The sequence below is a fragment of the Dyella sp. 01L423 genome (assembly GCF_056399945.1).
Map to the genome: position 1 here is coordinate 55,320 of NZ_JBFTSI010000005.1, position 56,364 is coordinate 111,683.

A 56,364-nucleotide genomic window follows, 5' to 3' on the forward strand; every position below is an offset into this window, starting at 1 on the left:
GGCTGATCGGTTGGGATCTGTTGCTGGAGTACGCCTTGATCGTCGCGGTAGTGGCGATCGGCTGGTCCGGCTACGTGCAATCGGCGCTGACCAGCATGGGCATCACCATACCTCTATGGGCGCAAGGTGCCATCGGCACCGGCGAAGGACACGTATTCAACGTGGTCGCTGCGCTGGTGACACTGGCGGTTGCCGCGCTGCTGATTTTCCGCACGGAATGGGGCGCGCGCTTCAACACCGTGGTGGTGGCGATCAAGGTTGCAGCGGTCGCGCTGGTGATTGGCGTGGGCGTTTTCTATATCAATCCGGCCAACTGGGTGCCCTTCATCCCCGCACGCGTGATCGGCGCGGACGGCGTTGGCCATTTCGGTTACCAGGGTGTCGGCGCGGCGGCAGCGGTGGTGTTCTTCGCGGTGTTCGGCTACGACACGCTTACCACAGCCGCCGAGGAATCGAAGAATCCGCAGCGCGATCTGCCGCGTGCGGTGCTGTTGTCGCTCGGTATCTCGATGGCGATGTATCTCGCCGTGTCGATGGTGCTCACCGGCATCGCGCACTACAGCACGCTCAATACCGATGCACCGGTGTCCGATGCCTTCAAGGGCCTGGGCCTGCACTGGGTGGCGCTGACGGTGTCCATCTCGGCGGTGTTCGGTCTGCTCAGCGTGCTGTTCGCCTTCATGCTGGGCGCCACGCGCATCTGGTTTGCGCTGTCGCGCGACGGCTTGCTGCCGGGCTGGTTTGCCCACGTGCATCCGCGCTACGGCACGCCGCACCGCCCCACCATCGTGCTCGGTGTATTCACCGCCCTGGTGGCTGGCCTGCTGCCGATCGAGGAAGTGGCCAAGCTGGTGAACATCGGCGTGCTGTCGGCCTTCATCGTGATCTGCACCTCCGTGATGATCCTGCGCAAGCGCAAGCCGGAGCTGCATCGCTCGTTCCGTACGCCGTGGGTGCCGGTGATCCCGCTGGTCGGCATCGCGTTTTCGATCTGGCTGCTGGCGGAACTGCCGGCGGTGACCTGGAAGGTGTTCCTGATCTGGGTGAGCCTTGGTCTGCTGGTGTATCTCGGCTATGGCATTCGCCATAGCAAGTTGGAAAAGATGCAGTAAGGGCACATCGCTCCCACGGGTAGAGAAAAATCTGCACAAAAAAACGGCCGCTTTCGCGGCCGTTTTTCGTTTCCAACATCAATTGACGCTTAGAACTTCACTTCCACCGAAGCGGAGTACGTCGCCACATTGGCATTGGTCTGCGGCTCTTGCGCGCCGTCGCGACCATACTTGATGTGGTAGTTGTCGTAATTGATGCCCAGCGCCACGTTCTTGGTGACGTCGTAGCCCACGCCGGCGCCGGCGTACCAGCCATTGTTCCAGCTGCGCTCGCTGGCGGTGGCGTCACCCACGGTGACCGCGCCGGTGGTGCGCGAACGCAGGTAGCCGCCGTGACCGGTGACGAACCAGTTTTCGTAGAAGTTGTACTTGCCCGTCACGCCGATCTGGCCCACGCGCGGCTTGGCCGAGGTGCTGGCGAAATCGAAGTCGTTCTTGACCTTGCCCAGATAGGCATAGCCGATTTCAGCACCGACGATGCCGTTCCAGCGCCAGCCGAAGCGCACGTTCTGGAATACGTCGGTCTTGTCGGAGACACCGCCGAGGCGGTAGTTGCTCTGGCCCAGGTTGCCGGCAACGAAGAAATTGTCGAGCTGGTTGGATTCGTCAGCCTTGGCAGCGAAAGGCGCAACAGCGACCACGGCCAAAGCGGCCGCAAGAAGAGTCTTGTTCATGGAATGCTCCATCTATTTTTGTGACCCGTCGCGACAACAGGGGGGAATGTCGCGACGGTCCGCGTGGGGATCGCGGTGAAAAAAGAATACGGGTTTTTAACCTGCTGAAAACCCGTGAACGGTTTTGCGGAAGGGCGATGTTCAGACACTTCCATGACCAATGGCAGGGGGTGCGATAAGTCAACGCGCATTAGCATCAGAGATTCATGTTTCGTGCAGCTGCATCATGTGCACGACTGCTTATCCCAGGGGGAATCTCTTGAAAGTTTCGCGTCTCGCTTCCGCCATCCTCGCTTCGGCCGTTGGCCTGGGCAGCTTTGCGGCACTCGCCGATGTGCCTGCGCCGCAGGACATTCCGTTCAACGGCACGCTGAAGATCAACGTCGACGCGACCGATCTTGCCCATCGCATCTTCCGTGTGCACGAAACGGTGCCGGCGCAGGCGGGTCCGCTCACGCTGCTGTATCCGCAGTGGCTGCCGGGCAATCACTCGCCGACGGGCCCGATCGACAAGCTTGCGGGCCTGATCGTGAAGGCCAATGGCAAAGTCATTCCGTGGAAGCGCGATCCGCTCAACGTCTACGCCTTCCACGTGGACGTGCCGCAGGGCGCGAACGAAGTGCAGGTGGAGTTCCAGTTCCTTTCCGCGCAGGACCTCCGCCAGGGCCGCGTGGTGATGACGCCGGAGATGCTCAACCTGCAGTGGAACTCGGTGTCGCTGTATCCGGCCGGTTACTTCGCCAGCCGGATCAAGGCCGAAACGAGCGTGACCTTCCCGGCAGGCTGGCAGTATGGCAGCGCACTGGAAATGGCCTCGCGCAATGGCGACACGGTCACGTTCAAGCCGATCGACTATGACGATCTGGTCGACTCGCCGATCTTCGCCGGCAAGTATTTCAAGCGAGTGGATCTCGATCCAGGCGCGAAGACGCCGGTGTTCCTCAACATCGTGGCCGACGATGCGAAGTTTCTCGAGATCAAGCCCGAGCAGCTGAAGGTGCACCAGAACCTGGTGCAGCAGATGTACAAGCTGTACGGCGCGCATCACTACGATCACTACGATTTCCTGTTCTCGCTCAGCGACAAGATGTCGGGCATCGGCCTCGAACATCACCGCTCCAGCGAAAACGGCGTGGGCACCGGTTACTTCACCGAGTGGGACAAGAACATGACCATGCGCGACCTGCTCTCGCATGAGTTCAACCACTCGTGGGACGGCAAGTACCGCCGCGGCGCCGACCTGAGCACACCGAGCTTCAACGTGCCGATGCAGGACAGCCTGTTGTGGGTGTACGAGGGACAGACGCAGTTCTGGGGCTATGTGATGGCTGCGCGCTCGGGCCTGTGGAAGCAGGACCAGACGCTGGACATGCTGGCCAACGTGGCTGCTACGTACGATCGCGGCCGTCCCGGCCTGCAGCAGTGGCGCAACATCCAGGACACCACCAACGACCCGATCATCGCGATGCGCCGCCCACTGCCGTATCGCAATTACCAGATGAGCGAGGACTACTATTCCGGCGGCCAGATGATCTGGCTCGATGTGGATGGCAAGCTGCGTGATCTGACCAGCGACAAGCGTTCCATCGACGATTTCGCCAAGGCGTTCTTCGGCGTCAAGAACGGCGATTGGGATGTCAACACCTACACCTTCGAAGACGTCGTGAAGACGCTCAACGATATCGCCCCGTACGACTGGACCAGCTATCTGCGCGAGCGTCTGGACGGCCACGGCCCGATCATCGGCGGCTTCGAGGCGAACGGCTGGAAGCTGGTCTACAACGACAAGCCTTCCGACGTGGCCAAGGCGATGGAGACGCGCGCTGGCGGCGCCAACCTGACCTACTCGTTGGGCGTGTCGATGGGCAAGGCCGGCGACATCGTCGACGTGCTGTGGGATGGCCCTGCCTTCAAGGCCGGCCTGTCGCCGGGCATGAAGGTGATTGCAGTCAACGGCAAGGAATATTCCAGCGATGCCATCAAGGACGCTGTAACGGCTGCCGCGAAGGACAAGAACCAGCCGGTGGAATTGCTGGTGAAGAATTTCGATGAGTACAAGACGCTGCGCGTGGATTATCACGATGGGCTGAAGTATCCGCATCTGGAGCGGATCGAGGGTAAGGCGGATCGGTTGTCGGAGTTGCTCAAGGCGCGCTAAGGCGTGCGGCTTCCGTGCCTCTCTCCGCCGGGGAGAGGGATGGGGTATTGCCCCTTTACGGCGGTGATTTTCCAATCTCGAAGAGCCGCTCTAACCGGAGCGGCTTTTTTCTTGCTCGTCATCCCGGCGTAGGCAGGGATCCAGTGACTGTGTGCCTGGCTGCCGCGATCCCGCGACCTGGCTCGCCTGCCGCGGGCCTCCGACCTCCTACCGGCGACGCGAAGCTAATCCCCTCTTTGGGAAGGCCGGGTTACTTTCTCTTGCTTGGCCGAGAGAAAGTAATCAACGGAGAAGGGGCCCCCGGATGACGCCCCTTCCGGGCCTGCGGCCCTCCAGGTGCGCGGTCGGGTTACGGGGTTTTTCGACAGGACATCCCTGTCCTATCGAAAAACTGGCCGCATCCATGCGGCCACCCTGCGGGCTTTCCTCCGCCCGCCCGCCGCGTCATACGGGGAGCCCGGGGGCAAAAGCCGCGTCAAAAGCCACATCAAGAAGCACGCAACGTCCCGTGCTGCTGGGTCGATCTTTTGTAGGAGCGCACTTGTGCGCGACCAGCCTACGGAGAGGTGCACCAACACGCTGTGGTCGCGCACAAGTGCGCTCCTACAAGGGAGGACTCAGGTCCGTGGATGGCGTTCAATCTTGCCGATCGGCTTCTTTGTGGGAGCGCACCCTGTGCGCGACAAACCTACGGAGCGGTACATCCCAGCGTGGCTGTCGCGCACAGGGTGCGCTCCCACAGGCAAGCCGGCGCGGCAGGGGATGGAGCGATGCCAAAAGCCGATGCGCAGCGAGGCAGCGCTTTAAGCCCTCTTCGCGGTGTAGCCCAATCGCCTGTCGGACGATCGCCACGCTTCCGAACCCCTCGAGCGCCAGATGATGGTATCCAACACGACGCTACGAGCCCTTGCTCTTTCAGGCCATACGCTTTGGGTTACTTTTCTCTTACTCCGGGCATCCTGCTCTCCGCCCTTCGGGCCGGCTTCGCCGTTCGCATGCGCTCCTGCGCATGCGTGGGCCAGCAAGAGAAAAGTGACTCGAGCGGCGGCAGCCGTTCGAAACGCCCGCCGCGTAGGCGGCACCCTGGCGATAACGCGACAGTCAAACGCGCCCAGCGTCAGATGCCAATGAAATCCACCCCATCCCACACCAACAAACCCACCCCCACCCCCACATGGGCTCCCGCCCCCAACTCCGCTATACTGCGCCCTCGCCGTGCCCCGGAGCCCCGGTTCCACGCACGCGCCGACGCTCATGCGCCCGTAGCTCAGCCGGATAGAGTAGTGGCTTCCGAAGCCATTGGTCGGGGGTTCGAATCCCTCCGGGCGCGCCATCTTTTGAGCCTATGTCTGCCCTGGCGACAGGCTGCAGCATCCAGAGTCGCTATGGCTATTGGCCGCTGGCATCGCGATGCCCCATGCGTTCCAATAAGCCGCCATGGACACGAGTAGCAAGCCGTGCAGCGACCCGAGGTAAAGGCCTTCTTCGACGAGTCGAGCAACACCTTCAGCTACGTCGTGGCCGATCCGGTGACGCGCAAGGCGGCGGTGATCGACAGCGTGCTGGACTACGACGCGGTCTCTGGCCGTACGCGGCGCGATTCGGCCGACGCCATGATCGACTTCGTCAAGGCGCAGGGGCTGGAGCTCGAATGGGTCATCGATACCCATGTGCATGCGGATCATCTTTCTGCCGCGCCTTATGTGCAGTCCGTGCTTGGCGGCAAGCTGGCGATTGGCGAGCACATCCGTGAGGTGCAGGAGACGTTTGGCAAGATCTTCAACGCCGGTGCTGCATTTGAGCGCGACGGCAGCCAGTTCGATCATCTGTTCAAGGACGGCGAGCGCTACCGGGTCGGCAGCATCGATGCGGTGGCGATGCACACACCAGGCCACACGCCGGCGTGCATGACGCATGTGATCGGCGATGCGGCGTTCGTCGGCGACACCTTGTTCATGCCGGACTACGGCACGGCGCGCTGCGATTTTCCTGGTGGCGATGCGCGCACGCTGTACCGTTCGATCCAGCGGATTTTCAGCCTGCCGGACGATACCCGCGTGTTCCTATGCCACGATTACAAGGCGCCAGGTCGAGACGCCTTCGCGCATGAAACCACGGTAGGCGACGAGCGCCGCAGCAACATCCACGTGCGTGTGGGCAGCGATGAGGAAGACTTCGTGCGCATGCGCAGCACGCGCGACGCAACGCTCGCGATGCCGCGACTGCTGCTGCCTGCCGTGCAGGTGAACATGCGGGCAGGCCGCTTTCCGCCATCGGAAGACAACGGCACCAGCTATCTGAAGATTCCACTCGACATCATGTGAGCGTCGCAACGGTCGCTCAGCGCGAGCTCTGTGAATGGCATAGCTGTTTCTCGAAAGCCTTCACCTGCTGATCGGCTTGGTCGCGCGCGATGCCGTCGCGCTGCTGCAGTTTGCCGGACAGGTATTCGGCGTTGCCTTCGGCGATTCTCAAATCGTCCGCCGTGAGCTTGCCCCAGTGCTGCTTGACCTGACCGGCCAGTTGCTTCCCATGGCCCTGGATATTGCCCTTTTTCATGCTGAGTCCTCGATGGATGGCCCATCGTGCCGTACGCTTCACATGGCAATTCAAGCAAGCCGCGGGTTAAGTGGGCGTGCCATCCGTGTTGCGGCATTGACCGGATTTGAGCCCTCTGCGGGCGGCTGAGACGGCGTTCGCATTGCGTCGACACGCCGGATGCGTCGATGTTGTCTCGGACACTCGCGCGACGAAGGGGGAGGCTCCCCTATTCCTGCCTGGCAGTGAGTGTCTGCGGGCCGATGGTGCCGCCATTCAACCTCAAGGAGGGTCGCGACTATGAGTTCCATCCTGCATCGGGGCGTCAGCCGTACGGGCTGGTTGCTGGTGTTCTACGGGGTCATCTCCATTTTGTTTGGCATCAGCGCCTTGGTGTGGCCGGGCGGCACCGTGATTGCGCTGACCTGGGCGTTTGGCGTGATGGCCTTGGCGGAGGGCATCATCAGCGTGTTTGCCTTGTTCAATCGTCATCTGGCGATGTCGCGCGGCTGGCTGATCGTGTACGCGATCGCCTCGATCGTGTTCGGGCTGTTGGCGATCTGGCATCCCTTGGCCGTGGTCAATGTGTTGCTGCTGTTCCTGGCGGCGTGGCTGATCGTGGCGGGCATCTACCGCATCGTGTTCGCCATCCGTGTACGCAAGGAGATAACCGGCGAATGGATGATCGCGCTGAGCGGCGTGCTGGCGATCGTGCTGGGCGTGCTGTTTGCCGCTTACCCGGTCGCCGGCCTGCTCACCGTGGCCATATGGATAGGCGTGGCCGCGCTGATCTACGGCGTGCTGCAGGTGATCGCAGGCGTGCGCGTGCATACGTGGAAGCGTGCCCTGTAGCCATCTCACTCAGCCACAAAAAAGGCGCCGTAAAGGCGCCTTTTTCTTGGGTGGCGATGGGCCTAGCTGCGTACTTCGAAATCCTCCGTCGCCACCGGCCTGCCGTTGAGCGAGATCACGACCTTGTACTTGCCCTTGGGCCACGCGTTGGGATTTTGCACCTTGAACGTGGTGATCGCCGGGCCGTCGGTGGCGATGGATTCGCTGGTGCTGCTGAACGCCTCATCCTTGCCGTCGACATAGCTCCACTTGGCATTCAAGGTGGCGCTGTCGGTGGTGCCGATAGTGGCCACGCTGGCGTAGATCGCCTGGTCCTCCGGCGCAAAACGGCGCTGCTCCTTGCTGATGGCATGCGCGGCGTCGACCTGGCTGCCCAGGGTGACGGCGGCCACCTTGATCTCGCCGCCGGTCTGTATGCCGGCCGACTTTCCGGTCGTTTCCGCCGGAGCGGGCGCGGTGCTGGCCGGCGATGGCGCGCTCGACGGCGGCGGCATCGGCGTGCTGCCCGAGGGTGCCGGGGCGGCGGGCGCCGGAGCGCTGGTTGCCGGTGCCGTCGGCGTGGTGTTGGACGCTTCCTGGTTCTTGCCGCACGCGCTCAGCACTAGCAATCCGGCAAGGGTCGCGCAGTACAACGCCGTTTTACGTGGCTGGATATTCATGACTGACCCCGTGACCGGTGGCGGACACGCACCCGGCGGATGAGGCCGGGCGCATGGTCAAAAGGGAGGCTAGCTTCGGCGGTCTGAAGCTGCGATTACCGCGGTTTTCGCCTCGACGCCGCCTTCACGACGGGCTTACTGGCGTGCACCGCGCGGATTGCCGGGGCGCTCGTTGCCGGTGCTGCGATACGGGTTGATATCCAGCCCGCCGCGTCGCGTATAACGCGCATAGACGCTCAGATGCTGCGGGCGGCAGCGCTCCATCACGTCGACGAAAATCCGCTCGACGCACTGCTCGTGGAATTCGTTGTGGTTGCGGAACGAAACGAGGTAGCGCAGCAGGCCGGCCTGATCGATCGGCGCACCCTGGTAATGGATCTGCACGCTGCCCCAGTCCGGCTGGCCGGTCACCGGGCAATTGGAACGCAGCAGGTTGGAGACCAGCCTTTCCTCGACCACGGGTGCATGGTCGTTGGTCATCAGATAGTCCGCGCACGGCGGACCATAGTCGTCGATGTCGATCGCCAGCTCATCCACCAGGGTGCCCGCGAGGTCGGTGACGGCATGCCCGCGCGCCTGCGCGTGGCTCAGGGTCACTTCCACCGGGGCGCCTGCAGCCGCCGAGAGATCGCGCATCAGGATGGCCGACAAGCCGTGGCTGTCGTCCATGCGTTCCTGCGAAAAGCCATTGAGATAAAGCTTGAACGACTTCGACTCGATGATGTTGGGCGAGCTGGCGGGCACGCGGAATTCCGCCAGCGCCACCACAGGCTTGCCGCGGGTATCGAGCCAGGACAGCTCATAGGCGTTCCAGATGTCCTCGCCGTGGAACGGCAAGGGCTCGGCGACGCCGATCTCGTCGCGCTTGTCCTGGCGCGGGATGGGGAATAGCAGCGCGGGGTCGTAGCGGTCGGCATAGACGGTGGTCTTGCCGAGCGGGGAATGTTCGGGGGTACTCATGGCGCCATTGTACCGCCTCGCAGGCGCGGCCCTGGGCCGCTGGCCGCCGCCGTCGCATGAAGCTGCGGCGCGGCCCATGACCACTGACCCGGTTCATCCGGCGCCCCGCTGCCTATATTGTCAGGTTCAGACCGGTGAGCCTTGAGGAAAACGCGTGATGAAGAAACTCGTCCTGGGCTGCGCCGTTGCGGCGGGCCTGCTTGCAGCTGGCGCCCTGTGCGCGCCCGCCTTTGCCGACGGCGCGGACGCCGTGTTCGATCCCCAGGCGCTGTTTGCGCCGCTCGTACTGCCCGATGCGCCCAATGCGTTCCGCGACGGTGCGGGCAAGCCGGGGCCCCAGTTCTGGCAGAACCGCGTGGATTATGCGATCGAGGCGAACATCGACCCGGCCTCGCACACGTTGCGCGGCGATGAAACCATCACCTACACCAACCGCAGCCCCGATGCGCTGGACGTGCTGTGGGTGCAGCTGGACCAGAATATCTATCGCCGCGACTCGCGCGGCTCGCTCTCCTCGCCGCGTCCGCGCAACGACTTCACCGACGGCTACCAGATCGAGGCGGTGGAGGTGGACGGCAAGCCCACGCACTTCCTGGTCGACGACACGCGCCTGCGCGTGGACCTGGGCCAGGCGCTGGCCGGCAACGGCAAGCAGGCGAAACTGCGCATCCGCTATCACTACACGGTGCCAGGCACCTGGGGCGGTCGCACGGCAGTCACTCCGACCAAGAACGGCGACATCTACGAGATCGCACAGTGGTTCCCGCGCATGGCCGTCTACGACGATTTGCGCGGATGGGATACGCAGCCCTACCTCGGCTCGGAGTTCTATCTGGAATACGGCGATATCGATTACGCCGTTACCGTACCGTGGAATTACATCGTGGCCGGCTCTGGCGCGCTGACCAACCCCGGCGACGTGCTCACCGCCACGCAGCAGAAGCGCCTCGCGCAGGCGGCGCAGAGCGACAAGACGGTGATGATCCGTTCGCCGCAGGAAGTGAACGACCCCGCCAGTCGCCCGAAGCAGAGCGGCACCCAGACCTGGCGCTTCCACATGGAGCACACGCGCGACGTGGCCTTCGCCGCCTCGCCGGCCTTCGTATGGGATGCCGCGCGCATCAACCTGCCCGAAGGCAAGCACGCACTCGCCATGTCGGTGTACCCGGTAGAAGGCGTGGGCAAGGACAAGTGGGATCGCTCCAGTGAATACGTGAAGGGCGCGATCGAGCACTTCTCCTCGAAGTGGTATCCGTACCCCTGGCCGGTGGCGGTGAACCTCGGCGGGCATGGCGCGGGCATGGAATATCCCGGCATCGTGTTCGACGGCTTTGACGACAAGGGCCCGATGCTGTTCTGGATCACCGCACACGAAATCGGCCACACCTGGTTTCCGATGGTGGTGGGCTCCAACGAACGCCGCAACGCGTTCATGGACGAAGGCTTCAACACCTTCATCGACGTTTATGCCTCGGACGCGTTCAACAAGGGTGAATTCGCGCCCAAGCGCGACGGCGAGTACGCGCCCAAGGGCGGCAATCCGGTCGATGAGATCCTGCCACTGCTGGCTGATGCCAACGCGCCCACGCTGATGGCGCCGGCCGATTCGGTCGCGGAGAAATACCGCCACCCGGTGAGCTACTTCAAGGGCGCACTCGGCCTGGTGCTGTTGCGCGAGCAGATCCTGGGACCCGACCGTTTCGACCCCGCCTTCCGCAAATACATCGCCACTTGGGCATATCACCATCCCACGCCCTCGGACTTCTTCCGCTTCATGAGCAGCGAGGCGGGCGAGGATCTGTCGTGGTGGTGGCGCGGCTGGTACCTCAACAACTGGCAGCTGGACATGGGCATCAGCACGGCAAGCTATGTCGACAACGACCCGGCCAAGGGCGCTCAGGTGACGCTGACCAGCAAGCAGAAGCTGGTGATGCCGTCGATGCTGCGTATCGACTATGCCGACGGCAGCCACGAGGACGTGGCTGTGCCGGTGGAGGCATGGCGGCAGAGCGCGACGCCGAAGCTGGCGTTGCATACGAGCAAGAAGATCGCGAAGCTCACGCTGGATCCGGAGCATAAGTTGCCGGATGCGGATCGGGGGAATAACAGTTACGCCATGTCGTGATATCGGCGCGTTGCGTTTCACGAGCTCGTCATCCCGGCGAAAGCCGGGATCCAGTGCCTTTACATGCGATAAAGCCAAGGCGCTGGATTCCGGCTTTCGCCGGAATGACGGAGTAGGAAGGGCTGGGGCGACCGGTCAAAACTCGTCCACAAGAAAGGCACCGAAGACCATGACCATCGCCAGCCGTACACTTTCTGCCGCCGTACTTCTCGCACTCGGTTGCCTCGGCACTGCACACGCAGCACCCACCGACACCTCCCGCTGGAAAACCGAAGCCGCCGCCGTCACCATCACCCGCGACGACTGGGGCATCGCCCACGTGCACGGCAAGACAGACGCCGACGCCGTGTTCGGCATGGCCTATACCCAGGCCGAGGACGACTTCAACCGCGTCGAGACAAACTACCTCAACTCGCTGGGCTGGCTTGCGCAGGCCGAGGGCGAGCAGGCGATCTGGTCCGATCTGCGGCAGCAACTGTGGATCGACCCGGTCCAACTGAAGCAGCAGTACGCGAAGAGTCCTGCGTGGCTGCGCGAGCTGATGAATGCCTGGGCCGACGGCCTCAACTATTACCTCGCCACGCATCCGGATGTGCATCCGCGCGTCATCACGCATTTTGAACCGTGGATGGCGCTGAGCTTCAGCGAAGGCAGCATTGGCGGCGATATCGAGCGCGTCTCGTTGAAAGAGTTGCAGGCGTTCTATGGGAAATCCACGGATGCCGTGGCCTTCGTCGACACGCCGTCGAGCTGGGCCGAGCCCACCGGTTCCAACGGCATCGCCATCGCGCCGAAACTCACCGCCGATGGTCACGCCTTGCTGCTGATCAATCCGCACACCTCGTTCTTCTTCCGTTCCGAACTTCAGATGTCGAGCGATGCGGGGCTGGATGTGTATGGCGCGGTGACCTGGGGGCAGTTCTTCATCTACCAGGGTTTCAACAAGCACATCGGCTTCATGCATACCTCGACGACAGCCGACGTGGTGGATGAGTTTGCGGAAACCGTCGTGCATGACGGCGGCAAGCTCGGCTATCGCTACGGCAAGGACGTTCGATCAGTCACCACCAAGCCGATCGCCGTGCGCTACCGCAAGGCCGATGGTTCGATGGCCGAGCGTACGTTCACCACCTATGCCACGCACCACGGCCCCGTCGTGCGCGCAGAGGGCGACAAATGGATCGCCACCGCGCTGATGAACAAGCCGATGGAAGCACTGGAGCAAAGCTGGTTGCGCACCAAGGCGACCGACTTTGCAAGCTTCATGAAGATCGCCGAGCTCAAGGCCAACTCGTCCAACAACACCATCTTTGCCGATGACAAGGGCGAGATCGCGTACTTGCATCCGCAATTCATCCCCAAGCGCGACAACCGTTTCGATTACACCAAGCCGGTGGACGGCAGCGATCCCGCCACGGACTGGCAAGGACTGCTGCCGCTGGACGCCGCGCCGCATCTGCTCAATCCCGCCAACGGCTGGATCATGAACACCAACGACTGGCCGTATTCCGCAGCGGGTCCCGACAGCCCCAGGCGGGAAAACTATCCGCGCTATATGGATAGCGTTGGCGAGAATCCGCGCGGCATCCACGCCACCATGGTGTTGAGCGACAAGCGCGACTTCACGCTGCCGTCGCTGATCACGGCGGCATTCGATTCGTATCTGCCCGCGTTTGCGCGGCAGGTGCCGATCCTGCTGAAGGATTACGACGCGCTGCCCGCGAACGATCCGCTGAAGAAGAAACTCGCCGGGCCGATCGCCTTGCTGCGCGGCTGGGACTATCGCTGGGGCATCGCCTCCATGCCCACCTCGCTGGCGGTGTTCTGGGGCGATACCTTGTGGGACAAGGTCGACAAGTCCGACGTATCCGAAGGGCTCTCCGTTTACGACATCATGGCCGAGCGCGCCGGACCCAAGGCGCGTCTCGAAGCGCTGGTGGACGCATCAACTCGCCTCGAAAAGGACTTCGGCAGCTGGGGCGTGCCGTGGGGCGAAGTCAATCGCTACCAGCGCATCAACGGCGACATCGAGCAGCCCTTCGACGACAGCAAGCCAAGCATCCCCGTGCCGTTCACCTCATCGCGCTGGGGCTCGCTCGCTTCGTTCGGTGCGCATCGCTGGCCGGGCACGCGCCGCTACTACGGCACCAGCGGCAACAGTTTTGTCGCGGCGGTGGAGTTTGGCGACAAGGTGCGCGCGCGTGCGATCACGGCGGGTGGAGAGAGCGGACATCCGACATCGCCGCATTTCAATGATGAGGCCGAGCGCTACACCACCGGCAATTTGCGCGCGGTGTATTTCTGGCCGGAAGACCTGCAGGGGCATGTCGAGCGGACCTACCATCCAGGGTCATAAACGAGCTCGCCAGGCGCGAGCGCGAACGCCTACACGCATCGCTTATGTGAACCGGCTCACATAAGCGGTGCCTGCCCGCGCCGGCGGCAGCAATTATTTGCGATTCCTTCACCGGTCCCATGAATCAATGTCGTAGTCGCAGAATCATGCGACGTGGCTGCGCGAGGGGACAAGAAACGCGCGCCACCCACGAGTGACCTGCGTTGCTGGCTGTCCTGTGGGGACGCCGGTGCGGTGAGCGTTTGCGCTGGATTCTGGGGTTACCTGTTTCGTTGATTCGCTGCGTTACGCGCGGCGCAGGTTCGATTTGTCTTCGCGGTGGGTCACGGACGACTCCCGCGATCGCGGTAAACATCAACGTCGAAGGCTCGACGCATCGAGGCGCCGCCACGGTGGGATTCCGACTGGACGTCACGGGATCACTTCGACCTAACCCAAGCATGGAGAGTTCGAAATGGAACGTCATACTCACAAGCGTTGGCTGGTGGTTTCCCTGTTGATGGCGCTGTCCGCCTCGGCGTCCGCCGCCGACTTCGGCACATCGCCGCCGCCATCGGCCAATTTCGATGTAAGTCCATTGCAGAACGATCAGAGCTATACCGGTTTCATCATCACCTACAAGGACGGCAGCGCCGAACGCAGCAACGCGGCGATCGCCGTGCAGAACGTGGGAGTGGCGGTATCGCGCGCAAAGCTGAGCGCGGGAACGCTTGCCGCACCGCGTGCGCTCGCCGTGCGATACGAGCGCAGGCTGGCCACCGGCGCGGATCTGGTGCATACCGATCGCGCGCTGTCGGCGAGCGAAGCGGCGACGCTGATCAGGCAGATCGCTGCCGATCCCGCGGTGTCCTTCGTGGAACCGGAATACATGCTCAAGCGTGTCGACGGCATTCGCCCGCAAGGCGCGGCGACCTTTACCGTTCCCAACGATCAGTACTACGCGGGCTACCAGTGGGATTACCTGGCTCCCAGCGGCGCGAGCTTCTTCGACAACACGCTCAACGCCAACGTGGCCAACTGGGGCGCCGCCAATATCCAGCAGGCATGGACGCTGGCCGATGGCACCGGCGTGACGATTGCCAGTCTCGATACCGGCGTCACCAATCATCCGGATCTCAATCTCTCGCTCGCCAGCGCCGGCTACGACTTCATCACCAGCGCAGCCGTGTCGGGCCGCTCCACCAACGGCCGCGTGGCAGGCGGCTGGGATACCGGTGACTGGACCACGGCAAACCAGTGCGGCTCGGGCCAGCCCGCGGAGAGCAGCAGCTGGCACGGCACGCATGTGTTCGGCACGGCAGGTGGTGAGATCACCAACAACAGCACGGGCATGGTGGGTACTGCCTTCAATGCGCAGGTGGTGCCGGTGCGCGTGCTGGGTCACTGCGGCGGCTCGAACGCCGACATCGCCGATGCCATTACCTGGGCGTCGGGTGGCACCGTGTCGGGCGTGCCGGCGAATGCGCATCCGGCCAAAGTGCTCAGCCTGAGTCTGGGCGGGTCGGGCACCTGCCCGTCGAGCAGCGTGCTGGGCAAGGCGATCACCGGCGCGGTTGGCCGCGGCGCCAGCGTGGTCGTGGCGGCTGGCAACAGCAACGCGAATGCCGCGAACTTCTCGCCGGCCAGTTGCGCAGGTGCGGTCGTGGTGGCCGCCACCGGCGTCACCAGCACGCGCGCCTACTACTCCAACTACGGCTCGATCGTGACGTTGGCCGCACCCGGCGGCGGCGTGTACAAGAACGACGCATCGAGCGGCACGCAGGCCACCACCGGCTTCATCTGGTCCACCATCAATGCCGGCACCACCACGCCGACCACGGCAACCTACGGCGGCATGGCCGGCACCTCGCAGGCCACGCCGCATGTGGCGGGCGTGGTGGCGCTGATGCAGAGCTATCGTCTTGCGCTCGGCAAGGCCCTGCTGACGCCGGCGAAGGTTACCCAGTTGCTGAAGTCCTCGGCCACCGTGCCGCATGTGACGCCCAGCGGAAGCAAGCCGATCGGCTCTGGCATCGTCAACGCCTATGCCGCCGTGCAAGCGGCCGGTAGCCAGCCCTGATCCATGGCGGGACCGATGTCTCCCGCATCGGTCCCGCTTTCCTCTGGCCTTCCATGCGCCATCCGTCACGGGTGACGGATCGTCGTTTTACGGTAAGGTGAGGGCAGGGGGATAACGCAAGACCGTGGCGCGATGCGCGGCGTCGGGCTGTCCGCCCACTGCCATCGTCATTGCCCACGGAGATGTTCCATGCGTTTGCTGCCCCTGTTTTCCGCCATCGTCTTAGGCCTGGGTTCGGCCGCTGCCGCATCGGCCGACGACGCACCGGCACCGACTCGCGTCGCCGTGCGCGCCGCGCACCTCGTCGACGTCAAGGCGGGTACCGTGCGCGACAACCCGCTGGTAATCATCGAGGGCGAACGCATCACCGAAGTCCGCTACGACGGCCAGGTGCCGGCAGGCGTCAACGTGATCGACCTGGGCAGCGCAACCCTCTTGCCCGGACTGATCGACTGCCACGTGCATCTCACCGGCGATCCGGGCGAGGTGAAGGGCGATTACTACGAGGCCGTGCTCAAGCGCGGTTCGATCGATTCGGCGATCCTCTCGCCGACCTACGCCAAGCGCACGCTGGATGCCGGCTTCACCACCGTGCGCAATCTGGGCGCGCCTGACTATGTGGATGTGGCGCTGCGCAATGCGATTGATCGCGGCGATATTGCCGGTCCGCGCATGCTGGTCTCCGGTCCGCCGCTGGGCGCCACCGGCGGCCATGCCGACGACACCACCGGCTTCTCGCCGTGGATCGAGTTCCACGGGGTCGAAGGCGTGGCCGATGGGGTCGATGCCATCCGCCATCGCGTGCGCGAAAACGTCAAGAACGGCGCCGACGTGATCAAGTTCATGGCCAGTGCCGGCGTGCTCAGCGCGGAGGCATCGGTCGGTGCGCCACAGTATTCGCAGGAAGAAATGAACGCCGTGGTGGATGAGGCGCATCGCTGGGGCAAGAAAGTGGCCGCGCATGCGCACGGCGCGGAGTCGATCAAGATGGCCATCCGCGCCGGCGTGGACTCGATCGAGCACAGCAGCATGATCGACGAGGAAGGCCTCAAGCTGGCCAAGCAGCACGGCACCTATCTGGACTTCGACGTCTACAACGACGACTACATCCTCAGCGAATATGCCAAGAAGGGCTTCCCGGCCAGCACGGTGGAGAAGGAACGACTGGTGGGCCGCCTGCAGCGCGAGAACTTCCAGCGCGCGGTGAAGGCGGGCGAAAAGATGGCCTTTGGCACCGATGCCGGCGTCTATCCGCACGGCTGGAACGCCAAGCAGTTCGCCGTGATGACCCATTGGGGCATGACCTCCATGCAGGCCATCCAGGCAGCCACCGTCAACGCCGCGGATCTGCTCGGCATGACCGGCAAGGTCGGTGCGGTGGCGCCGGGCTACTACGCCGACCTGGTGGCGGTGAGCGGCGATCCGATCAACGATGTTGCGCAGCTGGAACACGTCAGCTTCGTGATGAAGGGCGGCGCCGTCGACAAGAACGACATCAAGCGCTGATCCGGGACTCGTTCGAGGCAACCTTCGCGGGACGTGGATGTTACTCAGGCTATGCTTGCGTTTCGCTCAACCCGTCCCCGAGGTGTGCCATGGAAGTTCGTCAGCCTGTTCCTCCCTTCACCGCCGAAACGGCCGCGCAGAAAGTGCGCCTTGCCGAAGATGGCTGGAACAGTCGCGACCCGGTGAAGGTGTCGCTGGCGTACTCGCCCGATACCTACTGGCGCAATCGCGCCGAGTTCGTGCATGGTCGTGAGGACGCGCAGGCGTTCCTCACGCGCAAATGGAATCGCGAACTCGACTATCGCCTGATCAAGGAACTGTGGACCTTCGCCGGCAACCGCATCGCCGTTCGCTTTGCCTACGAATGGCATGACGATTCCGGCCAGTGGTACCGCAGCTATGGCAACGAGAACTGGCAGTTCGACGAGAACGGCCTTATGACGCATCGCCATGCGTCCATCAATGACCTGCGCATTGCCGAATCGGAGCGCAAGTATCACTGGCCGCTCGGTCGCCGTCCGGACGATCATCCGGGCCTGAGTGATCTTGGCTTCTGAGCGCCGTCGCCACCCATCGATCACCGTAAAGGAGGCCACCGATGAGCCATGCGGATACCGGTATCAATCTGGACGCTGAACCCAGCGGCGAAGGCTGCGTCGAATGTCTCAAGGCCGACGGCTGGTGGCTGCATCTGCGGCGCTGCGCGCAATGCGGGCATATCGGCTGTTGCGACAGTTCGCCCAGCCAGCACGCCAGCAAGCATTTTCATGAAACCGGCCATCCGGTCATCGCCAATTTCGAGCCGGACGATCCGTGGTTCTACGACTTCCGCACGCGCCGGGCCTACGACGGACCGCAGTTGCGTCCGCCCCATTTCCATCCCCTGGATCAGCCCACGCCGGGGCCTCGCGGCAAGGTGCCGAGGAACTGGGAAGATCTCCTGCATTGAACGCCGCCCCGGCTTCCAGGCACGGGTTTGGCTTGAATATTCGACGATGGATGCGACCTGATGAACGACAGTAATGCACTGACCGCCGGCATCGATCATGTGGGCTTGACCGTGGGCGATATCGAGCTTTCGCGGGCCTTCTTCGTGCAATGCCTGGGTTGGCGGGTGGTCGGTGGCAACCCCGGCTATCCGGCGGTATTCGTCTCCGATGGCACGTCCGTGCTGACCCTGTGGCAGGTCGACGGCACGGAGGGCCACCAGCCGTTCGACCGGCGCAAGAACATCGGTCTTCACCATGTCGCGCTCAAGGTGTCCAGCGAGGAAGCATTGCATGCGCTGTTCGCCAGGGTCGCCGCATGGCCCGGCGTGGAAGTGGAGTTTCCGCCCGAGGCCGTGGGCAAGCTGGGCAATATGCACGGCTTTGTGCGTGAGCCCGGCGGAACACGAGTGGAATTTCGCTACAACGTGCCGGCGTAGTCGTGGGCGTGGCAGCGTACTTGCCGCTGCGCGCGTTCCACGGGAGACTGGGCCACGCGCTCACACCTGCGCGCAGCGCTACACGCACACGGGATAGGCAATGAACGAACACGTGGACTTTCCGGATGACGAGAATGGCGACGTGCTGCGGCAGATGGCCGAGCAAGGCGACGATCTCTCCATAGCGCGCGAAATCGACTTCTCGGTGATCTTTCCCACGGAGGAAGCCGAACTGCAATTCGCGGTGCTGCTGCTGAGGAACGGCCAGAAAGTCTCCTTCTCCGAATACGAAGCGGACGAGGAGCGTCCGTGGGAAGTTCAAGCCCACCCCTTCATGGTTCCCTCGCACGACAACATCAGCGGCTACGAAAGCCTGCTCGCCAGCGAAGCCGAATCGCTGGGGGGTCTCAATGATGGCTGGGGTTGCGTGGTGCAGGAGTAAGTCGCAGCTCTGCCACTAGCACGAAGGCGTGCGATCAACCTCGGCCATCGCTGTCCGCTTGGTATGTTCCTCCCGCGGCACGCGTTGGATGGCCGGACGCGCCGCGTTGTTGGCGTGGGACCGGCGTTGTTCGCTGGCGCGATGATGAAAAGCCAATGCAGCGGCGCGGACATCGGGTGGCGCATAGCGGAGATCGCAATCGGCGCTGGCGTTCGCGCTTAGCGACAAGGTCAATGCGAGGATGAGTGTTCGTTGCATGAGATACCTCCGTGGCGTTGGGAGGTTCCCACGGGGCGACGGAAGGCGGCCATCCGGTTCTTGTGCTTGACCCAGCGCGCAGCGTGCGATGCGTGGCGGGGCGCGCCTTCGTGTATCGACAGCCAGTTAGAACTTGCTGTGCTCCACCTGCCGCTCACGACGCATCAGCGTCCATTCCGCATGCTCGGTCAGCGCGGCATCGCCCAGTGAGCGCAGGATGCCGCGCTTCTCGGCGGGATCGTCGGTGCGGTCGAGCGCCGCTCTGGCGCCGCTGAAAATGCGCTGCATGAAGCGGTATTGCCGGATGAGTTCCTTATCGGCCTTCCTGTACGCATAGGCCTCGCGCACGGCGGCGACGATGGACAGCACGGCCATGATCACGACCAGCGTGTTCTTGATGTCTTCCGGCAGCTTGAGCGCAAATATCGCGAGAAACACGCTGATGGAGATGCCAGCCCACAAACTGATCGAGCCCACCGTCTCGGTGAGATGGTGCAGGCCCGCACTCTCCAGCGTCTTGCATTCGAAGTAATGAAGCTGGCCCGAGCGGCCCGGCTCGCCCACCCATTCGTTGATGACCTGGGCCAGCGCGTCCGGCTCCGGCCTGGCCGGCGGTTGCAGGCCCACGGCGCGCATCACGTTGCGGATCCAGCCCAGTTCGATGTTCTGCTTCTGCAGGAAGTTGTCGTGGGCAAACTCGTGGTCGGTGTCTTTGGAGATGCCGGCGCGCCGCCAATAAAGCTGGATGCGCAGGCCTTCGGCGAGTGCGCGGTAGTCAAGATACTTGCGGTGCCATTCGCGGCGACGCGCGAGTGCGGCGACGATGCCGCCTGCCGCAAACAGCAGCAGGAAGAAGTAGATCATGTTGTTCTGCTGGGTAAGGTGGGCATACAGGGTGAAGGCGATACCCATCAGCGCAGCCAGCGTATAGGTCACGCGCAGCGCAAGCAGCACGCGCTTGCGGAAATGCATGGCAAGCCAATCGGCGCATCGAAAAAGCCGGTCGACCGTTTCCGTGCTCGGGCTGGCTGATACGCCATGCTCGTTGGCCGCGGCATCGATCTGCGGCGCATAGGTCTCGCAGTCGTCATTGAATTCGATCATGTGACGAATCATCAGGTCGAATTCTTCCGGCGGCTCGGTTTGCAGCGACACGTGGTCGCCGGTTCGCCATAGCGTCTCCAGCGCCGTCAAGCCTTCGGCCACCGAACCCTGCGCACCTTCGCGCGAACAGACGATGTGATAGAGCAGGTGCTCGTCGCCGCCGCTGAGGATATGCCGCGCCTGCCGCGGGTGTTCGATGATGCCGGGCAGCGACCCGTGCAGGTAGTACTTCACGATCTGCGCCGTGCCGCCAAGACGCCCGGAATCCTTGCCGTCCCAGATCGAGACCAGGATATGCGCGTGACTGGCGATGAACACGCCCGCCTTCGCGTATTGTCGATTGCGTGCCTCGCCGTGCGCTTGGAGTGCCTCGCGCGATTGGCTCTTCAATAGCGGGAGGCGGATGACATCGGCGCGCTGAAAGAGCTCCTCGAACCGTTCGCGCACCGAGGGCTCGGCGAAATCCTCGACATACATTTCGCGCGGCAAGGGCAGGGGAACCACCAGACGCGCGCCCGCCGCCAAGGCCTCGCTCGCGAACAGCTGATCGCCGCCTTCGGCCAGCGCGGAGAGCGCCACCAGCGGCAGCGACGGGTAATGGTGTTTGAGCGAGGCGAAAAAGGCCTGCAGTCGATGCCGGATCGGCTCGATCTCGGCCGCAGCGATGTTGCGATGGCTGGTGACGCCGACTACCAAAGGTGTCATGGCAACCTCCGCGCGAGCCACGGTCCGGAGCAGCGAACGCGTGGTGTGTCCGTCATTGCAGGGCAAGGCGGGGCTGGCCCCGACGAGAAGGGCGCGTGAAGGCCCGCTCGTGTATCCCCTCCGCGAAACCACACGGAGCCTACCATCAAAAATGTGATGTACATCACATTCTTGATATCATTCCGGGCGGCGGCAGGGGGCGAGCGCCACCGGTTCCAGTCAAGGCTTCGCGCCGGCTGGCCAGCGGTTGCGGACGTTCCCGGCCAGGAAGGCCATGGCCTTCCTCGGGAGTGCACGGCGTCATGAAGCAGCCTGCGGCAGCCCCGGCATGCCGGTATCGCGCCTTCATCAGTTACAGCCACCGGGATGCCTCCTGGGCGAGCTGGCTGCACAAGGCGCTGGAAACCTATCGCGTGCCGTCGCGCCTGGTGGGCAAACAGACGGCCGCCGGACTGACGCCGCGGCGACTCGCACCGATCTTCCGCGATCGCGACGAACTGGCCAGCGCGACTGATCTGGGCAGCAAGGTACGCGAGGCGCTCGCGCAATCGGCCAACCTCATCGTCATCTGTTCACCGCACTCGGCCACCTCGCATTGGGTGCAGCAGGAAGTGCTGGCTTTCAAGCGGCTGGGGCGCAGCGCCAACATTTTCTGCCTGATCGTGGATGGCGAGCCGAACGCAAGCCAGGGTGGCGACCAGGCGCAGGAATGCTTTGTTCCGGCGCTCCGCTTTCAGCTCGATGCCAGCGGTGAACTTGGCAGCCAAACGTCCGAACCCATCGCCGCGGATGCGCGCGCTTCGAAGGATGGGCGCCGCAACGCCAAGCTGAAGCTGATCGCCGGCATGCTGGCGATCAGTTTCGACAGCCTCAAGCAGCGCGAACTGCAACGACGCAATCGACGCTTGAGCATGATCACCGCCGCCGCGCTGGTAGTGGCTGCAGTGACGGCATCACTGTCGATCGTTGCCATGAGAGCTCGCCATGCCGCCGAAGTGGCGCGCGTGGATGCCGAGCGTCGCCAGCGCCAGGCGGAAGACCTGATCGACTTCATGCTGGGCGACCTCAACGACAAGCTGCACCGCATCGAGCGTCTGGACATCATGGAAGATGTCGACAACAAGGCGATGAAGTACTTCGCCGCCATGCCCACCACCGATGTCACTGAGCAGGCGCTGGCACAGCGCGCCAAGGCACTGGAACGCATCGGCTCAGTACGCGAAGAGCAAGGACATCTGGCCGATGCGATTGCGTCGTATCGGGCGGCTGCCATGCTCGCTTCATCGCTTGCCCAAAAGGCCCCCACCGATGCAGCGAAGCAGCTGCAATATGCGCGCATCCTGGCGTTTATCGGCCGGGCGCACTGGTTTGAAGGAGAACTCGACGCCGCCCAGACCAGCTTTGAAGAAGCGCAGCGCGTGCTGCTGCGCGCCGAGCCGTATGCCAAGGGCGATCTCGAGCTGCAACTGGAGCTTGAGATCGTGGACAACAATATGGGTCACGTACTCGAGGCGCGCGGCCGCCTCGACGAGGCACTGGTCAGCTACCGCAGCGCGTTGGAACTGGCGGGCAAGCTGGTTGCCGCCAAACCCGATCGCGCCGACTGGGCCACCGAACTCGGCGGCGCGCACAACAACATCGGGAAACTGGCCTTGATGCACGGCGACCTGGCCGCCGCCATCGCCGAGTACGGCTCGGACGATGCGATCGAAACGGCGTTGTCCGCACAGCATCCCGATGACTTCAGCCAACGCGACTCGATGCTCACGGTGCGCGCCATCCTCGGTCGCACGCTGGCCTTGGTGGGCGACGACGATACCGGCATGCGCCACATGCAGCAGGCGGTCGATATCGCCGACGGCTTGGTGAAGAGCAACCCGAAAATCACCGGATTCCAGGAAGACCTGGCCCGCTATTCGGCGCAGCTGGCGCGCCTCAAGCGCATCAATGGCGATCTGCCTGCCGCCAGTGCGCTCATCGCGCGCTCGCTGGCGATGGTGGCCGCGCTGGTCAAGCAGACTCCCACCGACGCCGGCTTTGCGCGGCTGCAAGCCGAAGCGCAGACCGAGCATGCGGCACAGCTGCTCGCCGCGGGGCAAGGCGACGCGGCGCACGCGCAGTTGCTGGTGGCGCTGGACGCGCTCCGTCCGATGCTGGCCAAGCAGCCGTATGACCGTTCCATGGTGTTGGCCAACGGCGCGGCGCAACTGCTGCTGGCGGCGGCCACGACTGATCCGGCTGCGGCCGCGCAGCTGCGCCGCGACGTCGTGACGATGGCGCAAGGGCAGCCCAGCGGTCAGGGCGACCCTCGCCTGCTATCCATGCAAGCCCGCGCGCTGCTCGCGCTGGGCGACACCACCAAGGCCGATCCCTTGGTGCGGCAACTATGGAGCAGCGGCTATCGCGATGCGGAATGGCTGACCGTGCTGCGGCGCGCGCACGTGGCTTATCCGATCAACACCGTCTTCCAGAAAAAGTTGGTGGCACAGAACAGCAGCGATCACTGATCAGGCTGACCGGGGCAGTCGAGAGTACGGGAGCACCATCAGTTAGGGAACCGCAACCACTCAACGACGGGAGTTCATCATGAAAACCAGCAACCCCAGCAAGATCGATATCGACGTGGAGCTTTATCGGAACCCCAAGCCGGGACGGGAGGAGAACTTGTTGGTGGTCAATCAGGGTAAGCACCACCATGCCTTCGAGAAGGTCGCCAGCGACGACCAGCCACACACGATCACTTGGACATTGTCGGGCAATGCAAGCGATGGTGAGTTCTGCGCGGCCGACGATCCGCATAGTCCCGGATTCTCCTGGCTGGTGCGCAGGCCGAGCGACAAGGTGTTTCGCAATCTGCGCTACGAAGGCAAGAAGAAGATCAGCATCGACAACTATCATTGCGACAAGAACAGCGAAGGCGTGTGGCATTACCAGCTGTTCGCGCGCTTTGGCGACAAGGTATACGGCGTGCCGCTGACGTTTGTGTGCGGTGAGTCCAACAGCCCTCATCCGTCGATCAAGAACAATTGACGCTGCCGGCCGATGACGGCGCACGGCCGCATGGCGGCCGATGCATGACGCCCAAGGCCGCCCACGGATGTGGCGGCCTTTGCGCCATTACCTCAAGCGGCGTTGAAGGTCGCACACCGATAGGGAAAGCCAGTTAACCGGCCTGTTGCCACCCACATCGATCTCTCGCGTTTCTCACACGTTGTCTACGGAACCGGTCGCACTGTCCAGCCACACGCGGCATGCCCGCCGTTGTCCAGCTGGAGCGTATCCATGAGCGACCTCATCGAAAGCCAGGCCAACGAGTCTGCGGAACCCGCCCAAAAGCAGCGTGGCGGCATTGGCTATGTCCTGCTGTGGATTCTGGGTGTCCCGCTGCCCGTGCTGATCCTTATTGCGCTGGTTCGCGGTTGCGCCTGACCTCTAGGAGAATCTCCATGGCTACGACCTATAGCAGCGCCATTGCCCTCGATCCTCTTGCACAGATGCGCTGGAGTGCGGTCTTCGCGGGGTGGTTTGTGGCGACCGGTATCGCGATACTGCTCTACGGCGCGGGCATCGCGTTGGGCTTCACCGCATTCAATCCGCACAACGCGGAAGCCGCGGCCAAGGGATTGGGCATCGGCACCATCATCTGGATGATCCTGACCTGGGCTGCCTCGCTGTTTGTCGGTGGTCTGTTCGCCAGCTGGTTTGACGGTCGCGCCGACGACACCATGGGCAGTCTGCATGGCATCACGGTGTGGGGCGTGGCGATGACCGCCAGCACCCTGTGGCTTGCACTGACGCTCGGCCAGTTGAGCCATGAGCACAAGTCATCCCATGGCGACTCGATGGACACCATGGCAACGGTCAGCAACGAACCCATGGCAGTACTGCGCACCGATGTCCATCGCACGCTGACGTCGCAACGCGAAAACCGTTCCGACCGCCAGACGGAGAAGGTGCTGATCGCGGCACTCGTGGCGGGCCACACGGATACCGCCCGCGCCATCCTGATTGCGCAGACCGAGATGCCCACGGACCAGGCGACCATGCGCGTGAATACTTGGCTGCCCGTCGCCAACGCGACGCGCGATCAGCTAAAGAGCGATGCCGATCGCCTGAAGCACTATGCGGCCGTCGGCATGCTGACCTTGCTGTTGAGTGGACTGGCTGGCCTGATCGCGGCTGCCTTGGGCGGCTGGGTTGGCTCGCGCCATATCCATCGCATCTACCACCTGCGTCGCTATGAGGGTCGTCCCTTCCGCGGCTAATGGCGCGAGAGGGCAAGCGCAACGGCAGCGTCTGGGCAGGCGCTGCCGTTTGTTTGTTCAACACAGGATGAGGGGCCAGATCCTGAAATCGCGCCATTCGAGCCATCGAGATGAAGAACAAGCTTTTCGTGGTGGTGAAATCGACGGTCGATGCCTTCAGCGACGACGAGTTGCTGACGCGGGCGGCGGCGCTATCGTTCTATGCCGCGCTGTCGCTGGCACCGTTGCTGCTGTTGTTGATGTGGAGCGTGTCGATTGCCAGGCCGGACTGGGCCGACGGCGTGACCCAGATGATCTCCACTATTGCGGGCGAACGGGCGGCGGTGGCGATCAACGAGGTGCTTGGTGCCGTGCGCAATCGCCCCATGACCGGCAGCGTCGCCGGCATGGTGAGCGTCGCCATCACGTTGTTCAGTGCGACGGCGGTATTCGCCCAGTTGCAGGGCACGCTCAATCGCGTCTGGCGTGTGAAGCCAGAACCGGGCGCTGCCATTGGCGCCTGGTTGCGCGCGCGTGCGCGAGCGGTGGCGTTGCTGGTGGGCATCGGTTTTTTGTTGGTGATCTTTTTCATCCTCGGAACGCTGATACGCCACGCCATTCCCGAGGAAGGCGCCGTGTGGAACGTCGTGGGTTCGATCAGCGGCTTCGCCGTGCTCTTTATCGCGTTCTGCGCCATGTACAAGGTGCTGCCCGATGCCTTGGTTGATTGGTCTGACGTGACGCTGGGTGCCTTCATCACCGGCGCGCTGTTGCAGATCGGCAAATACGTCATCGGTTTCTACTTGCAGCGCGCGAATGTCGGCAGTGCGTACGGTTCCGCGGCTGGTCTGGTGGTGCTGCTCACCTGGACGTACTACTGCGCCGTGGTGGTCCTGACCGGTGCTTCGTTGACGCGCGCCCTGGCAGATGCCTTCGGCAAGCCGATCCGACCCAGTGCCCACGCGGTGGAGATCGACTAGCGAGCGGCGCCTAAGCGGCAACCAAACGCCGCGCGCTTCTACACATTCTGCGTGTAAAAAGTTGACACGCCCGTTATCTGCCCGCGCCCAGGCTTCGTGACGCAGTATCTACTCGGGGCGTTTGCTGCTCTGGGACATCTCATCATTGCTGGCGCCGCGGTGCCACGAGGGGAAACGCCATGTCTCTCATCCTCCTGATCATCATCCTCATCCTTGTGATCGGCGCCTTGCCATCATGGCCCTATAGCCGCGGATGGGGCTACTACCCCAGCGGCGGCCTGGGCCTGATCCTGCTGATCTTGCTGATCCTGTTATTGATGGGACGCATCTGATCAGCCATCGGTGTAGTCAAGGCCAGACAACGACGGCGCCTTCCGGCGCCGTCGTAGCGTATGAACAGGCTCACTCCGGCCGCGCGCGCTAGACGTGCGCGTTCTTGGCGGCGGGCCGCGCCACGGCGGCCTCGACCACACGTACCAGGTCGGCGCGGCCGAACGGCTTGGGCAGGCGCAGCACGCCGCGGGCCGAGCCCTCGGGCAGTTCCGCATAGCCGGAGGCCAGAATGATGGGCAAGCTGGGCCAGCGCGATTGCACTTCTTCGATCAGCTGCAGGCCGTTCATGACGGGCATCGCGTAGTCGGTGATCATCACATCGAAAAAGGTTTTCTGCGACAACTGCTCCAGCGCCTCGCGCGCGGAGTGGGCTTCGACGGTGACGTGGCCAAGGTCGTTCAATACCGCCGTGATGGTCATCGCGATCAATGGATCATCGTCCACGACCAGGATGCTTTGCGCGCTGGTATTGGCCTGCGCATCAGGTTCGGGCGCGCGTGCCGGTGCCGCCGAGGTGGCACCGGCCATGGGGAGCCACAGCTCGGCGGTAGTGCCGTGACCCTCTTGGCTGCGCAGCAGCAGGCGTCCGCCGGATTGTTCGGCCAAGCCATGCACCATGGACAGGCCCAGGCCCGTACCCTTGCCGATGCCCTTGGTGGTGAAGAATGGTTCGGCCGCACGCTCCAGCGTGGCGGCGTCCATGCCGTGACCATCGTCGGTCACGGAGAGACTCACATAGCTGCCCGGCGGCAAGGCCGTGCGATGGCCGCTCTGCTCGATCGTCTCGTTCTTCGAGGTAATCATGATGTGCCCACCATCGGGCATCGCATCGCGCGCGTTCATGACCAGGTTGAGCAAGGCCAATTCGAGCTGGTTGCCATCCACCAGGGTTTGATGCAGCGTGAGCGGAAAGACCGTATCGATGATGATGGTGGGACCGGCCGAGCGCTGCAGCAGACTGCTGATCTCTTGCACCAGCGCGCGCACGTCGATCGCCGTGGGCTTGAGTTCCTGCTTGCGCGCAAACGCCAGCATGCGCTTGGTCAGGGCCGCACCGCGCCGCGCGCCTGCCAGGGCATTGCCCAGCAGATTGAGCGCCTGCGCATCGTGGGTAAGCCGCGGCTCAAGCAACTCGAGGCTGCCGATCACCGCCATCAACAAATTGTTGAAATCGTGTGCCACGCCACCGGTGAGCTGGCCGACCGCCTCCAGCTTTTGCGACTGGAACAGCGCTTCGCGCGCGTCGGCCAGCGCTGCATCGGCGTCGCGGCGCGCGGTGATGTCGCGCGTGACCTTGGCAAAGCCCACGTGACGGCCGTTGTCGTCGGTGATGCGGTCGATGATCACGTGCGCCCAGAAGGAGGTGCCGTCCTTGCGTACGCGCCAACCTTCGGCCTCGAATCGACCTACGCTCGCGGCAATACCGAGCGCTCGCTGGGGTTCGCCCGCGGCGCGATCCTCCAGGGTGTAAAACGTGGCCAGATGCTTGCCGAGGATCTCTTCGCGCGTATAGCCTTTGATGCGTTGCGCGCCGGTGTTCCAGCTGGTGATGAAGCCGTCCTGGTTGAGCATGTAGATGGCGCAGTCGCCGACACCTTGCAGCAGCAGGCGGAATTGCTCTTCGCTGTGGCGCAAGCGGTCTTCCGCCTGCTTGCGTTCGGTAAGGTCGCGGGTGATCGAGGCATAGCCGATCGGGGTGCCGTCAGCGGTCTTCACCAGGTCGAGCACCATATTCGCCCAGTACTGGGTGCCATCCTTGCGGCAGCGCCAGCCTTCCGCTTCCACTCGACCTTCTTCGTAAGCGGTTACCAGCGCCAGCTCCGGTTCGCGGGCGGCGCGCGCTTCCTCGGTATAGAACATTCTTAGATGCTGGCCGAGCACCTCGGGCGCCGAGTAGCCGGCGCTGCGCTCCGAGCCGATGTTCCAACTGGCGATCGTGCCGTCCAGATTGATCAAACAGATGGCGTAGTCGACGACGGAGTCGACCAGCAGCTCATATTTGTTTTGCCCCGTGGTGTTCAAGCGCCCCTCTTGGTACCGCTCAGGACTGGGTGGTCATTGTTTGTCGAGGAAACGTGTAGAACGCGTCAAAATCGCGGACTCGTTTGTTGCTCCCTCGAAGCCCGCCCGCCATCGGGCCATCAAAAGCGATCCGTGCTGGCCAGATACCGCCATTGACCCGGCTGCAGGCGGGACATCGGAACGCGCCCGATGCGCAGGCGCTTGATCGCCAACACCTTGAGGCCGACGGCATTGCACATGCGCTCGACCTTCTCGATCGCAATCCGCTTCAGGGCGAAGCGCAGGTGGGTTTCGTTCTGCCAGCTCACCTTGATCGGCGGCAGCGCGTAGTTGTCGAAGCTGAGCCCGTGGTTGAGCAAGGCGAGGCCGTTAGGCGCCAGCTTGCCCGCCACTTCCACCACGAGCTCCTGCTCGATGCGGTCGAAATCTTCTTCCAGGCGACGCTTGACCCGCCAGTCCTGGGTGAACACCAGCAGGCCGCTGGCTGAATCCGGCAAGGCCAGCGGCGATTCCAGTCGGGCGAAGTGCCGCTTCAGCAGGCGCACGCCCGAGGCATCGTCGTCGGCGTGGCTTTCCACGCGGACTAGCGCACGGGCTTCATCGACTGAAACGCCGGCGGGTTTGTGCAACACCAGCGTGGCTGGTTCGGCGGGCTCGAGCTTGGCGTGCGGATCGATGTCGATGCGCTGTTCCAGCACCTTGAACTGCGGCTCCTCGACGGTCACGCCATCCACGCGCACCCAGCCGCCTTCGATATACATTTCCGCCTCGCGTCGCGAGCACTGGGTCAGGGCGGCGACACGTTTGGCGAGGCGTACGGGTTCGGTCATCAGCGTTGCCAGGGAGTGATGTGCGTCATTATAGGCGCTGCGGTGCTGGCCGGAGCGTGCCTTCGCAGCCGGCAGGGGCGTCGCCTCGTGGTGGCGTCTTGTCTTTAGGGACGATCAGAGCAGGGGGCAAGCCATGTCCGATTGTGAGTCTATCAAGGAGGCGCGGCCCGTTCGTCCCGAGCGACGCATCGTCGCCATCGATGTATTGCGGGGCGCGGCGCTGTTCGGCGTGCTCTGCGTCAATCTCATCAACGAGTTTCGGGTATCCATTTTCCAGCAGTTTCTTCCCGCATCCAGTGACGGCTCCTGGTTGGATCATGCCGTACAGGCGATGGTGAGCATCGCCATGGAGTTGAAGGCATTCGCGCTGTTCTCTCTGCTGTTCGGCGTGGGCCTGGCCATTCAATTCGAACGACTGGCCGCGACGTCGCGGGGTCTCCCGCTGCTGACCAGGCGACTGCTGGTGCTGCTTGGGTTTGGCCTTATCCATCTGTGCTTTATCTGGAACGGCGACATTCTCACCGAGTACGCGCTGGTGGGCTTGCTGGCCTTGCCCTTCCTCTATGCGTCAAACCGCGGTCTTGCCCTGGCTGCCGCGGTGTCGCTCGCGATCTATGCGGCATTGCCGTTCTGGCTTCCGGATACATTCTTCTGGCCAAGCAGCGTCTCGCTTCAACAGTATGTCCAAACCGCTACGGCAGTGTATGCAGGCGGCACATGGGCGCAGGTCATCCGATTCAACCTCGCTGAAATACCGCATTTGATCCCTCTGCATCTGTTCGTCGCACCGCGCACGTTCGCCTTGTTCCTGCTAGGTGTGATGGCTTGGCGAACCGGTCTGCTGCGGCATCCCGAGCATTACCGTCGCCTGCTTGTCGGCATGGCGGTGGTGGGTGTTGTTTTGGGATTGGGTATGAGCTTGTTGGATCCACCCGATGCTTCCTCCGCCTGGCGCAGCTGGGCGCCGGTGATCTCGGTGCTGGCGACGCTGGGGCCGGCGGTACTGGCGATCGGCTTTGGGGCTGCGATCACGGTGCTTTACATGTTTACCAGGGCCGGTCGTGTGCTTGGCGTGCTGGGTCCACTCGGCCGCATGGCATTCAGCAACTACCTGGCCCAGTCGCTGATCTTCGGCTGGATCTTCTTCGGCTATGGCCTGGGTCGCTTCGGCCAGATGAGTCCATCACACGCCATGGGGCTCGGCGTGGCCGTCTATGGTTTCCAGATCATCGCCAGCCGGTGGTGGCTCAAGCGATATCGTTTTGGTCCGATGGAGTGGCTGTGGCGAACGCTTATGTATGGCGTACGGCAGCCGTGGCGGGTCTCGGCCGACGAATATCGCCAAAGGGCCGCTGGATCTGCGCCAGGGCTGAAGTAGACTGCCGTCCAGTCCAAGAGTCACCGATTGCTCCGTTCCTGCTGAAGCCACCATCGCACGCACACGAAGGAGTTTGGCATGACCAGGCATTTGCTCCTGAAAGCGCTCGCCCTGACGTTCACCGGTGCGTGTCTGTACTGCGGCCTCACAGCCACGGACTTCCACGAGCTGACCGTCAGTGCCACCGACGAGTCCACGAGTTGGCCCAAGGTGATACTCGCGGTCGCCTTCGGCATAGCGGCCGTCACCGCCCTCTACCTGTCCGCTCCAGCGAAAGACAAGGCATCGGAGTCCTGACTGCGTCCCGTCCGGAATACGTAAGACTTTCGGTCAGTTGTCGAGCTCGGCGCTCAGCGTAACGTCATGGCCCACCCTATCGGACGGGAGGCGCTAATGAACCCGATCAAGTGGTTGTTGGCAGTGACAGTATCGGCTTGCGGCTTGTTCGTGGTTTCAAGCCGAGTTCACGCCGCGCAGGGAACGGACGTGTGCAAGACGGGCTATGTGTGGCGCGAGGCATTTCATGGCGACCACGTCTGCGTAAAGCCTGGCGTGCGCGATCAGGCGGTCACGGATAATCGAGATGGGCCTTCCCGCAGGCAACCCGGGGGCGCCTACGGGCCAGATACCTGCAGTCCGGGCTATGTATGGCGAGAGGCGAATCCCCGCGACCATGTCTGCGTAAAACCTGAAGTCCGAAGCCAGGCGGCCAACGACAATCGCGAAGCACCGAAACGGATAGCTCGCAAGGAATACACGTTCTGATAGCAGCGAATCCAGAGAGCTGCACTGCTCATGGACGACGTGCAGTGCCTCTGCGGCGTTGCCAGGGCGATAGTGTCGATGCGTGATCAAGACGCTTGCCATGGATTGATCTGCGCATCGACACAGGGCGCGGCATGACTGTCGATCTGCCCACTATTTGTCCTTGCCAATCCGCCAGCACGCTTCGAGAAAGCGACGGCGTTCCACTTCGCCATCGATCTCCGGCGCGAGACGCTGCGCAAGCGCTTCCAGATCGCCGCCAGCCTGCGTGGCACGACGTACCAGATGACCGGCCACCGGTCCGATGCGTTTGGCGAGCTCCACTTCGAGCAGGCGCAAGTGTGCTGCGTCGACGCTGACGGTCTGATGCGAGGCATCCGTTGGCCCGCCAGCCCGACCTGCCGGATGCGCATGGAGCCGGTCGTGGAGGGCGGCTCTGCCAAGCGTGCTGTCGAGGTAATCGCACAGGCGATCGATATGCGGTTCGAGCGGTGGCGGGAAGGCATCCATCCAATGCTGGGTGCTTAGAAAATACTCCAGGCTCTTGGAGGGCGGCACGTTCTCGAGTCGAAACGGCAGGATCGGCAACTGCTTGTGCACCGCCCGCTCGACCTCGCGCCGCACCTGGCCCGAATCGTTGCTGCTGGCGGAGAAGACCAGCAACATCAGCCGCGCGCTGGTGATGGCATCAATGATGTCGGCGGCCCAGTCGGCTGCTGGGGAGATGTCGCGCGGCGCGATCCATACGCGGATGCCGCGTGCCTCCAGGCGCTGCACCAGCGCGAACGCCACTTGCCGATCCGGCTGCGAATAGCTGACGAACACGTCGTGCGCCATGGTCAGCTGCCCAGCAACTTCATCGCCTTGTCCAGGCTCTTGCGCATGCGGTTGAAGGCAGCCGACAAGGCGGCCACTTCCGCGCCACCCCCGCTCGGGAAATCGGCGGCGGAGCTATCGCCCAGGCTTACTTGGTCGGCGATGTGCGCAATGCGCCGCACCGGGCGGATCACCAGCAGATAGAGCGACACGTTGACCACCAGCAGCACGGCAACCAGCATCGCCGCGATCGCAATCAGCACGTCGCGACGAACGCGTTCGGCGCTAGCTTCGGCGCTGGCGAACGGGACCGAGACGATTTGCGCGCCGACCACTTCGTTCGGCTGCCAGCCAAAGCCGTTGTCGCTGCCATAGCGTGCGATCATCGTGGCGGGCGCCGCCGAGGGAAGGCTGTGGCAACCCAGGCAGCCGGCATCGACGCGGATAGGGCGTGCCAGGTAAAGCGTTCGTCCCATCGGGGTATCGCGTGTCCCGCTCATTTCCTTGGCGCTGCTGTCGTTGCGGAAGCGCTGCACGATGTCGGCCTCCCAGTCCGTCGCGCGGTCACGCGGATTGGTCGGGTTGAGCGTGGCTTCCTTATAGGCGTAGTCGGGGTGCGTCTTGTGCAGGGTGAGGAAGTTCTGCGTGGCGGCATAGAACGGCACGCTCTGCGGGCGGAACGCGCTGACCATCTTGTCGTCCAGCAACGGCACGATCTCGGTATCGGTGTAGGAGCGGATTGCCGCCGCGCTGTCCATCATCAGGCCGGCCTGTGCCAGCACTTCGCGCGTCGCGTTTTGCTGCAAGGTGGAAGTCACCACCAGGGAGATCGCGATCATGCCGAGCGCGAAGGCCGCGAGCAGTATCAGGTTGATCCGTAGCAGCACGCTCGGTCCCCCTTGTCGGCACGCAGATCCCCCGATCCGGCGCCGACGGAGTTCATGACGATTGGAACGCCCGTTGCGTCCTGCAGTCACGTTACTCCAGCCCCCGGGAAATCATGACACAAAGCGAAACAGAGGCGAGGCTCGGCCCTTGTCGCTGGGTTCGGGGTTTGTCAGCGCGGCAATGTGCGCGGTAACGTCAGCCGCGGAGGCCTGACCCGCTCCATCGGAACGTGTGCCACCGCTCGTTGACCACCCCAATCCCGGTTGCCCGAAAGGAACGCCATGAGCAGCGCTTCACCCCCGTTTTGCGCCATCTACCGCTGGCGGCTGCACCCCGGTTCCGAAGCGACCTTTGTCGAAGCGTGGTCGAGGATCACCCAGCTGCTGCGCAGCGAGCGAGGCTCGCTGGGCTCGCGCCTGCACCGGGGACCGGACCAGTTTTGGTACAGCTACACCCAATGGCCATCGGTGGAGGCCAAGGCAGAAGGGTTGGCGCGCGCGTCGGTCGATCCCGAGGCGTGGCAGCGCATGCGTGATTGCATTGCCGAAAGCCTGCCGGAACTCGTGCTCGAACCAGTGGCGGATTTCCTGGCGCCGCTTCCGCACGTCGTCGATGGAGCGTCGTCATCGACGTGATGTCGTCGCGCGTGGACTGGTCACTTCATGCTTGAGGAGGGGATGGAGCGTTGGGATCTCGGCATCCGACGGCGCTCTCATGTTCGCGATGCAGCAGTCCTTCTGCCCGCGTGGTCGTCTGTCTGTCGCGTTTGCCGGCTCGCGGGCATTCGAGCTGCAGGATGCTTCAGGCCGGCCCTGCCGATGAATGGCAGCGGTAGGCGCTACACCAATGTCACACGTTCGTGACTTGATGAAAGTAAGTGTGTTGCGCGGCGACTCTGCCGTTGGGCGCAAGACACTTCGATTCGCAAGAAAACGTGACTTTGACTAAGGACGCAGCTTATGAAAACGACACTGGCCGCAGCGATGGCCGCCGCGCTTCTCCTCTCCAACGCAGTGATGGCGCAGGAACACGAACATCCCCCCGGCGACGAGCACCATCAAGAAAATGCGGTGATGCACGACCGCGGTGCGAAAGAGGGTTGGTACAAGAAGGGCGGCGCCGTACCGCGTGAGTATCGCGATGACCGCTATGTCGTGACGGACTGGCGATCGGAACACCTGCGCGAGCCGCCACGCGGCTACCACTGGGTTCGCAGCGACAATGGCGAATTCCTGTTGGTTGCAGTCACTTCCGGCGTTATCGCCGACATCTTGATGAGCCACTAGTCGATCCATCGTCAGTCGCGCAGATGGCGCATCACCCACGTTGCCGCAATCGGTAATGTCCGGGTGATGCGCCAAACTGCTTGCGGAATGCACTGCTGAACGCAGCGAGGCTGAGATAGCCGCAGTCGAGCGCAGTCTGCGACACACTGGCGCCAGTGGAGAGCATCGCGACGGCGTGGATCATGCGGGCCTTTTGTCGCCACGCTTCGATGGTCAGTCCGGTCTCCTGCGGAAACAGGCGCTGCAGCGTGCGCAAGCTCGCGCCTGCATCGTTGGCCAACATCGGCAGATCGCGCTCGGCGCCGGGTGCATGAAGAAGTAGCTCCGCCAGCTTCGCCGCGCGTCGGCTTTGCGGCAGAGGCAGCACCAAGTCTTCGCTGCGCGCCTGGCATAGCAGGTCGACCAGCAGGCCGGCCAGCCGATCGTGTTGCGGTAGCTGCGGCGTGAGCATGCCGATGCCGACCACATGCAGGATCAGCTCGCGAAGCAGCGGCACGACTTCAAGCACCGCAGGCTCGCCCGGCAAGGGCGCCGCGCGCGATGCGTTGAGGTAGAGCGTTCGCAGGGTGACTTCACCCTGCATCCTGATGCTGTGCCTGATGCCTGCCGGCAGCCAGATCGCCCGCGTGCTTGGAATAAACCACGCCGCAGCTTCGGTGATCACCTGCATCACGCCAGAGGCCGCGAATACCAGTTGGCCCCAGCGGTGCTGGTGCTCGGCCAGCAGTGTGCCCGCGTGAAAGCTCAAGGCGAGCGTGCGGACGTCCTGGTTCTCGTTGTCGTCTGTCAATCGAACACGCCCGGCTCGTATTGCATCGCGCCGACGAAGTTGCCTTCGGTGTCTTCGAAATAGATCAGCTCGCCGACGCCATCGATGCGGTAGGGCTGCATCAGGATCTTGCCGCCACTGGCTTCGATGGCGGCGATGGTGGCCTTGAGGTCCGTCACGCCGAAACTCGCTTCGTAGCCGGCCATGCGCACGCCGGGGACAATGTCGCGACGTTCCTGCAGGGCGCCGAGCAGTCCTTGTCCGGCGTTCTTTATCTGGTAGAAACCAGGCGGTCCCCACGGCGTGAACGACCAGCCAAACACGCGCTCGTAGAAACCCCTGGCGCGTCCCACATCGTCGGCGTTGATCGCGAAGTGACGGAATACGGCGGGCATCGGGCAGCTCCTCGAAGGGAAGATCCACGACCAGCTTATCCGCGCCGGCGATGGCGCGCGTCCTAAGATATGCCAGAAACCGACTGTGGCGCGCCACCGAGGCTTGCGTTGCTCGCGCAGCTAGATGACGCCGGTGACCATGCCCGCCGAGATCCAGCTGGCCAGCAGCTCGCCGGCACGGGCAATGCCGGCCGCTTCGCCGAGGCGTGCCACGAGTGCATCGCAGAGTGCGCTGAAACGTGGGTCGTCGCGCAGCAGGAGCAGCGCGTCGTGTTCGACCGTATCGACCTGCTTCAACTGGCAGGTGTAGCCCTGCCGCCAGGTCACGACACCGCCGGGCGTGGCCAGCATTTCGCTCTCCGGTGCGCCGGTGCCCTGTTGCAACGCGGACCAAAGGTCCGGCGCATTGGTCGTCACCGATCGCTGCCGCAGGCTTGGTGCGAGCTGGAGGCGTGCGGTATCCCAGTCGATGTCGGCCAGTTGATCGCTGGACAGCGGCATCGCATCCGGCGCCACGAAGGATTCGGACAGCGACCATTCGATCCACGCCAGCTCGTGAACGTCGGGGTTGTCCGGCAGCATACTGATCAGCGTGATCCCGAAATCCGCGCCATACGCATCGAGCGTCCAGCTATGCGGCGGTCGGCTGTCGATGTGGCGGATGGCCGCTTCGAGAAAAAGCGTCGAACCCAGCCACGCGTGCAGCTGCGGATAGCTCGCTTCCAGCACGCCCACCAGCTGGGCGCGATAGTTGTTCTGGTAGACCGTCATGCCCATGCCCACGCCGGGATCGAGGCGCCGTGCTGCCTCGGGCGAGGCCAGGGTCAGCCAGTCGCGAAAGTCGCGCTGCAATTCGGCGAGCGTCATGCGGCCTCCCGCAGGTGGCGCGCACGCTCGCCAATGCCGCGAGCAATGGCCAGTTCGGTTAGCAGTTCGGCCAGCGGTGGCATCGCATCGTCGCGCTCGATCATGCTGGCCACCGGACCAAGCAGCGACATGGCCTCGGCGTAAAGCGACCAGACGTCATCGCACACGGGCTGGTCGTGCGTGTCGATCAGCAGGTCGGTGACCTCGGTGTGGCCGGCGAGGTGGATCTGACGTATGCGATCTGCAGGCAGGCCGCGCAGGAAGGCGTGCGCATCCAGGCCATGGTTGCGCGAACTCACATAGACATTGTTCACGTCCAGCAGCAAGCCGCAGCCGGTGCGACGCGACATCGCCGCGAGGAACTCCCACTCGGCCATGTCGCTCTCGGCAAAGGCCACATAACTGGACGGGTTTTCGAACAGCATCGAGCGGCCCAGCGCCTCCTGCGCCATGTCGATATGGCGGCAGACCAGGTCCAGCGCTTCGTTGGTATACGGCAGCGGAAGCAGGTCGTGCGAGTTGAAGCCGGCCACCCGCGACCAGCTCAGATGATCGGACACGAACAGCGGCTGGATCTCGTCGACGAGTGCGCGCAGTCGGCCCAGATAATCATGATCGAGCCCGTCGACCGAACCGATCGACATCGACACGCCATGCAACGCCACCGGATGACGCTCGCGCACCTGGCGCAGGATGTGGCGCGGCTGGCCGCCATCCACCATGAAGTTCTCGGAGATCACCTCGACGAAATCGACCGGCACATCGGACTGGAGAAAGTCGCGGTAGTGCTCCTTGCGCAGGCCGAGGCCGAAACCCGCAAATGCCGGAGGTGGCGTGAACATGGCGTGGTCCTTGGAAGCGGAGAAAGTGCGGGGCCTGCGCCAAGCGAGGCCCCGCAGGCGATTTACTTCGGTTCGGTGAGCGTGCCGCCTTCGGCGACGCAGGCGCTCTTGGTCTTCACGACGACGCCTTGGCCCTTGCAGCTGTTGAGGCCTTTGCAATCGTTTTTGGCGGTGGCGCACAGGCTGGTGCCCTTGCAGGTGTTGACGCCGTAGCAACGCACGGGTTCTTCCTTCGCGCCGGCCTGATCGGCGGCACGCACGGGCGAGGCGATCGAGGCGACGGCGAGGGCGACGAGTGCGGCGGCGGAAGCGAAGCTGGTGCGCTTGATGGAGACGGTAGTCATGCTCGGATTCCTTGAAAGATGAAGTTCGGTGGGACGGGGCGGGGATGTGCTCAATGCACGCTGGTGGCGGCTTCCTCGATCACCTTCGCCACCGCTTCGGGCTGCGAGATGTAGACGAGGTGGCTGGCTTTGATCTCGGTGACCTTGGAGCCGGCACGCTGGTACATCCAGCGCTGCAGGTCGGGGCTGAGCGCATGGTCTTCGGTGCTGACCACGGCCCAGCTCGGCTTGCCGTGCCATGCGGCCGACGACACCGTGGCGTTGAACGCGGCGGAAGTGGCCTGTGCCTGCGATATCGCGAAGAAGTTGGTGCGATTCGGGGTGAGGTCGGCGGCGAAATCGGCGGCGAACTTCGACGGCTCCACATAGAGGTGGCCGTCTCGCGTTGCCACGATGTCGTTGCTCGGCGACGGCATCGAACCGACCAGCTGGCTCAGGCTCTCGCCTTCGCTCGGTTGCACGCCGGCCACATAGACCAGGGCTTTCACTTTGTCGCGATTGCCCGCCACGGTGATCACGGCGCCGCCATAGCTGTGACCGACCAGCACCACGGGACCATCCTGTTGGCGGATCAACTCGCGGGTCAGGTCGATATCGTCGGCCAGCGTCTCGATGCGGGGCTGTTCGACGGTGACGTGGTAGCCCTTGTGGATCAGGATGTCGTGCACGACGCGCCAGCCAGAACCGTCGACGAAGGCACCGGGCACGATCACGATGTTCTTGACGCCAGCGGGAACGGAAGTCGGCGTCGTTGCGGCTTTGGGCGTCTCGTCGGCGAGGGCGGGGCCCATCGATGCCATCAAGGCAATGGTGAGGCTCAGCAGGGTGCGCATGGGTGTGTCCTTTCGCTAATCAGGGATGAGGAAGAGAGGTAGGGGTGGTGGTGATCAGTGCGGCGTGCGTCGCTGGCGCAAGAGCTGGTCGAGCGACCACTTGCCACCACCGCGCACCGCCAGCGGCAGCAGCAGCGCTGCCCAGCTCAGATGCGTCGGCCATGCGTCGGGGTAAACGAAGAGCTCGATCACGGTGGTCATGCCCAGCAGCGCCAGTGCGGAAATCCGCGTGGACAAGCCCAGCACCAGCAGCAGCGGGAACAGATGCTCCGCACCCGTCGCCAGGCGAGCGGCCCAGTCGGAGGGAATCAGCGGCAGGCGGTATTCCGAGGCGAACAAGTCGTACGTCGAGGGCTTGATCGAGAGGAAACCCTCGACCTTCGTTCGCCCCGACTGGAAGAACACCGCCGCGATGCCCAGACGCGCCACCAGCAACAGCAGTGCGTCGGGGAGGAGGCGCGTGGGTCGCGCTGCAGCCAGGGTCCCCGGCGACTGCGCGACGATCTGCGTGCTGATCACGACTTGGCCTCGAGGGTGCCATGCCCTTTGGGTGTCTTGATGGTGATGCAGGTGCCTTTGTCGACCAGCACCCAGGCGTTGCCCTGATAGTCGGCCTTGGAGGTGCCGGCGCAGCTGGTGCCGGGACCGGCTGCGCAATCGTTCTTGCCGGCGAGTGCGACGCCGTAGCACTTTTCCATGGGCTTCTTGGCGTCTTCGGCGTGCCCGCTCACCGCAAACGCGGCGAGGCTGAGGGCGAACGTGGCGGCGAGGGTGGCGCGTGTGCGATTCATCGGAGGATCTCCTCAAGTTCGATGGATGGGAGGGCTCAGACGAGCGCAATCACGACGTCGATATTTCCGCGCGTCGCCTTGGAGTACGGACAGGTCTGGTGGGCGGCGTCGATCAGCTGTTCAGCGGCGTCGCGGTCGAGGCCGGGCAGGGACACGTTGAGACGCGCCTGCAGCGCATAGCCGTCGCCGCCTTGCACGAGATCCACTTCAGTGGAAACGCTGGTGTCGGCCGGCAGGACAATCTTGTTGGCACGCGCGGCCAGACCCATCGCGCCGATGAAGCAGGCTGACCAGCCCGCGCCGAACAGCTGCTCCGGGTTGGTGCCGGCCTTGCCGGAACCCGGGGGCGACAGCTTGATGTCGAGCTGGCCGTCGCTGCTGCGCGACTGGCCATCGCGGCCGCCGGTGGTGGTGGTCTTGCCGGTGTAGAGAACGGTGCGGTCTGACATGGGAGGATCTCCTGGGTGTGGTTGGCGTTGGCTGTCGATCAGCCGGTGTGGCCATGAGACCGTCGCCGCGTATCCCCGATGTGTCGCACTCCCCGTCGAACAGCATCGAAATGTGTAAGGGCGCCCGCCCGATACATTCGGATACAAACCGGGTCGGGCCAGGCCCCGTGCGGGCTGGCGGGCCAGATACAAAGCGATACAAAAAGCCGGTGCCGGCGACATCTCTGATACAAAGCGGCCTGTTCTCATACACATCAACCTGGCGCGTGCGCCGTCCCTGATGTCCTTTGGAGAACCTCATCCATGAAACTTCTGCGCTATGCCCTTGCTGCCGCGGCCTTCGGCGCAGCCCTGGTCGCCGCCTGGCCTGGTGCGTCGAGCATCGCCAATGCACAGACACCGTCCACCCAAACGGTGGCGCCCGATTTCGCCGGTGCCAACCAATGGTTCAATTCGGCCCCGCTGACCATGCAGTCACTGCGCGGCAAGGTGGTGCTGGTGGAGTTCTGGACGCGCGAATGCATCAACTGCGTGCACGTGCTGCCGCATACCAAGGCGCTCTACGATCGCTACGCAGCCGACGGTCTGGTGGTGGTGGGCGTGCATACTCCGGAGTACGACGAGGAGCGCGACGCGCACGCCTTGAAGGACGCCATCGGCGCGCTCGACATCAAATATCCCGTGGCGATGGATAACGACTACCGGATCTGGAACGCCTGGGGCAATCGCTACTGGCCGGCGATCTACCTGATCGACCGCGACGGCCACGTGGTCTATCGCCACGTGGGCGAAGGCGACTACGATCGCACCGAGGAACGTATCCGCCAGCTGCTCGGCAAGGCGTAACGCAGGCGATACGTCGTCAGATCATGGGAGACAGCATGGAACACATCGACCAGGTCCTGGTCGTCGATGACGATCACGGCATCCGCACCGGCATCGTGGACTACCTGCGCAAGAACGGCCTGCGCGCGACGGGTGCCGCCGATGGCCGCGAGATGTTCGCGCAGCTGGACACCTCGGCGTTCGACCTGGTCGTGCTCGACATCATGATGCCCGGCGACGATGGCCTGGTGCTGTGCCGCACGCTGCGCGGCGGCAAGCACAAGCATGTGCCGGTCGTGCTGCTGACCGCGCGCGACGATGAAACCGATCGCATCATCGGTCTGGAGATGGGCGCGGACGATTACGTCACCAAGCCGTTCTCGCCGCGCGAACTGCTGGCGCGCATCAAGGCGGTGATCCGCCGCACGCGCATGCTGCCGCCCAATCTGCGCGTGACCGAGAGCAGCGACAGCATTGCGTTCGGGCGTTGGCGCCTGGACACCACGGCGCGCCATCTGCTCGACGAAAACGGCACGGTGGTGTCGCTGAGCGGTGCGGAATTCCGCCTGCTGCGCGTGTTTCTCGATCATCCGCAGCGGGTCCTTTCGCGCGACCAGTTGCTCAACCTCACCCAGGGCAGGGATGCGGAGCTGTTCGATCGTTCGATCGATCTGCTGGTGAGCCGCCTGCGCCAGCGCCTGCAGGACGGCGCCCGCGACCAGACCTATATCAAGACCGTGCGCAGCGAGGGCTATGTGTTCTCGATGCCGGTGATCCTCAACGGCCAAGAACCATGAGCGCCGAGCCGGTGGTCGAGCCGCGTCGCTGGCTGCCGCGCAGCATGGCGTCGCGGCTGTACCTGATCATCTTCGCCGGCCTGATGCTGGCGCAGGGCTTGTCGTTTGCGCTGCTCTACATGGAGCGCATGCAGAGCGCGACGGCGGTGATGTTCAATACACTGGAACACGATGTTGGTACGTCGGTGGCGGTGATTGATCGTCTGCCGGCATCGGAGCGTTCGCGCTGGCTTAGTCGGCTGGAGCGCGACAACTACTTCTACATCCTAGGTCCGGGCGAGCCAGGCAAGCAGCTCGCCACGCAGCGCTCCGCCTACGTGACGGACCTGATCGCCAAGGAGGTCGGGCCCGACTTCCACGTTTACGGCAATACGATTTCGAAGGTGCCGGAGCGGTACCAGGTCCACTTCACCTTGCATGACGGCTCACCACTGACACTGCAGGTCACGCCGTACATGAAGCCTGTCGCCAGCTGGCTGCCGGTCGTCTTCATCCTGCAGGTGGTCCTGCTGCTGATCTGCACCTGGCTGGCGGTACGGTTTGCCACGCGCCCGCTCAGCACGCTTGCCGCGGCGGCGGATGCGATGACGCCGACCGCCGACGGCCCCCGCATGTCGCAGCAAGGGCCGATCGAAGTGGCGCGTGCGGCCAAGGCATTCAACACCATGCAGGACCGCATCGCGCGCCATCTGCAGGAACGCCTGCATATCCTCGCTGCCATCTCGCATGATCTGCAGACGCCGATCACTCGCATGCGCCTGCGTGTGGAAGCGCTGGACGAGTCAGCGGAACAGCAACGCATCGTCGACGACCTGAAGGAACTCGAACACCTGGTGCGCGAAGGCGTGGCCTACGCGCGCAGTGCGCACGGCGGCTCGGAAACGCCGGTGCGGCTGGACCTGGGCGCGTTCGTGGAGAGCCTGGTGTTCGATTATCAGGATGTCGGGCGGCCGGTATCGATGACCGGGCAGGTTGCCGCCACCACCACGGTGCGCCCGCAGGCGCTGCGTCGCGTGCTGGCCAACCTGATCGATAACGCGATCAAGTACGGCAGTGCAGCGGAAGTCGCGGTGCAGGGCGAAGCATCGGGTGGCTTCAGCGTCACCGTCTCCGATCATGGCCCCGGCATTCCCGAGCACGAACTGGAGCAGGTGCTGCAGCCGTTTTATCGCCTGGAATCGTCACGCAATCGTGACACCGGCGGCGCAGGGCTGGGGCTGGCGATCGCTGCGCAGCTGATCGCTTCGATCGGCGGTCAGCTGCGGTTGTGCAATCGGGAAGGCGGTGGCCTTAAGGCCATCATCACCCTGCCGTGAGCGGCAGGTGTTGCGTGGAACGACGGGCTTTTTTGTCAGCGCCTACACGCTCCGCGCGATATGAGATTGGGCAAACCCTGAGCTCGGTGGCGGCCATGGGGCTTCACTAAGTTCTAAGCCCGCCGCGGTACGGCAGCTTTTCCTCCACAGGCCCGAGTGAAGTGTCCTATGCCCGAACCCGTCGTCGGCAGCACGCAGATGGAATTTGCGCCCTCAGGTCCCGGAAGCTTGGGGGCTGCCATGCGGGATCTTGACTGGTCGCAATCGCCGCTGGGTTTGTCCAATACCTGGTCTCCCAGTCTTCGCACCACGGTGGGCATGCTGCTGGCAGCGCAGGCGCAGATCGTGCTGTTCTGGGGGCCACAGTTCGTCGCGCTCTACAACGATGCGTATGCGCCCACCATCGGCGACAAGCACCCACGTGCACTGGGCCGCCCTGGTGCGGAGAATTGGGCGGAGCTGTGGGACGATCTCGAGCCTCTGCTGACGGGCGTGCGCACGACCGGCCGTACCTTTACGGCGAATGATCGGCCGTTCTATATCGAGCGTCATGGCTATGGCGAAACGGTGTACTTCGACGTGTCCTATTCGGCGGTGCCCGAGTCGGATGGTTCGGTTGGCGGCGTGCTGTGCATCGTCTCGGAAACCACCCGCCGCGTGGTGAGCGCGCGGCGGCAGGCATCCCTGCTCCAATTGGAAGACTCGCTGCGCAATATTGGCGATGCGAATGCCGCGAAGAGCGCGGCGGTGGAACTCCTGCAACGCGAACTGGCCGTGGAATCCGTTCGCTACGCGGACGCCGGCAGCGAGATCCTGGCTCCCGATCCGCGCCGGCTCGTTGTTCCCGTATCGCGCAACAACCTTGTGGTCGGCGCCTTCGACGTGACCTACCCGGCGTCGCATCGCTGGACCGACGACGACGCGCAGTTTGCGCGTTCGGTGGCGGAGCGTACGTGGTCGGCCTCCGAGCGCGCGCGCGCTGAAGCGCTACTGCGCGACTCCGAGGCGCGCCAACGCCAGGATGCCGACCGCGTGCAGTTGGCCTTGTCGGCGGGCGCGATCATTGGCACCTGGATGTGGGATCTGCCGCAGGATCGCCTCACGGTCGACGAAAAGTTCGCGGTCAGTTTTGGACTTGATCCCACGCTGGGACGCGTCGGGCTGAACCTCGCGCAAGTGCTTGCCACCGTCCACCCCGACGACCGGCCGCGCCTGGAACGGGCGATTGCAGAGGCGATCGAGCACGGTGGTCCGTATGCGCACCAATACCGCGTGCGCCGGGCAGACGGCAACTACTACTGGGTCGAAGCGAACGGTCGCGTCGACCAGGGCGGCGACGGCAAACCCGCTTCGTTTCCCGGCATCCTCATCGACTTGGAAGAGCGCCGCCATGCGGAACAGAAACTCGCGCTGAGCGAGGCGAAGTACCAGACGCTGTTCAATGAGATCGACGAGGGCTTCTGCGTCATCGAGCTCTTGGATGGTCCAGAGGGACCGCTGAGCGATTACGTGCACATCGAGGCCAACCCCGCTTACAGCGCAAATACCGGCATTCCCAGCATCGTCGGCAAGAAGGTGCGCGACATCCTGCCCGATGAAGCCGGTGCCTGGGTGAAGATCTATCGCCGTGTGCTGCTCACCGGCGAGGCTGTGCGCTTTGAGCGCGAGCTGGAGGCGACCGGCCGCTATCTCGAACTCGCCGCGTTCCGCATCGAGCCGCCTGAGCGTCGGCAAGTCGCCGTGCTGTTCAAGGACGTCAGCGCACGCAAACGTGCCGAAGACGAACTGCATCTGCTCAACCGCGAACTTGCCGAACGCGTCGCGCAGGCCGTGGCCCAGCGCGAAGCGGCGCTGGCGCACGTGCATGAGATGCAGAAGCTGGAAACCATCGGCCAGCTCACCGGCGGCGTGGCGCATGATTTCAACAATCTGCTCACGCCTATCGTGGGTGCGTTGGACATGGTGGCGCACATTCACGAGAACGACGAGCGAACCCGCCGCCTGACCGGTGCGGGCCTGCAGGCCGCCGAGCGGGCGCGCACCCTGGTACAGCGCCTGCTGGCCTTTGCGCGTCGCCAGCATCTGCAGGCGCGTCCGGTCAATGTGCGCCAGCTGGTGAACGGCATGGAGGATCTGCTCATCCGTTCGCTGGGGCCGCAGGTGCAGTTGAAGATCGAATGCGTGGCCGGGCTGCCGTTGGCCATCATGGATCCGAATCAGTTCGAGCTGGCGCTGTTGAATCTCGCCGTGAATGCACGCGACGCCATGGCCGATGGTGGCGCGCTCACGGTAAGCGTCGATCTGGATCACGTCGCGCAACACGCGAAACTCGCCGAGGGCCGCTATATCCGCGTGTCGGTATCCGATACGGGCGCAGGCATGGAAGAGGACACCCTCAAGCGCGCCGTCGAGCCGTTCTTCACCACCAAGGCGAAGGGGCAGGGCACGGGCCTGGGTTTGTCGATGGTGCATGGACTGGCTGCTCAATCGGGCGGCGATTTCGCGCTCGCCAGCTCGCCAGGGCGCGGAACCACGGCCACGTTGTGGCTGCCCGCGTCCACTCAGAGCGTGGATGAGCAGGCGTCGCCACCCGCGGTGGCCTCATTGCTGCGCCGAGGAGAGGGGGCGCGCGTGCTGCTCGTCGATGACGAGGAACTGGTGCGTTCCGGCACGGCCGACATGCTGATCGATGCGGGCTACGTCGTGCGCCAGGCGTCGTCAGGGCACGAAGCGCTGGCATTGTTGCGCGCAGGCCTGGATGTGGCCGTCCTGGTGACCGACTACGCGATGCCCGGCATGTCCGGCACGCAGCTGGCGAGCGAAGCCGTGCAACTGCGGCCGGCATTGCCGGTGTTGATGATCACCGGCTTCGCGTCGCTCAACGACGACACCGTCGCCGACCTGCCGCGCCTGTCCAAGCCGTTTCGTCAGCACGATATCGCCGATGTGCTGGCCGATCTGCTTGAAAAGAGGCAAGCGCGCTGAGCTGCGCCTGGCGTTGTTCGCGTCGCTCGCGCGGACGCAAGCAACAGAGCCCGGCGGGTGCCGGGCTCTCTTCGAACAACATGCATCCATCAGCGACTCAATAGCCGTCCTGGTAGCCCTGCTGATAGCCCTGCTGGTAGCCGTCAGCCGGTTGCTCATAGATGACCTGTCCTTGCGTCACCTGCGGCTGCTCGTACACCACGGTGGCGGGCTGGCGATAAACCACGGGCGCCTGCTGGTAATACGTCGGCGCGGGTTGATAGTAGGTGGGAGCCGGCGCCACCGCCTGCGTCACGATGCCGGCTACCGTCGCGGCAACGATGGCGCCCGCGATCCAGTTGCCTGCGTTGCCGTGACCGCCGTGATACCTGCCGTCCCGGTGCCAGTCGCCTCGATCGCGGCCCCAGCCGCCACGATCATGGTTCCAGTTGCCTCGATCATGGCCACCGCGATAACCATGGTCGTGCCCCCAGCCATCGCGCGCGGATGCAGCCATCGGCGCCACAGCGGTGGTCGCCACCGCCAGGCCAAGCACTACGCGTTGAGCAAGTGCGAACTTCTTCATGGCACACCTCCGTTGAACTGGAGTCGATGCTCGGGCTGCGGGGCTTAATGAGTACTGAAATTTCCTGCGATCCGAGTCGTGGCCGTGATTCGGTTGCCTGCCGTTGTGCTTATCGCTAGAAATTCGTCAAGCCACGCTTAGTGGGCGCTTAGCCGAGCTGTCAGGCGCGCTGCTCAAGGACACAGCAAAGGGATGGATACCCGCACGCGCAAGCCACGGCCAAACGGCGAGTCGAGCAGTTCGATGGTCGCTCGATGCAGGCTGGCGGCCCGAGCCACGATGGAAAGACCCAGACCGTAGCCTTCGCCGCGGCTGCCGGCTTCGCGATGGAAGCGGGCGAACACGGCATGGCGTCGCTCGAGCGGGATGCCGGGCCCGTTGTCGATCACTTCGAGCGTGGCTTCCTGCTGGTTCTGCACCACCGCAAGCTGGATGCGACCGCCGGCAGGCACGTAGCGCAGCGAGTTCTCCAGCAGATTGCGCAGCAAGGCCACCAGGGCCGGCGCATAGCCTTGAACGACCACACGGCTGCCCTGCAGCACGAAGCCCAGTTCCACGCCACGCCGCTGGAGGCCGGGTGTGAGTTCCTTGACCACGCCGCCGGCCAGATCGACCAAGTCCACCGCTTCAAACGGGCTGGACGCCGCACCGGCCTCGAGCTTGGCCAGCGCGAGCAGTTGCTCGATGCGGCGGCCGAGCGTGACGACGCTGCCATGCGCGCCGGCGAGGCTGTCCTGGATCTCGTCGGGATCGACGGTTTCCATGGCGCTCTCCAGGTTGAGCTGGATCGAGGCCAGCGGCGTGCGCAGTTCATGCGCCACATCGGCGCTGAAGCGGCGCTCGCGCTCCAGCGCGTCTTCCTGCCGGTCTAGCTGTTCGTTGAGTGCATTGAGTACCGGGCGAAGCTCGCGCGGTGCGTCGGGCAGCACGATGCGTGCGCGGCTGCCGGGTTCACGCGCGGATAGCGCCGTGGTCAGGCTGGCCAAGGGGCGCAGCCCGCGACCCACCGCCCAGCCGACGAGCAGGGCCAGTACGGGCAGCCCAAACAGGAATGGCAGGCCGTGATCCAGCCACAGCGTGTGCACGATGTCTTCGCGGCTGTCGTAACGGTCGGCGACGCGGATCACATAAGCGCTGTTCGGATCGACGTAGTTGAACACGCGCCACACGTGGTGCTGCTTCTTCAGGTCGTGATACGCCGAGCGATCATCCGGTGTCGCAGGCAAGGTCATCAGGTTGATCGTGCCAAGTACCAGCTTGCCCTGGCGGTCGAATACCTGGAAACCCACTTCCGACTCGTGCGTGGCCACTTCGCCTTGCGCCGCCAGCACGCTTTTCTTCTGCACCGGAACCAGCAGTCCCTCATGGCCTGCAAAGGTTTGCACGCCGGCTTGCTGGATCAACGTGGCAATCGTGTGCGCCGCCTCGGCCAGGCGCGCATCGGACAGCACCGCCATTTCGGAGCTGGTGCGGCGAAAGCTGTAGAAAGCCAGCGGCAGCAGAAACAGCAGCAACAGCGCGATGATCATCCAGCGCAGGCGGCCGCGCAGGCTGGTGGGTTTCACCGCGGGTCCCGGGGAATCATGTAACCGAAGGCGCGCACGTTCTGGATGGTGTCGAAGCTCAGCTTGCGGCGCAGCGAATGCACCAGCACATCGAGTGCGCCATCGGTCACCACGCGATCGCTCCCGTAGAGCGAACTCTCCAGTGTGTCGCGGCGAACGACGCGTCCGCTGCGCTCCATCAAGGTCTGCAGCAGCGACATCTCGCGCCGGGTCAGATCCACCCTGTCGCCGCGAAAGGTGACTTCCAGCGTGGCCAGGTCCAGGCACAGCGCGCCGGCTTCGATGCGATTGGCGGCCAGGCCTTGCATGCGGCGCGTGAGCGAACGGATGCGCGCACCCAGTTCATCGAGATGGAACGGCTTGGTGAGGTAATCGTCCGCGCCGGCATCGAGGCCATGCACGCGCGCCTGCACGGCATCGCGCGCAGTGAGGATGAGCACGGGCGTGCGTATGTCGTTGCGGCGCGCCTCGGTGAGGATGTCCAGGCCATCCTTGCCGGGCAGGCCAAGATCGAGCAACACCAGGTCGGCCGTCTGATCCTGCATGGCGCCAATCGCCTGCATACCATCGGTGATCCACGTCACCGTGTACGACAGACGCTCGAGCGCGCGCTGGATGGCCGCGCCCAGTTCCAGATCGTCTTCCACCAGGATGATGTGCATCGCATGCCTCTGCTACGAGAACGGCGGGTCGTGGGGCCCGCCGGGTCAGCGTTCGATTGTCTTTCCGTTTTGTTACCGTCCCGGGAAAAAGCTGCCCATCCCTGGGCAATCGCACCTGCCCGCGAGCCATGCGGAGCCCGCGGACCGGTACTAGGGGGCCTTGGAAGAGCTGGACACCAGGCCAGCCGCGCGCAATTCCTCGCGGGCGGCCGCGAGATCGTGCTGCAGGGCAGGCGATGCGAGCATGTCGGTGGCCAGCGCCTGGCCGAATTCGCGGCCGGCGTAGATGTCCTGCAGCGTGTGCACGCCCTTCACCACGCGGCGCCAGCCGATATCGCGGGCGTGCTGCATCAGCGCATCGGCATCCTGCGGAAACAGTTGCGCGAGCAGGATGGCGTCCACCGTGGCGCGGCTGGAGTGACCGCTGGGATAGCCGAAGCTCTTCTTCGCCAACTCCTCGGGATGCATCGCGCATTCCGACGCCGGCGGACAGGGGCGCACGCGCTTCCAGTGGTTCTTGGAAAGGTCCACGGCTTCCTTCGTCTCGTGCTCGGCTTCCTTGAACAGCGCGGCTACGTGAGGGAGTTTATCGGCGCGAAAGTCCGTGCCGATCACCGGGGCAAAGTCGAACGCATTGAACTTCTCTTCCTGCTTCGCCTGGGTGAAATCCGCCGAAGAGCGCGCGGCAAAGGCACGGTCGGTGGTGGCGCGGTCGGCCTGGTCTTCCGCGCTGCCCGGTGCACTGGGCGGGGGCAGGGCAGACATCACGGCATCGACCTGGGCGCTGCTGAGGTAAACGTCGGCATGCGAGTCCTTGGCAGCGGCCAGGGAAGGTGCGATCAACAGCAGCGCAATCATGGTGTGCTTGAACATGATGGTGGCCTCGTCCGTCACAGCGCCAGCGACACGGAAGCGAACCAGCTGCGGCCTGGCAGCACGTAGTACGAGCCCACGTTGCCGCTGACCGAGTTGATCACCAGGTTGTGCGCATCAAACAGGTTGTCCACCTGCAGGCGCAGCTTGTAGCTCTTGATCCACGAGCCGGTGACATTCTGGCCGTAACCCACGCTCATTGCCGCCTGCCAATAGCCGCCGGTGCCGATGGTCGAAGTCACCGAGGAGGCGACATCCGGATTGAAGCTGGAGTTGTACGCCTTCTGGCTGCCGGAATACTTGTCGTACAGCGAGGCGAAGAAGCCGTCGTTCTCATACATCACGCCCAGCGCGGCGGTGCGGTCCGGCACATTGGGGATATCGAGCTTGGAACCCTTGAACGTCGCGTCCTGCAGCGAACCATTGGCGAATACGCTGGTGCCACTGCCCACGTAATAGGTGAGCTCGCCTTCGATGCCCTTGATGTACGCGCCCTTGGCCAGGTAGTACACCGCATCGGTGGTGCCGGGCACGGTGGTGGAGAACTGGTAGTTCTTGAAGTTGATGAAGTACACATCGGCGTCGGCATTGAAGCGCTCGGTCTTGTAGACCGTGCCGAACTGGTAGTTCATGGTCTGCTCGGGCTTGGTGTTGTCGAGCGCCGGATCGGGTACGTAGAACTCGTTGAGGTTGGGCGTGAGCATGCCCTGCGCGGCGGTCGCGTAGATGCTCCAGTCATCGCGCAGCAGATAGTTCGCCGTGAGGTAGCCCAGCGTCTTGTCCCAGCTCTGGCTGTAGTACAGCGGCGTCTTGGTGGTCTGGTTGATCGGCGCCTCGATGTCGCGGCTCACGTTGAAATACTTCACGCCCGGCGTGATGCTCAGGCCGTCGTACGCGTACCACTCGTATTCGGCGTAGAGCTGGCCGGTGTGCAGCTGGTCCTTCATCGTGTACTTGTACGGACCGCTGTACACGCCCTTGCTGTTGAAGGTGCCAAAGGTCGACGCGCCCGGCTTCACATCGATGGCGCCGTCGCGGCCGTAATCGATGGCGATGCTGCTGCGATCGTTGTTGGTGTACTCGTACCAGCCGCCGGTGCGGAACTGGCCGTGGTCGTCGGCGTGTACCAGCTGGAACACGTCGCCCCAGGCACGGTAGTTGTTGATCTTCACGTAGCCGCCCATGTTGGTGGGCGATGCCTTGGTGCCCACATACGGGCTCTCGTGGCTGGTGTTGTCGTAGGCGTAGGTATAAACCTTGTTGTCCACCGACCAGGTGTCCGACAACAGGCTATGGATGCCCAGGTACTCCAGGTCCGTCTGCTTGGTCTGGAAGTTGTAGCAGGCGCAGTTGGTACTGGTGGGATCGTTGTTGAGGCCGAAGTTGCGGCCCAGCTGGTCGATCTGCTGCAGCGTCAGCGAGCTGAGGTTCGGGTTGTTGAACTTGATGTAGTTGTAGTTGCTGAGGAAGGTGATCTCGGTGTTGGTGCCGATCGGCTGCACATATTTGATGTAGCCCGTCTTGCGCGAAGTGTCGCCGTCGGTCTTGGCGGTGTCGGTGCTGATGTATTGCGCGCTGGCGATCAGCTTGCCGCCACCCAGGTCGTCGAGCTTGCCGGTGTTGACTTCCAGATGGGTCAGCGAGGTGTCGTAGCTGCCGAAACTCTGCGTCGGGATGAACGAGAAGGAATCGGTCGGGTCCTTCGAACTCAGCGCCACGGTGCCGCCGAACGTCGCCTCGCCGATCGTGCTGGCGCTGCCGGGGCCGCGATCCACCACCACCTGGCCGATCATCTTGGCCGGGAAGTAACTGCTGGTGTGGTGGCTGAAATCGTTGGTGTCGCCAAACGGGATCCCGTCGTAGGTGACGTTGTAAGAGTTGTCGTTGAAGCCGCGCAGCGTCATCTGCTTGGATTCGCCCAGGCCCGGGCCGGCCGTGCTGACATTGGTCACGCCCGGCGCAATCGCTGCAATCGCGGCATAGTCGGCGGTCGGCGCCACATGGTTGCTGATCCAGTCCAGCCCGATCACCGACTGCGGCTGCGTGATGTTGAGATCGGCCTGGGTCGGTGCCTGGGTGATGGCCGAGGTCGCGGAAGAGCCCTGCACTTCCACTTCTTCCAGTTCCTTCGGTGCCTTCAATGCACTGGCGCCGGGCTTGGGCGCCGATGCGTCCACCGGTGTGCTGGCTGCCGTCGCATCGGTATCGGCGGCACGCGCAGGCAAGCTCAGCGACAGGCTGGCGAGCAGGGCCAGCGCGACCGCGCTGGAAATAGGACGCAAGACAAGCTGCGACGCGTGATGGCGCCGACGGAAGGTGGAAGACATGGCGGCCCGAGTAGTGGCTGGAATCAGTGCACTAGCGTGGATTCGCCGTTTGACAGTTCTGTTTCACGAGGGTGATGCGCAGCCGCGGTTTGCTTAGCGTGGACTTAGATGGGCCGGGGCGGCCATGCCAGCACGATGGCCGGCGCTTACCAGTTAATGCGCATGCCCAGGTTTCCGTTGACAGCCTTCACGCCTTCGTTGAAACCCTTGTCATAGCTGATCGTGGCATACAGCGACGCACTCGTGCTCAGCTGCGCGCTCAGCCCCGTACCCAGCTCCCACCAGCTGCCGCCCAGATCCGAATGGAACGGGATATTGCCGGTCTGCGACGAGAACAGGGTGACCGCATCCGACTTGAACTCATGCCAGAGGTTGGCGAAGAACCAACCCGACAGCAGGCGAGGCTTGCTCGTTGGGTTCCACTCCCATGTGCGCGAGGCCCGGCCGCCCAGGCGCGCGGCGAGTGAATCGGCGTCGCGGAACTGCACGTGCGCCGAGCTATCGTTCGCACTGTCCAGATGCAGCGACTGGTAGATCACCTGGCTCTGCGGTTCGAGTGACCAGCCGCTGGCGAAGGTGAACGGGTAGCCGCCCTCCAGCGACAGCGTCGTGCCAAATCCATGGGTGGAAAGGCTCTGCTGCTCGCTCGACGACTTGGCGTCGTACCAGGTGCCTTGAACGACGCCGTCGAGATACCAGTCCTTCGCGCCGAAGCGAGTCCAATAGCCGCCGATGGAATACGAGTCGAAGCGGTCGTTGCCCGCTGAGGTGTCGTCGTAGTTGGTCACGCCGCCATGGCCGTGGCCGACCGACGAGAGCACGCCGGCAAAGTCACGTGTGCCGCCGTCGTTTGCATTGCGATAAAGATCCAGCCCGGCTTGCACCGCGACCATGTTGTCGTCGAACGAAGGACCATCGCGATAGATGCCGCCGCTCTTCGCATCCCATTGGCCATCTTGACCGATCACCCGCGCCCACACACCGCTGGCGCCGAAGCCATCGCCCGACAGATCGCGCAGCTGCTCTTGTTCGCCCACGCGCTCGTGCAAGGTACCTATCAAGGACCTGCCATAGTTGAGCGCCATGGAGGGCAGTGCGGTGTACAGCGATACTTCCGGCCGGTAGTACGCCACATAAGGTCGCGACGCTGCCGGCGTACCCGGTGCAGGCATGGCGATGCCCAGCGCATCGAGCACCTCGGCGGGAGGATTGGGATCTTCCGAGCGCAGGAACCAGGACCCGGGCGCGAAGGCATCGCGCGAGCCCTGGAACAAGGCGTACCGATAAGGGCCTGCCTCAAGCGGCGTGCCGAGCGTGAAGGTGTCGGGGGCGAGGACGGCCACCCCGGCGTTGGCGTTGCCGACCACCAGGATGCCGTTGCCCGGCGTTGCAGCTCCCAAACCCCCGGCGTTGGTGATATTGAGCACGGTATGGCCGCTGGCCGTGATGATGATCACCAGATCGGCCGCGGAAGGATCGTCGCCGAGTACGGCGTTCATCGCAATGCGCGAATTGCCCTGTCCGACCAGATTGTAGGCAAACAGGGCATTGCCCACGCCGGCGCCACCCAGCTGAATCAGGTTGTTGTTGTTCAGTGTGCCGTTGATCTGAAAGATTCCCTTGCTGCCGCCGTGGAACAACGGAAGCGCATCGGCGACGGCGATCGTGCCGTTGTTGTTCACCGGGCCGTAGGAACCCCCGAAGTTGCCGATCCTGCCGTAGCCGCCCAAGGTGGCCCCGCTTGCCACGTTCACTGCGCCAAGTGCAGTGCCGCCAATGGCCGCGCTGCTTCGTTACGCATCGCCCACTACCAGCGTGCCTGCATTGACCGACGTCGTGCCGGTATAGGTATTGAGCGCGGTCAGCACCGTGGTGCCGCTGCCGTTCTGCTGCAATCTCCCGATCGGATCGGGCGTGGTCTGGGTCCAGTCGCTGATCACGCCGTTGAACGTCACCGTGTCCGAGCGGTTGAAGATCAGCGTGCCGCCATCCTGCACGTCGCCCACGATGCTGCCGGTGGTACCGCCGTTGCCCAATTGCAGCGCGCCGTTGGCGATCACCGTGCCGCCCGTATAGGTGTTGTTGCTCGTCAGGATCGTGGTGCCGACGCCGAGCTGCTTGACGCTGCCGGCGCCGGAGATCACGCCGGGAATGCTCACCGTGTCCGAACGATCGACGATCAGGCGCCCGTTGTTCACCACGCCACCGACGATGCTGCCGGTGGTGCCGCTATTGCCAAGCTGCAGCACACCCGCCTGTATCGTGGTGCCACCGGTATAGACGTTGTTGCCAGTGAGCATGGTGGTGCCCGTGCCTTGCTGGATCACCGCGCCGCTGCCAGAGATCGCTCCCGCGAACGTTGACGCATCGCTTCGATTGAAGACCAGCGAGCCGTTGTTTGTCACATCACCCATGACGCTGCCACTCGCGCCGCCATTGCCCAGCTGCAGTGTTCCCGCACTGATCGTGGTGCCACCGGCATAGGTGTTGTTGGCCGTGAACACCGTGGTGCCGGTGCCTTGTTGCGTCACCGATCCGTTGCCGGAAATCGTGCCCGCGAAAGTCGACACATCGCTGCGGTTCAATACCAGCGCGCCGTTGTCAGTCACGTCACCGACGATGCTGCCCGTGCTGCCGCCATCGCCTAGCTGCAACGCGCCACCGCTGATGATGGTGCCGCCGGTGTAGCTGTTGGCGCCGGTGAGCGTCATGCTGCCGGCGCCGGTTTTTACCAGGCCGCCGCTTCCGGTGATCACGCCGCCAAACGAGGTGGACGTGCCCAGGCCCCCGGTGTTGAGCGTTCCCGCACCCAAGTTCACCGCACCCGCGCCCGCGAGGCTGCCGATAGTCTGATTGGCGTTACCCAGATCCAGCGTGGCACCACTGTTGACGGTGAACGCGCTGCTGGGTGAGAGAAGGTCGGGGCCGCCGGCTTGCAATGTTCCACCAGCGACGGTGGTTGGACCCGTATACGCGCCGGCACCCGACAGCACCAGCGTGCCACTGCCCACCTGCATCACCGCACCGCTGCCCTGGATGGGCGCGGCGATATTGAGATTGTTCGGGCTGGCAAAGACGAGCGCGCCGTTATCGTTGATCTGCCCACCGATGGTCAGCGCAGGTGCGCTGAAAGTCGCTGTCGTACCCGCGTCAAGCGATAGATTGGTCAGCGCATAACTGGCACCGGATAGCGTGACATTCGCGCTGTTGCGCAACGCCACCAGCTGCCAGTTGGGAATGGCATTGGCAAACGCGCTGGAACTAAAACCATCGAACACCAGCGTGTTATTGCTGCCGCCCACGCCGGCGTCGATCGAGCCCGTAGTGGTGGAACCTGCTTCCAGGATCACGGTGTTGTTGGACTGTCCCGCGCCAAACAGGATGGCGCCGCGGCTTCCGCTGAGCGTGCCTGCATTGATCAGCGTGATGCCGTTCGCATTGGGACCATTGCCGTAGAAACCATAGGCGTTGTCGCTGCTCACGCTGGCGCCGGCTTCATTGGTGAAGGTGCCTGGGCCCGCCATCTCCACGCCGTTGCCGGCGATCGCCACCGTGTTGCCGCTGGCGATGGTGGCGTACGCACCGTGGGCCGCCACGATGCCGTAGTTGAGGATGGTGCTGGCTACCACGCTGTCCGAACGGATGCCGGCGGAGGATGACCGCGCGCTCGTGCCGGAGATGGAGCCGAAGGTGTCAATCCTGCCGCGGTTGATCAGCACGTTGCCCGCCGTGCGATTGGCGGTGCGCGCAAACATGCCGACCGAGTTGCCGCCCGTGGTTTTCACCGTGCCGTCGTTTTCCAGCGTATTGCCGAAACCCGCCGTGGTGCTCGATGCATTGTTGGGATCACCTGCCCACATGCCGTACGCATTGATGAAGGTGGTGCTGATGCTGCCGCCATTCGTCACCGAGCTGTTGTTGCTCACCTGGATGGCGGCGCCGGTGGTGGCGATGGCTGCGCCCGGATTGACCATCACCTTGGCGCCGTTGCCCGGTATGACCAGGGTGCCACTGCCTACCGTGATCGCATTGATGCTGCTGGTATAGGGATTGGGCGCACTCGTGTCGCACACGACGGTCACGCCATCGGCTTGCAGCGCGCAGTTGGCGAATGCTGGCGCTGACAGTGCGGTCATCAGGCAGGTGGCGAGCAGCCTGACCGGGAGGTGTGGCGAGGAATGTCGGCAGGTGCCGCTGTGGCAGCGCTTGACCCGATGATGCGAACGTCCTTGTGAGCCTCTGTGCATATCCCGTCCCGTTGCATACAAGGGCCGCCGGGGAGCTTGAGTAGCACCGCCGGGGTGACCTGATGGTGAAGCGCAGCGCATGTTAGCGCGTCCTGCCGCGATGTAGGCGAACCCTTTGTCCCGGCTTGTGGACCAGGCGCTCGATGCCGTGAGGAGCTCTCCTTGCACGGCCTCGCCAGCAGTGCGTGCCTCTCAACGCGCCGCCATGACCTACTTCACCGGCTCAGCCAGCGGCTTGCCCTTATCGATGATCCACGTCGACAGCGCCGTGCCGCCGTCACTGCCCGGTGCCGCGGCAAGACTATGCACCGCGCCGCGTGGGTTGAAGAAGTGATCGCCCGCTTTCAACACCTGATCGGGTTTGCCGCGCGTCTTGAGGACGAGATTGCCCTTGAGCACATAACCCGATTCATCGCCGTCGTGCGTGTGCCAGCCC

General features: G+C 63.8%; 54 protein-coding genes and 1 tRNA gene (2 of these 55 running past the window's edge). 28 read left to right on the plus strand and 27 right to left on the minus strand.

Features of this window, described 5'->3' with window-relative positions:
* Window positions 1–1,112, plus strand: partial view of an amino acid permease gene (locus AC1DMY_RS14400; protein ID WP_477165623.1) — the 3' portion only. It extends 325 nt beyond the left edge of the window; 1,112 of the gene's 1,437 nt are visible here — the last part of the coding sequence; the start codon falls outside the window, past its left edge; it ends in the stop codon at window positions 1,110–1,112.
* A gap of 89 nt (window positions 1,113–1,201) precedes the next feature.
* Here AC1DMY_RS14400 and AC1DMY_RS14405 read toward each other — a convergent pair whose 3' ends face one another.
* On the minus strand, window positions 1,202–1,786 hold the full coding sequence (locus AC1DMY_RS14405) for an outer membrane protein (protein ID WP_477165624.1): 585 nt from the start codon (window positions 1,784–1,786) through the stop codon (window positions 1,202–1,204).
* Window positions 1,787–2,045: 259 nt separating this feature from the next.
* Here AC1DMY_RS14405 and AC1DMY_RS14410 point away from each other — a divergent pair, with 259 nt between their 5' ends.
* From AC1DMY_RS14410 to AC1DMY_RS14420, 3 genes are all read left to right on the plus strand, one after another.
* The gene (locus AC1DMY_RS14410; protein WP_477165625.1) at window positions 2,046–3,944 is read left to right on the plus strand and encodes a M61 family metallopeptidase; all 1,899 of its coding nucleotides are present in this window, start codon (window positions 2,046–2,048) and stop codon (window positions 3,942–3,944) included.
* Window positions 3,945–5,200: 1,256 nt separating this feature from the next.
* Window positions 5,201–5,277: transfer RNA gene (locus tag AC1DMY_RS14415), tRNA-Arg, on the plus strand.
* A 124-nt stretch (window positions 5,278–5,401) separates the two neighbouring features.
* Complete coding sequence (locus AC1DMY_RS14420) at window positions 5,402–6,268, plus strand: MBL fold metallo-hydrolase (RefSeq protein WP_477165626.1); 867 nt, start codon at window positions 5,402–5,404, stop codon at window positions 6,266–6,268.
* Between the two features lie 16 nt (window positions 6,269–6,284).
* Here the strand turns inward: AC1DMY_RS14420 and AC1DMY_RS14425 are convergent, their stop codons facing one another.
* Window positions 6,285–6,503, minus strand: coding sequence for a CsbD family protein (locus AC1DMY_RS14425; protein ID WP_477165627.1), 219 nt, complete (start codon window positions 6,501–6,503; stop codon window positions 6,285–6,287).
* A 279-nt stretch (window positions 6,504–6,782) separates the two neighbouring features.
* On the opposite strand from AC1DMY_RS14425, the gene AC1DMY_RS14430 reads away from it, so the two are divergent.
* A complete protein-coding gene (locus AC1DMY_RS14430; protein WP_477165628.1) occupies window positions 6,783–7,334 on the plus strand; it encodes an HdeD family acid-resistance protein in 552 nt (183 codons plus the stop codon).
* 62 nt (window positions 7,335–7,396) lie between these two features.
* Here AC1DMY_RS14430 and AC1DMY_RS14435 read toward each other — a convergent pair whose 3' ends face one another.
* Both AC1DMY_RS14435 and queF read right to left on the minus strand, forming a co-directional pair.
* The gene (locus AC1DMY_RS14435) at window positions 7,397–7,993 is read right to left on the minus strand and encodes a hypothetical protein (RefSeq protein WP_477165629.1); all 597 of its coding nucleotides are present in this window, start codon (window positions 7,991–7,993) and stop codon (window positions 7,397–7,399) included.
* 135 nt (window positions 7,994–8,128) lie between these two features.
* On the minus strand, window positions 8,129–8,953 hold the full coding sequence (queF, locus tag AC1DMY_RS14440) for an NADPH-dependent 7-cyano-7-deazaguanine reductase QueF (protein ID WP_477165630.1): 825 nt from the start codon (window positions 8,951–8,953) through the stop codon (window positions 8,129–8,131).
* Window positions 8,954–9,110: 157 nt separating this feature from the next.
* On the opposite strand from queF, the gene AC1DMY_RS14445 reads away from it, so the two are divergent.
* From AC1DMY_RS14445 to AC1DMY_RS14480, 8 genes are all read left to right on the plus strand, one after another.
* Complete coding sequence (locus tag AC1DMY_RS14445; protein ID WP_477165631.1) at window positions 9,111–11,078, plus strand: M1 family metallopeptidase; 1,968 nt, start codon at window positions 9,111–9,113, stop codon at window positions 11,076–11,078.
* A 169-nt stretch (window positions 11,079–11,247) separates the two neighbouring features.
* On the plus strand, window positions 11,248–13,434 hold the full coding sequence (locus AC1DMY_RS14450) for a penicillin acylase family protein (protein ID WP_477165632.1): 2,187 nt from the start codon (window positions 11,248–11,250) through the stop codon (window positions 13,432–13,434).
* Window positions 13,435–13,888: 454 nt separating this feature from the next.
* Window positions 13,889–15,493, plus strand: coding sequence for a S8 family serine peptidase (locus AC1DMY_RS14455; RefSeq protein ID WP_477165633.1), 1,605 nt, complete (start codon window positions 13,889–13,891; stop codon window positions 15,491–15,493).
* Window positions 15,494–15,682: 189 nt separating this feature from the next.
* Window positions 15,683–16,999: a Xaa-Pro dipeptidase gene (locus tag AC1DMY_RS14460; protein ID WP_477165634.1), complete on the plus strand. Its 1,317-nt coding sequence runs from the start codon at window positions 15,683–15,685 to the stop codon at window positions 16,997–16,999.
* Window positions 17,000–17,088: 89 nt separating this feature from the next.
* The gene (locus AC1DMY_RS14465) at window positions 17,089–17,556 is read left to right on the plus strand and encodes a nuclear transport factor 2 family protein (RefSeq protein WP_477165635.1); all 468 of its coding nucleotides are present in this window, start codon (window positions 17,089–17,091) and stop codon (window positions 17,554–17,556) included.
* Window positions 17,557–17,597: 41 nt separating this feature from the next.
* Entirely contained in the window at window positions 17,598–17,948 is a 351-nt protein-coding gene (locus AC1DMY_RS14470; RefSeq protein ID WP_477165636.1) for a UBP-type zinc finger domain-containing protein, read from the plus strand.
* A gap of 60 nt (window positions 17,949–18,008) precedes the next feature.
* Window positions 18,009–18,425, plus strand: a complete 417-nt coding sequence (locus AC1DMY_RS14475) for a VOC family protein (RefSeq protein ID WP_477165637.1) — start codon at window positions 18,009–18,011, stop codon at window positions 18,423–18,425.
* Window positions 18,426–18,525: 100 nt separating this feature from the next.
* Window positions 18,526–18,867, plus strand: a complete 342-nt coding sequence (locus AC1DMY_RS14480) for a ribonuclease E inhibitor RraB (RefSeq protein WP_477165638.1) — start codon at window positions 18,526–18,528, stop codon at window positions 18,865–18,867.
* Between the two features lie 15 nt (window positions 18,868–18,882).
* Here AC1DMY_RS14480 and AC1DMY_RS14485 read toward each other — a convergent pair whose 3' ends face one another.
* Both AC1DMY_RS14485 and AC1DMY_RS14490 read right to left on the minus strand, forming a co-directional pair.
* Window positions 18,883–19,125, minus strand: coding sequence for a hypothetical protein (locus AC1DMY_RS14485; RefSeq protein ID WP_477165639.1), 243 nt, complete (start codon window positions 19,123–19,125; stop codon window positions 18,883–18,885).
* Window positions 19,126–19,251: 126 nt separating this feature from the next.
* Window positions 19,252–20,934, minus strand: coding sequence for a hypothetical protein (locus tag AC1DMY_RS14490; RefSeq protein ID WP_477165640.1), 1,683 nt, complete (start codon window positions 20,932–20,934; stop codon window positions 19,252–19,254).
* A gap of 302 nt (window positions 20,935–21,236) precedes the next feature.
* On the opposite strand from AC1DMY_RS14490, the gene AC1DMY_RS14495 reads away from it, so the two are divergent.
* From AC1DMY_RS14495 to AC1DMY_RS14520, 6 genes are all read left to right on the plus strand, one after another.
* A complete protein-coding gene (locus tag AC1DMY_RS14495) occupies window positions 21,237–23,441 on the plus strand; it encodes a toll/interleukin-1 receptor domain-containing protein (protein WP_477165641.1) in 2,205 nt (734 codons plus the stop codon).
* A gap of 79 nt (window positions 23,442–23,520) precedes the next feature.
* Window positions 23,521–23,964, plus strand: coding sequence for a hypothetical protein (locus AC1DMY_RS14500; RefSeq protein ID WP_477165642.1), 444 nt, complete (start codon window positions 23,521–23,523; stop codon window positions 23,962–23,964).
* A gap of 252 nt (window positions 23,965–24,216) precedes the next feature.
* Window positions 24,217–24,363: a hypothetical protein gene (locus AC1DMY_RS14505; protein WP_199728104.1), complete on the plus strand. Its 147-nt coding sequence runs from the start codon at window positions 24,217–24,219 to the stop codon at window positions 24,361–24,363.
* 17 nt (window positions 24,364–24,380) lie between these two features.
* Entirely contained in the window at window positions 24,381–25,199 is an 819-nt protein-coding gene (locus tag AC1DMY_RS14510) for a hypothetical protein (protein ID WP_477165643.1), read from the plus strand.
* A gap of 110 nt (window positions 25,200–25,309) precedes the next feature.
* Window positions 25,310–26,158 (plus strand): YihY/virulence factor BrkB family protein, encoded by an 849-nt coding sequence (locus tag AC1DMY_RS14515; RefSeq protein WP_477165644.1) that lies wholly within the window; start codon window positions 25,310–25,312, stop codon window positions 26,156–26,158.
* Window positions 26,159–26,337: 179 nt separating this feature from the next.
* Window positions 26,338–26,490 carry a DUF3309 family protein gene (locus tag AC1DMY_RS14520; protein WP_082121058.1) on the plus strand — a complete coding sequence of 51 codons (153 nt, stop codon included), beginning with the start codon at window positions 26,338–26,340 and terminating at the stop codon, window positions 26,488–26,490.
* An 88-nt stretch (window positions 26,491–26,578) separates the two neighbouring features.
* Here the strand turns inward: AC1DMY_RS14520 and AC1DMY_RS14525 are convergent, their stop codons facing one another.
* Both AC1DMY_RS14525 and AC1DMY_RS14530 read right to left on the minus strand, forming a co-directional pair.
* Window positions 26,579–28,513 carry a hybrid sensor histidine kinase/response regulator gene (locus AC1DMY_RS14525; RefSeq protein ID WP_477165645.1) on the minus strand — a complete coding sequence of 645 codons (1,935 nt, stop codon included), beginning with the start codon at window positions 28,511–28,513 and terminating at the stop codon, window positions 26,579–26,581.
* A 119-nt stretch (window positions 28,514–28,632) separates the two neighbouring features.
* Complete coding sequence (locus AC1DMY_RS14530; RefSeq protein ID WP_477165646.1) at window positions 28,633–29,343, minus strand: rRNA pseudouridine synthase; 711 nt, start codon at window positions 29,341–29,343, stop codon at window positions 28,633–28,635.
* Window positions 29,344–29,476: 133 nt separating this feature from the next.
* Here AC1DMY_RS14530 and AC1DMY_RS14535 point away from each other — a divergent pair, with 133 nt between their 5' ends.
* From AC1DMY_RS14535 to AC1DMY_RS14545, 3 genes are all read left to right on the plus strand, one after another.
* Entirely contained in the window at window positions 29,477–30,721 is a 1,245-nt protein-coding gene (locus AC1DMY_RS14535) for a DUF418 domain-containing protein (protein ID WP_477165647.1), read from the plus strand.
* A 78-nt stretch (window positions 30,722–30,799) separates the two neighbouring features.
* The gene (locus AC1DMY_RS14540; protein WP_477165648.1) at window positions 30,800–31,018 is read left to right on the plus strand and encodes a hypothetical protein; all 219 of its coding nucleotides are present in this window, start codon (window positions 30,800–30,802) and stop codon (window positions 31,016–31,018) included.
* A gap of 96 nt (window positions 31,019–31,114) precedes the next feature.
* Window positions 31,115–31,486: a hypothetical protein gene (locus AC1DMY_RS14545; protein WP_477165649.1), complete on the plus strand. Its 372-nt coding sequence runs from the start codon at window positions 31,115–31,117 to the stop codon at window positions 31,484–31,486.
* 153 nt (window positions 31,487–31,639) lie between these two features.
* On the opposite strand, the gene AC1DMY_RS14550 is transcribed toward AC1DMY_RS14545, so the two are convergent.
* Window positions 31,640–32,323 carry a toll/interleukin-1 receptor domain-containing protein gene (locus tag AC1DMY_RS14550; protein ID WP_477165650.1) on the minus strand — a complete coding sequence of 228 codons (684 nt, stop codon included), beginning with the start codon at window positions 32,321–32,323 and terminating at the stop codon, window positions 31,640–31,642.
* A gap of 2 nt (window positions 32,324–32,325) precedes the next feature.
* Window positions 32,326–33,189, minus strand: a complete 864-nt coding sequence (locus AC1DMY_RS14555) for a c-type heme family protein (RefSeq protein ID WP_477165651.1) — start codon at window positions 33,187–33,189, stop codon at window positions 32,326–32,328.
* A gap of 282 nt (window positions 33,190–33,471) precedes the next feature.
* On the opposite strand from AC1DMY_RS14555, the gene AC1DMY_RS14560 reads away from it, so the two are divergent.
* Together AC1DMY_RS14560 and AC1DMY_RS14565 are read left to right on the plus strand one after the other, a co-directional pair.
* The gene (locus tag AC1DMY_RS14560) at window positions 33,472–33,825 is read left to right on the plus strand and encodes an antibiotic biosynthesis monooxygenase family protein (protein WP_477165652.1); all 354 of its coding nucleotides are present in this window, start codon (window positions 33,472–33,474) and stop codon (window positions 33,823–33,825) included.
* 324 nt (window positions 33,826–34,149) lie between these two features.
* Window positions 34,150–34,476, plus strand: coding sequence for an RcnB family protein (locus AC1DMY_RS14565; protein WP_477165653.1), 327 nt, complete (start codon window positions 34,150–34,152; stop codon window positions 34,474–34,476).
* A 31-nt stretch (window positions 34,477–34,507) separates the two neighbouring features.
* Here AC1DMY_RS14565 and AC1DMY_RS14570 read toward each other — a convergent pair whose 3' ends face one another.
* The 9 genes from AC1DMY_RS14570 to AC1DMY_RS14610 all read right to left on the minus strand — a co-directional run bounded on the left by AC1DMY_RS14570 (window position 34,508) and on the right by AC1DMY_RS14610 (window position 39,766).
* On the minus strand, window positions 34,508–35,266 hold the full coding sequence (locus AC1DMY_RS14570) for an AraC family transcriptional regulator (protein ID WP_477165654.1): 759 nt from the start codon (window positions 35,264–35,266) through the stop codon (window positions 34,508–34,510).
* On the minus strand, window positions 35,263–35,640 hold the full coding sequence (locus AC1DMY_RS14575) for a VOC family protein (RefSeq protein ID WP_477165655.1): 378 nt from the start codon (window positions 35,638–35,640) through the stop codon (window positions 35,263–35,265). Before AC1DMY_RS14575 ends, AC1DMY_RS14570 begins: the two co-directional genes overlap by 4 nt.
* A gap of 120 nt (window positions 35,641–35,760) precedes the next feature.
* On the minus strand, window positions 35,761–36,507 hold the full coding sequence (locus AC1DMY_RS14580; RefSeq protein ID WP_477165656.1) for an HvfC/BufC family peptide modification chaperone: 747 nt from the start codon (window positions 36,505–36,507) through the stop codon (window positions 35,761–35,763).
* Window positions 36,504–37,349 carry an MNIO family bufferin maturase gene (gene bufB / locus AC1DMY_RS14585; RefSeq protein WP_477165657.1) on the minus strand — a complete coding sequence of 282 codons (846 nt, stop codon included), beginning with the start codon at window positions 37,347–37,349 and terminating at the stop codon, window positions 36,504–36,506. Before bufB ends, AC1DMY_RS14580 begins: the two co-directional genes overlap by 4 nt.
* Window positions 37,350–37,411: 62 nt before the next feature.
* Entirely contained in the window at window positions 37,412–37,693 is a 282-nt protein-coding gene (bufA2, locus tag AC1DMY_RS14590; RefSeq protein ID WP_477165658.1) for a BufA2 family periplasmic bufferin-type metallophore, read from the minus strand.
* 50 nt (window positions 37,694–37,743) lie between these two features.
* A complete protein-coding gene (locus tag AC1DMY_RS14595; RefSeq protein ID WP_477165659.1) occupies window positions 37,744–38,526 on the minus strand; it encodes an alpha/beta fold hydrolase in 783 nt (260 codons plus the stop codon).
* Window positions 38,527–38,580: 54 nt separating this feature from the next.
* Window positions 38,581–39,045, minus strand: a complete 465-nt coding sequence (locus AC1DMY_RS14600) for a DoxX family protein (protein ID WP_477165660.1) — start codon at window positions 39,043–39,045, stop codon at window positions 38,581–38,583.
* Window positions 39,042–39,317: a BufA1 family periplasmic bufferin-type metallophore gene (locus AC1DMY_RS14605; protein WP_477165661.1), complete on the minus strand. Its 276-nt coding sequence runs from the start codon at window positions 39,315–39,317 to the stop codon at window positions 39,042–39,044. The genes AC1DMY_RS14600 and AC1DMY_RS14605 overlap by 4 nt, the downstream gene beginning before the upstream one ends.
* 35 nt (window positions 39,318–39,352) lie before the next feature.
* Window positions 39,353–39,766 (minus strand): organic hydroperoxide resistance protein, encoded by a 414-nt coding sequence (locus tag AC1DMY_RS14610; protein ID WP_477165662.1) that lies wholly within the window; start codon window positions 39,764–39,766, stop codon window positions 39,353–39,355.
* Window positions 39,767–40,069: 303 nt separating this feature from the next.
* On the opposite strand from AC1DMY_RS14610, the gene AC1DMY_RS14615 reads away from it, so the two are divergent.
* From AC1DMY_RS14615 to AC1DMY_RS14630, 4 genes are all read left to right on the plus strand, one after another.
* Window positions 40,070–40,612, plus strand: coding sequence for a redoxin domain-containing protein (locus AC1DMY_RS14615; protein ID WP_477165663.1), 543 nt, complete (start codon window positions 40,070–40,072; stop codon window positions 40,610–40,612).
* A gap of 35 nt (window positions 40,613–40,647) precedes the next feature.
* Entirely contained in the window at window positions 40,648–41,388 is a 741-nt protein-coding gene (locus tag AC1DMY_RS14620) for a response regulator (RefSeq protein WP_121882740.1), read from the plus strand.
* On the plus strand, window positions 41,385–42,704 hold the full coding sequence (locus AC1DMY_RS14625; RefSeq protein WP_477165664.1) for a sensor histidine kinase: 1,320 nt from the start codon (window positions 41,385–41,387) through the stop codon (window positions 42,702–42,704). The genes AC1DMY_RS14620 and AC1DMY_RS14625 overlap by 4 nt, the downstream gene beginning before the upstream one ends.
* 240 nt (window positions 42,705–42,944) lie before the next feature.
* On the plus strand, window positions 42,945–45,689 hold the full coding sequence (locus tag AC1DMY_RS14630; protein ID WP_477165665.1) for an ATP-binding protein: 2,745 nt from the start codon (window positions 42,945–42,947) through the stop codon (window positions 45,687–45,689).
* Between the two features lie 97 nt (window positions 45,690–45,786).
* On the opposite strand, the gene AC1DMY_RS14635 is transcribed toward AC1DMY_RS14630, so the two are convergent.
* The 8 genes from AC1DMY_RS14635 to AC1DMY_RS14670 form a co-directional block, all read right to left on the minus strand.
* Window positions 45,787–46,254, minus strand: a complete 468-nt coding sequence (locus AC1DMY_RS14635; protein WP_477165666.1) for a hypothetical protein — start codon at window positions 46,252–46,254, stop codon at window positions 45,787–45,789.
* A 173-nt stretch (window positions 46,255–46,427) separates the two neighbouring features.
* Window positions 46,428–47,819, minus strand: a complete 1,392-nt coding sequence (locus tag AC1DMY_RS14640; RefSeq protein WP_477165667.1) for an ATP-binding protein — start codon at window positions 47,817–47,819, stop codon at window positions 46,428–46,430.
* Entirely contained in the window at window positions 47,816–48,481 is a 666-nt protein-coding gene (locus AC1DMY_RS14645) for a response regulator (protein ID WP_477165668.1), read from the minus strand. The genes AC1DMY_RS14640 and AC1DMY_RS14645 overlap by 4 nt, the downstream gene beginning before the upstream one ends.
* Before the next feature lie 150 nt (window positions 48,482–48,631).
* Window positions 48,632–49,354, minus strand: a complete 723-nt coding sequence (locus AC1DMY_RS14650; RefSeq protein ID WP_477165669.1) for a phosphatase PAP2 family protein — start codon at window positions 49,352–49,354, stop codon at window positions 48,632–48,634.
* Between the two features lie 17 nt (window positions 49,355–49,371).
* Window positions 49,372–51,636: a TonB-dependent receptor gene (locus AC1DMY_RS14655; protein WP_477165670.1), complete on the minus strand. Its 2,265-nt coding sequence runs from the start codon at window positions 51,634–51,636 to the stop codon at window positions 49,372–49,374.
* Window positions 51,637–51,827: 191 nt separating this feature from the next.
* On the minus strand, window positions 51,828–53,429 hold the full coding sequence (locus tag AC1DMY_RS14660) for an autotransporter family protein (protein ID WP_477165671.1): 1,602 nt from the start codon (window positions 53,427–53,429) through the stop codon (window positions 51,828–51,830).
* 45 nt (window positions 53,430–53,474) lie between these two features.
* Entirely contained in the window at window positions 53,475–55,817 is a 2,343-nt protein-coding gene (locus AC1DMY_RS14665) for an autotransporter outer membrane beta-barrel domain-containing protein (RefSeq protein ID WP_477165672.1), read from the minus strand.
* 321 nt (window positions 55,818–56,138) lie between these two features.
* Window positions 56,139–56,364, minus strand: the 3' portion of a protein-coding gene (locus tag AC1DMY_RS14670) for a cupin domain-containing protein (RefSeq protein ID WP_477165673.1). It continues 194 nt past the right edge of the window; only the last 226 of its 420 coding nucleotides appear in the window; its start codon lies off the right edge, out of view — the gene reads right to left on this strand; its stop codon occupies window positions 56,139–56,141.

Excerpts from the sequence above, each read along its gene's own strand:
- AC1DMY_RS14615 (WP_477165663.1), top strand. The coding sequence starts at position 40,070 with ATGAAACTTCTGCGCTATGCCCTTGCTGCCGCGGCCTTCGGCGCAGCC.
- AC1DMY_RS14485 (WP_477165639.1), bottom strand. The coding sequence starts at position 19,125 with ATGCAACGAACACTCATCCTCGCATTGACCTTGTCGCTAAGCGCGAAC.
- AC1DMY_RS14510 (WP_477165643.1), top strand. The coding sequence starts at position 24,381 with ATGGCTACGACCTATAGCAGCGCCATTGCCCTCGATCCTCTTGCACAG.
- AC1DMY_RS14625 (WP_477165664.1), top strand. The coding sequence starts at position 41,385 with ATGAGCGCCGAGCCGGTGGTCGAGCCGCGTCGCTGGCTGCCGCGCAGC.
- AC1DMY_RS14480 (WP_477165638.1), top strand. The coding sequence starts at position 18,526 with ATGAACGAACACGTGGACTTTCCGGATGACGAGAATGGCGACGTGCTG.
- AC1DMY_RS14580 (WP_477165656.1), bottom strand. The coding sequence starts at position 36,507 with ATGACGCTCGCCGAATTGCAGCGCGACTTTCGCGACTGGCTGACCCTG.
- AC1DMY_RS14560 (WP_477165652.1), top strand. The coding sequence starts at position 33,472 with ATGAGCAGCGCTTCACCCCCGTTTTGCGCCATCTACCGCTGGCGGCTG.
- AC1DMY_RS14665 (WP_477165672.1), bottom strand. The coding sequence starts at position 55,817 with ATGACCGCACTGTCAGCGCCAGCATTCGCCAACTGCGCGCTGCAAGCC.
- AC1DMY_RS14495 (WP_477165641.1), top strand. The coding sequence starts at position 21,237 with ATGAAGCAGCCTGCGGCAGCCCCGGCATGCCGGTATCGCGCCTTCATC.
- AC1DMY_RS14550 (WP_477165650.1), bottom strand. The coding sequence starts at position 32,323 with ATGGCGCACGACGTGTTCGTCAGCTATTCGCAGCCGGATCGGCAAGTG.
- AC1DMY_RS14435 (WP_477165629.1), bottom strand. The coding sequence starts at position 7,993 with ATGAATATCCAGCCACGTAAAACGGCGTTGTACTGCGCGACCCTTGCC.
- AC1DMY_RS14425 (WP_477165627.1), bottom strand. The coding sequence starts at position 6,503 with ATGAAAAAGGGCAATATCCAGGGCCATGGGAAGCAACTGGCCGGTCAG.
- AC1DMY_RS14445 (WP_477165631.1), top strand. The coding sequence starts at position 9,111 with ATGAAGAAACTCGTCCTGGGCTGCGCCGTTGCGGCGGGCCTGCTTGCA.
- AC1DMY_RS14605 (WP_477165661.1), bottom strand. The coding sequence starts at position 39,317 with ATGAATCGCACACGCGCCACCCTCGCCGCCACGTTCGCCCTCAGCCTC.
- AC1DMY_RS14460 (WP_477165634.1), top strand. The coding sequence starts at position 15,683 with ATGCGTTTGCTGCCCCTGTTTTCCGCCATCGTCTTAGGCCTGGGTTCG.
- AC1DMY_RS14620 (WP_121882740.1), top strand. The coding sequence starts at position 40,648 with ATGGAACACATCGACCAGGTCCTGGTCGTCGATGACGATCACGGCATC.
- AC1DMY_RS14565 (WP_477165653.1), top strand. The coding sequence starts at position 34,150 with ATGAAAACGACACTGGCCGCAGCGATGGCCGCCGCGCTTCTCCTCTCC.
- AC1DMY_RS14610 (WP_477165662.1), bottom strand. The coding sequence starts at position 39,766 with ATGTCAGACCGCACCGTTCTCTACACCGGCAAGACCACCACCACCGGC.
- AC1DMY_RS14540 (WP_477165648.1), top strand. The coding sequence starts at position 30,800 with ATGACCAGGCATTTGCTCCTGAAAGCGCTCGCCCTGACGTTCACCGGT.
- AC1DMY_RS14645 (WP_477165668.1), bottom strand. The coding sequence starts at position 48,481 with ATGCACATCATCCTGGTGGAAGACGATCTGGAACTGGGCGCGGCCATC.
- AC1DMY_RS14490 (WP_477165640.1), bottom strand. The coding sequence starts at position 20,934 with ATGACACCTTTGGTAGTCGGCGTCACCAGCCATCGCAACATCGCTGCG.
- AC1DMY_RS14595 (WP_477165659.1), bottom strand. The coding sequence starts at position 38,526 with ATGCGCACCCTGCTGAGCCTCACCATTGCCTTGATGGCATCGATGGGC.
- bufB (WP_477165657.1), bottom strand. The coding sequence starts at position 37,349 with ATGTTCACGCCACCTCCGGCATTTGCGGGTTTCGGCCTCGGCCTGCGC.
- AC1DMY_RS14575 (WP_477165655.1), bottom strand. The coding sequence starts at position 35,640 with ATGCCCGCCGTATTCCGTCACTTCGCGATCAACGCCGACGATGTGGGA.
- queF (WP_477165630.1), bottom strand. The coding sequence starts at position 8,953 with ATGAGTACCCCCGAACATTCCCCGCTCGGCAAGACCACCGTCTATGCC.
- AC1DMY_RS14430 (WP_477165628.1), top strand. The coding sequence starts at position 6,783 with ATGAGTTCCATCCTGCATCGGGGCGTCAGCCGTACGGGCTGGTTGCTG.
- AC1DMY_RS14505 (WP_199728104.1), top strand. The coding sequence starts at position 24,217 with ATGAGCGACCTCATCGAAAGCCAGGCCAACGAGTCTGCGGAACCCGCC.
- AC1DMY_RS14465 (WP_477165635.1), top strand. The coding sequence starts at position 17,089 with ATGGAAGTTCGTCAGCCTGTTCCTCCCTTCACCGCCGAAACGGCCGCG.
- AC1DMY_RS14535 (WP_477165647.1), top strand. The coding sequence starts at position 29,477 with ATGTCCGATTGTGAGTCTATCAAGGAGGCGCGGCCCGTTCGTCCCGAG.
- AC1DMY_RS14475 (WP_477165637.1), top strand. The coding sequence starts at position 18,009 with ATGAACGACAGTAATGCACTGACCGCCGGCATCGATCATGTGGGCTTG.
- AC1DMY_RS14450 (WP_477165632.1), top strand. The coding sequence starts at position 11,248 with ATGACCATCGCCAGCCGTACACTTTCTGCCGCCGTACTTCTCGCACTC.
- AC1DMY_RS14635 (WP_477165666.1), bottom strand. The coding sequence starts at position 46,254 with ATGAAGAAGTTCGCACTTGCTCAACGCGTAGTGCTTGGCCTGGCGGTG.
- AC1DMY_RS14515 (WP_477165644.1), top strand. The coding sequence starts at position 25,310 with ATGAAGAACAAGCTTTTCGTGGTGGTGAAATCGACGGTCGATGCCTTC.
- AC1DMY_RS14530 (WP_477165646.1), bottom strand. The coding sequence starts at position 29,343 with ATGACCGAACCCGTACGCCTCGCCAAACGTGTCGCCGCCCTGACCCAG.
- AC1DMY_RS14650 (WP_477165669.1), bottom strand. The coding sequence starts at position 49,354 with ATGTTCAAGCACACCATGATTGCGCTGCTGTTGATCGCACCTTCCCTG.
- AC1DMY_RS14405 (WP_477165624.1), bottom strand. The coding sequence starts at position 1,786 with ATGAACAAGACTCTTCTTGCGGCCGCTTTGGCCGTGGTCGCTGTTGCG.
- AC1DMY_RS14630 (WP_477165665.1), top strand. The coding sequence starts at position 42,945 with ATGCGGGATCTTGACTGGTCGCAATCGCCGCTGGGTTTGTCCAATACC.
- AC1DMY_RS14500 (WP_477165642.1), top strand. The coding sequence starts at position 23,521 with ATGAAAACCAGCAACCCCAGCAAGATCGATATCGACGTGGAGCTTTAT.
- bufA2 (WP_477165658.1), bottom strand. The coding sequence starts at position 37,693 with ATGACTACCGTCTCCATCAAGCGCACCAGCTTCGCTTCCGCCGCCGCA.
- AC1DMY_RS14455 (WP_477165633.1), top strand. The coding sequence starts at position 13,889 with ATGGAACGTCATACTCACAAGCGTTGGCTGGTGGTTTCCCTGTTGATG.
- AC1DMY_RS14470 (WP_477165636.1), top strand. The coding sequence starts at position 17,598 with ATGAGCCATGCGGATACCGGTATCAATCTGGACGCTGAACCCAGCGGC.
- AC1DMY_RS14545 (WP_477165649.1), top strand. The coding sequence starts at position 31,115 with ATGAACCCGATCAAGTGGTTGTTGGCAGTGACAGTATCGGCTTGCGGC.
- AC1DMY_RS14520 (WP_082121058.1), top strand. The coding sequence starts at position 26,338 with ATGTCTCTCATCCTCCTGATCATCATCCTCATCCTTGTGATCGGCGCC.